57 protein-coding genes (2 of these 57 running past the window's edge) are annotated in these 56,064 nt (G+C 64.5%); 21 read left to right on the forward strand and 36 right to left on the reverse strand.

From position 1 onward, the window contains the following. A protein-coding gene (locus VGN46_RS13575) for an autotransporter outer membrane beta-barrel domain-containing protein (protein ID WP_331644246.1) crosses the window boundary here: on the reverse strand, positions 1–1,519 show its 5' portion. It extends 146 nt beyond the left edge of the window; only the first 1,519 of its 1,665 coding nucleotides appear in the window; the start codon lies at positions 1,517–1,519; its stop codon lies off the left edge, out of view. A gap of 1,041 nt (positions 1,520–2,560) precedes the next feature. Here VGN46_RS13575 and VGN46_RS13580 point away from each other — a divergent pair. The 3 genes from VGN46_RS13580 (at position 2,561) to VGN46_RS13590 (ending at position 8,361) form a co-directional block, all read left to right on the forward strand. Continuing rightward, on the forward strand, positions 2,561–4,567 hold the full coding sequence (locus VGN46_RS13580) for a hypothetical protein (protein WP_331644247.1): 2,007 nt from the start codon (positions 2,561–2,563) through the stop codon (positions 4,565–4,567). A gap of 34 nt (positions 4,568–4,601) precedes the next feature. After that, positions 4,602–6,662 (forward strand): hypothetical protein, encoded by a 2,061-nt coding sequence (locus VGN46_RS13585; protein ID WP_331644248.1) that lies wholly within the window; start codon positions 4,602–4,604, stop codon positions 6,660–6,662. Between the two features lie 85 nt (positions 6,663–6,747). Continuing rightward, positions 6,748–8,361, forward strand: a complete 1,614-nt coding sequence (locus VGN46_RS13590; protein ID WP_331644249.1) for a hypothetical protein — start codon at positions 6,748–6,750, stop codon at positions 8,359–8,361. A gap of 2 nt (positions 8,362–8,363) precedes the next feature. Here the strand turns inward: VGN46_RS13590 and VGN46_RS13595 are convergent, their stop codons facing one another. From VGN46_RS13595 to VGN46_RS13640, 10 genes are all read right to left on the reverse strand, one after another. Then, positions 8,364–9,497 carry a GNAT family N-acetyltransferase gene (locus VGN46_RS13595; RefSeq protein WP_331644250.1) on the reverse strand — a complete coding sequence of 378 codons (1,134 nt, stop codon included), beginning with the start codon at positions 9,495–9,497 and terminating at the stop codon, positions 8,364–8,366. Then, positions 9,494–11,041, reverse strand: a complete 1,548-nt coding sequence (locus VGN46_RS13600) for an oligosaccharide flippase family protein (protein ID WP_331644251.1) — start codon at positions 11,039–11,041, stop codon at positions 9,494–9,496. The genes VGN46_RS13595 and VGN46_RS13600 overlap by 4 nt, the downstream gene beginning before the upstream one ends. Continuing rightward, positions 11,038–12,759 carry a hypothetical protein gene (locus tag VGN46_RS13605; protein ID WP_331644252.1) on the reverse strand — a complete coding sequence of 574 codons (1,722 nt, stop codon included), beginning with the start codon at positions 12,757–12,759 and terminating at the stop codon, positions 11,038–11,040. The genes VGN46_RS13600 and VGN46_RS13605 overlap by 4 nt, the downstream gene beginning before the upstream one ends. A gap of 89 nt (positions 12,760–12,848) precedes the next feature. Further along, positions 12,849–13,850, reverse strand: a complete 1,002-nt coding sequence (galE, locus tag VGN46_RS13610; protein WP_331644253.1) for a UDP-glucose 4-epimerase GalE — start codon at positions 13,848–13,850, stop codon at positions 12,849–12,851. Then, positions 13,847–14,677 (reverse strand): alpha/beta fold hydrolase, encoded by an 831-nt coding sequence (locus VGN46_RS13615; RefSeq protein WP_331644254.1) that lies wholly within the window; start codon positions 14,675–14,677, stop codon positions 13,847–13,849. The genes galE and VGN46_RS13615 overlap by 4 nt, the downstream gene beginning before the upstream one ends. Further along, positions 14,677–15,453, reverse strand: coding sequence for a serine aminopeptidase domain-containing protein (locus tag VGN46_RS13620; RefSeq protein ID WP_331644255.1), 777 nt, complete (start codon positions 15,451–15,453; stop codon positions 14,677–14,679). Before VGN46_RS13620 ends, VGN46_RS13615 begins: the two co-directional genes overlap by 1 nt. Before the next feature lie 2 nt (positions 15,454–15,455). After that, a complete protein-coding gene (locus tag VGN46_RS13625) occupies positions 15,456–16,826 on the reverse strand; it encodes an outer membrane beta-barrel protein (RefSeq protein ID WP_331644256.1) in 1,371 nt (456 codons plus the stop codon). Between the two features lie 23 nt (positions 16,827–16,849). Continuing rightward, the gene (locus tag VGN46_RS13630) at positions 16,850–17,608 is read right to left on the reverse strand and encodes a polysaccharide biosynthesis protein (protein WP_331644257.1); all 759 of its coding nucleotides are present in this window, start codon (positions 17,606–17,608) and stop codon (positions 16,850–16,852) included. A 12-nt stretch (positions 17,609–17,620) separates the two neighbouring features. Further along, complete coding sequence (locus tag VGN46_RS13635) at positions 17,621–19,153, reverse strand: XrtA system polysaccharide chain length determinant (RefSeq protein WP_331644258.1); 1,533 nt, start codon at positions 19,151–19,153, stop codon at positions 17,621–17,623. A gap of 40 nt (positions 19,154–19,193) precedes the next feature. Further along, complete coding sequence (locus VGN46_RS13640; RefSeq protein WP_331644259.1) at positions 19,194–19,817, reverse strand: XrtA/PEP-CTERM system exopolysaccharide export protein; 624 nt, start codon at positions 19,815–19,817, stop codon at positions 19,194–19,196. A 163-nt stretch (positions 19,818–19,980) separates the two neighbouring features. Here VGN46_RS13640 and VGN46_RS13645 point away from each other — a divergent pair, with 163 nt between their 5' ends. Next, entirely contained in the window at positions 19,981–20,685 is a 705-nt protein-coding gene (locus VGN46_RS13645; RefSeq protein ID WP_331644260.1) for a YdcF family protein, read from the forward strand. Here the strand turns inward: VGN46_RS13645 and VGN46_RS13650 are convergent. After that, positions 20,682–20,981, reverse strand: coding sequence for an antitoxin Xre/MbcA/ParS toxin-binding domain-containing protein (locus VGN46_RS13650; protein ID WP_331644261.1), 300 nt, complete (start codon positions 20,979–20,981; stop codon positions 20,682–20,684). The genes VGN46_RS13645 and VGN46_RS13650 overlap by 4 nt on opposite strands. A gap of 99 nt (positions 20,982–21,080) precedes the next feature. Then, positions 21,081–21,395, reverse strand: coding sequence for a hypothetical protein (locus VGN46_RS13655; RefSeq protein ID WP_331644262.1), 315 nt, complete (start codon positions 21,393–21,395; stop codon positions 21,081–21,083). A gap of 105 nt (positions 21,396–21,500) precedes the next feature. Here VGN46_RS13655 and VGN46_RS13660 point away from each other — a divergent pair, with 105 nt between their 5' ends. Further along, entirely contained in the window at positions 21,501–23,033 is a 1,533-nt protein-coding gene (locus VGN46_RS13660; protein WP_331644263.1) for a sodium:proton antiporter, read from the forward strand. 84 nt (positions 23,034–23,117) lie between these two features. Here VGN46_RS13660 and VGN46_RS13665 read toward each other — a convergent pair whose 3' ends face one another. Next, a complete protein-coding gene (locus VGN46_RS13665) occupies positions 23,118–23,522 on the reverse strand; it encodes a hypothetical protein (protein WP_331644264.1) in 405 nt (134 codons plus the stop codon). A 110-nt stretch (positions 23,523–23,632) separates the two neighbouring features. Here VGN46_RS13665 and VGN46_RS13670 point away from each other — a divergent pair, with 110 nt between their 5' ends. After that, entirely contained in the window at positions 23,633–23,998 is a 366-nt protein-coding gene (locus VGN46_RS13670; RefSeq protein WP_331644265.1) for a peptidase C13, read from the forward strand. Positions 23,999–24,078: 80 nt separating this feature from the next. On the opposite strand, the gene VGN46_RS13675 is transcribed toward VGN46_RS13670, so the two are convergent. Together VGN46_RS13675 and ispG are read right to left on the reverse strand one after the other, a co-directional pair. Further along, positions 24,079–24,909, reverse strand: a complete 831-nt coding sequence (locus VGN46_RS13675; RefSeq protein WP_331644266.1) for an aldo/keto reductase — start codon at positions 24,907–24,909, stop codon at positions 24,079–24,081. 72 nt (positions 24,910–24,981) lie between these two features. Then, positions 24,982–26,238: a flavodoxin-dependent (E)-4-hydroxy-3-methylbut-2-enyl-diphosphate synthase gene (gene ispG / locus VGN46_RS13680; RefSeq protein WP_331644267.1), complete on the reverse strand. Its 1,257-nt coding sequence runs from the start codon at positions 26,236–26,238 to the stop codon at positions 24,982–24,984. A gap of 130 nt (positions 26,239–26,368) precedes the next feature. Here ispG and VGN46_RS13685 point away from each other — a divergent pair, with 130 nt between their 5' ends. Beyond that, positions 26,369–27,862 (forward strand): phospholipase D-like domain-containing protein, encoded by a 1,494-nt coding sequence (locus VGN46_RS13685; protein ID WP_414675257.1) that lies wholly within the window; start codon positions 26,369–26,371, stop codon positions 27,860–27,862. Positions 27,863–27,940: 78 nt separating this feature from the next. Here VGN46_RS13685 and VGN46_RS13690 read toward each other — a convergent pair whose 3' ends face one another. From VGN46_RS13690 to VGN46_RS13700, 3 genes are read right to left on the reverse strand one after another with little or no spacing between them, the layout of a single operon-like run. Beyond that, on the reverse strand, positions 27,941–28,234 hold the full coding sequence (locus VGN46_RS13690) for a DUF6587 family protein (protein ID WP_331644268.1): 294 nt from the start codon (positions 28,232–28,234) through the stop codon (positions 27,941–27,943). Further along, positions 28,231–30,075 carry a ferrous iron transporter B gene (gene feoB, locus VGN46_RS13695; protein WP_331644269.1) on the reverse strand — a complete coding sequence of 615 codons (1,845 nt, stop codon included), beginning with the start codon at positions 30,073–30,075 and terminating at the stop codon, positions 28,231–28,233. The genes VGN46_RS13690 and feoB overlap by 4 nt, the downstream gene beginning before the upstream one ends. After that, positions 30,072–30,317, reverse strand: a complete 246-nt coding sequence (locus VGN46_RS13700; protein WP_331644270.1) for a FeoA family protein — start codon at positions 30,315–30,317, stop codon at positions 30,072–30,074. The genes feoB and VGN46_RS13700 overlap by 4 nt, the downstream gene beginning before the upstream one ends. 149 nt (positions 30,318–30,466) lie before the next feature. Here VGN46_RS13700 and VGN46_RS13705 point away from each other — a divergent pair, with 149 nt between their 5' ends. Together VGN46_RS13705 and dacB are read left to right on the forward strand one after the other, a co-directional pair. Next, complete coding sequence (locus tag VGN46_RS13705) at positions 30,467–31,252, forward strand: enoyl-CoA hydratase-related protein (protein WP_331644271.1); 786 nt, start codon at positions 30,467–30,469, stop codon at positions 31,250–31,252. Continuing rightward, a complete protein-coding gene (gene dacB / locus VGN46_RS13710; protein ID WP_331644272.1) occupies positions 31,240–32,694 on the forward strand; it encodes a D-alanyl-D-alanine carboxypeptidase/D-alanyl-D-alanine endopeptidase in 1,455 nt (484 codons plus the stop codon). The genes VGN46_RS13705 and dacB overlap by 13 nt, the downstream gene beginning before the upstream one ends. Positions 32,695–32,781: 87 nt before the next feature. On the opposite strand, the gene VGN46_RS13715 is transcribed toward dacB, so the two are convergent. Further along, positions 32,782–33,264, reverse strand: a complete 483-nt coding sequence (locus tag VGN46_RS13715) for a glutathione peroxidase (protein ID WP_331644273.1) — start codon at positions 33,262–33,264, stop codon at positions 32,782–32,784. A gap of 98 nt (positions 33,265–33,362) precedes the next feature. On the opposite strand from VGN46_RS13715, the gene VGN46_RS13720 reads away from it, so the two are divergent. The 3 genes from VGN46_RS13720 to VGN46_RS13730 all read left to right on the forward strand — a co-directional run bounded on the left by VGN46_RS13720 (position 33,363) and on the right by VGN46_RS13730 (position 35,926). Continuing rightward, the gene (locus tag VGN46_RS13720; protein ID WP_331644308.1) at positions 33,363–34,367 is read left to right on the forward strand and encodes a methionine ABC transporter ATP-binding protein; all 1,005 of its coding nucleotides are present in this window, start codon (positions 33,363–33,365) and stop codon (positions 34,365–34,367) included. Further along, complete coding sequence (locus VGN46_RS13725; protein WP_331644274.1) at positions 34,364–35,038, forward strand: methionine ABC transporter permease; 675 nt, start codon at positions 34,364–34,366, stop codon at positions 35,036–35,038. The genes VGN46_RS13720 and VGN46_RS13725 overlap by 4 nt, the downstream gene beginning before the upstream one ends. Before the next feature lie 78 nt (positions 35,039–35,116). Further along, positions 35,117–35,926 carry a MetQ/NlpA family ABC transporter substrate-binding protein gene (locus VGN46_RS13730; RefSeq protein WP_331644275.1) on the forward strand — a complete coding sequence of 270 codons (810 nt, stop codon included), beginning with the start codon at positions 35,117–35,119 and terminating at the stop codon, positions 35,924–35,926. A gap of 83 nt (positions 35,927–36,009) precedes the next feature. Here the strand turns inward: VGN46_RS13730 and pncB are convergent, their stop codons facing one another. Further along, positions 36,010–37,182: a nicotinate phosphoribosyltransferase gene (gene pncB / locus VGN46_RS13735; RefSeq protein ID WP_331644276.1), complete on the reverse strand. Its 1,173-nt coding sequence runs from the start codon at positions 37,180–37,182 to the stop codon at positions 36,010–36,012. Beyond that, positions 37,179–37,562: a thioredoxin family protein gene (locus VGN46_RS13740; RefSeq protein ID WP_331644277.1), complete on the reverse strand. Its 384-nt coding sequence runs from the start codon at positions 37,560–37,562 to the stop codon at positions 37,179–37,181. The genes pncB and VGN46_RS13740 overlap by 4 nt, the downstream gene beginning before the upstream one ends. Before the next feature lie 93 nt (positions 37,563–37,655). Between VGN46_RS13740 and VGN46_RS13745 the strand changes: the two genes are divergently transcribed. Continuing rightward, complete coding sequence (locus VGN46_RS13745) at positions 37,656–38,456, forward strand: cytochrome c (RefSeq protein WP_331644278.1); 801 nt, start codon at positions 37,656–37,658, stop codon at positions 38,454–38,456. Positions 38,457–38,521: 65 nt separating this feature from the next. Here the strand turns inward: VGN46_RS13745 and VGN46_RS13750 are convergent, their stop codons facing one another. The 3 genes from VGN46_RS13750 to VGN46_RS13760 form a co-directional block, all read right to left on the reverse strand. Continuing rightward, positions 38,522–39,544, reverse strand: coding sequence for an aminopeptidase (locus VGN46_RS13750; protein WP_331644279.1), 1,023 nt, complete (start codon positions 39,542–39,544; stop codon positions 38,522–38,524). A gap of 94 nt (positions 39,545–39,638) precedes the next feature. After that, positions 39,639–40,172, reverse strand: a complete 534-nt coding sequence (locus VGN46_RS13755) for a cytochrome b (protein ID WP_331644280.1) — start codon at positions 40,170–40,172, stop codon at positions 39,639–39,641. Further along, on the reverse strand, positions 40,169–41,251 hold the full coding sequence (locus VGN46_RS13760) for a catalase family peroxidase (protein ID WP_331644281.1): 1,083 nt from the start codon (positions 41,249–41,251) through the stop codon (positions 40,169–40,171). The genes VGN46_RS13755 and VGN46_RS13760 overlap by 4 nt, the downstream gene beginning before the upstream one ends. Positions 41,252–41,385: 134 nt before the next feature. On the opposite strand from VGN46_RS13760, the gene VGN46_RS13765 reads away from it, so the two are divergent. Together VGN46_RS13765 and VGN46_RS13770 are read left to right on the forward strand one after the other, a co-directional pair. Next, complete coding sequence (locus VGN46_RS13765; RefSeq protein WP_331644282.1) at positions 41,386–41,901, forward strand: RNA polymerase sigma factor; 516 nt, start codon at positions 41,386–41,388, stop codon at positions 41,899–41,901. Beyond that, on the forward strand, positions 41,898–42,647 hold the full coding sequence (locus tag VGN46_RS13770; RefSeq protein ID WP_331644283.1) for an anti-sigma factor: 750 nt from the start codon (positions 41,898–41,900) through the stop codon (positions 42,645–42,647). Before VGN46_RS13765 ends, VGN46_RS13770 begins: the two co-directional genes overlap by 4 nt. 145 nt (positions 42,648–42,792) lie before the next feature. On the opposite strand, the gene lolD is transcribed toward VGN46_RS13770, so the two are convergent. From lolD to VGN46_RS13815, 9 genes are all read right to left on the reverse strand, one after another. Next, on the reverse strand, positions 42,793–43,482 hold the full coding sequence (gene lolD / locus VGN46_RS13775) for a lipoprotein-releasing ABC transporter ATP-binding protein LolD (protein ID WP_331644284.1): 690 nt from the start codon (positions 43,480–43,482) through the stop codon (positions 42,793–42,795). After that, positions 43,475–44,716 (reverse strand): lipoprotein-releasing ABC transporter permease subunit, encoded by a 1,242-nt coding sequence (locus VGN46_RS13780; RefSeq protein WP_331644285.1) that lies wholly within the window; start codon positions 44,714–44,716, stop codon positions 43,475–43,477. The genes lolD and VGN46_RS13780 overlap by 8 nt, the downstream gene beginning before the upstream one ends. A gap of 180 nt (positions 44,717–44,896) precedes the next feature. Then, positions 44,897–45,310: a hypothetical protein gene (locus VGN46_RS13785; protein ID WP_331644286.1), complete on the reverse strand. Its 414-nt coding sequence runs from the start codon at positions 45,308–45,310 to the stop codon at positions 44,897–44,899. Next, positions 45,282–45,530, reverse strand: coding sequence for a succinate dehydrogenase assembly factor 2 (locus tag VGN46_RS13790; RefSeq protein ID WP_331644287.1), 249 nt, complete (start codon positions 45,528–45,530; stop codon positions 45,282–45,284). The genes VGN46_RS13785 and VGN46_RS13790 overlap by 29 nt, the downstream gene beginning before the upstream one ends. 106 nt (positions 45,531–45,636) lie before the next feature. Continuing rightward, a complete protein-coding gene (locus VGN46_RS13795) occupies positions 45,637–46,425 on the reverse strand; it encodes a succinate dehydrogenase iron-sulfur subunit (protein WP_331644288.1) in 789 nt (262 codons plus the stop codon). Positions 46,426–46,446: 21 nt separating this feature from the next. Then, the gene (sdhA, locus tag VGN46_RS13800) at positions 46,447–48,234 is read right to left on the reverse strand and encodes a succinate dehydrogenase flavoprotein subunit (RefSeq protein WP_331644289.1); all 1,788 of its coding nucleotides are present in this window, start codon (positions 48,232–48,234) and stop codon (positions 46,447–46,449) included. Between the two features lie 3 nt (positions 48,235–48,237). Next, a complete protein-coding gene (gene sdhD / locus VGN46_RS13805; RefSeq protein ID WP_331644290.1) occupies positions 48,238–48,624 on the reverse strand; it encodes a succinate dehydrogenase, hydrophobic membrane anchor protein in 387 nt (128 codons plus the stop codon). After that, positions 48,621–49,013, reverse strand: coding sequence for a succinate dehydrogenase, cytochrome b556 subunit (gene sdhC, locus VGN46_RS13810; protein ID WP_331644291.1), 393 nt, complete (start codon positions 49,011–49,013; stop codon positions 48,621–48,623). Before sdhC ends, sdhD begins: the two co-directional genes overlap by 4 nt. A gap of 56 nt (positions 49,014–49,069) precedes the next feature. Then, the gene (locus tag VGN46_RS13815; protein WP_331644292.1) at positions 49,070–49,237 is read right to left on the reverse strand and encodes a DUF1674 domain-containing protein; all 168 of its coding nucleotides are present in this window, start codon (positions 49,235–49,237) and stop codon (positions 49,070–49,072) included. Between the two features lie 127 nt (positions 49,238–49,364). On the opposite strand from VGN46_RS13815, the gene VGN46_RS13820 reads away from it, so the two are divergent. Both VGN46_RS13820 and VGN46_RS13825 read left to right on the forward strand, forming a co-directional pair. Beyond that, positions 49,365–50,150 carry a folate-binding protein gene (locus tag VGN46_RS13820; protein WP_331644293.1) on the forward strand — a complete coding sequence of 262 codons (786 nt, stop codon included), beginning with the start codon at positions 49,365–49,367 and terminating at the stop codon, positions 50,148–50,150. 486 nt (positions 50,151–50,636) lie between these two features. Continuing rightward, the gene (locus VGN46_RS13825; RefSeq protein ID WP_331644294.1) at positions 50,637–51,071 is read left to right on the forward strand and encodes a cell wall hydrolase; all 435 of its coding nucleotides are present in this window, start codon (positions 50,637–50,639) and stop codon (positions 51,069–51,071) included. Positions 51,072–51,297: 226 nt separating this feature from the next. Here VGN46_RS13825 and VGN46_RS13830 read toward each other — a convergent pair whose 3' ends face one another. Both VGN46_RS13830 and VGN46_RS13835 read right to left on the reverse strand, forming a co-directional pair. After that, positions 51,298–51,768, reverse strand: a complete 471-nt coding sequence (locus VGN46_RS13830) for a glycine zipper 2TM domain-containing protein (RefSeq protein WP_331644295.1) — start codon at positions 51,766–51,768, stop codon at positions 51,298–51,300. A gap of 32 nt (positions 51,769–51,800) precedes the next feature. Continuing rightward, complete coding sequence (locus tag VGN46_RS13835) at positions 51,801–52,406, reverse strand: glycine zipper 2TM domain-containing protein (protein WP_331644296.1); 606 nt, start codon at positions 52,404–52,406, stop codon at positions 51,801–51,803. A gap of 146 nt (positions 52,407–52,552) precedes the next feature. Here VGN46_RS13835 and VGN46_RS13840 point away from each other — a divergent pair, with 146 nt between their 5' ends. The 4 genes from VGN46_RS13840 to VGN46_RS13855 form a co-directional block, all read left to right on the forward strand. After that, the gene (locus VGN46_RS13840) at positions 52,553–53,320 is read left to right on the forward strand and encodes a TatD family hydrolase (protein WP_331644297.1); all 768 of its coding nucleotides are present in this window, start codon (positions 52,553–52,555) and stop codon (positions 53,318–53,320) included. 103 nt (positions 53,321–53,423) lie between these two features. After that, the gene (locus tag VGN46_RS13845; protein ID WP_331644298.1) at positions 53,424–53,942 is read left to right on the forward strand and encodes a MarR family winged helix-turn-helix transcriptional regulator; all 519 of its coding nucleotides are present in this window, start codon (positions 53,424–53,426) and stop codon (positions 53,940–53,942) included. After that, positions 53,939–55,399, forward strand: a complete 1,461-nt coding sequence (locus VGN46_RS13850) for an efflux transporter outer membrane subunit (RefSeq protein WP_331644299.1) — start codon at positions 53,939–53,941, stop codon at positions 55,397–55,399. The genes VGN46_RS13845 and VGN46_RS13850 overlap by 4 nt, the downstream gene beginning before the upstream one ends. Next, positions 55,396–56,064 carry the 5' portion of an efflux RND transporter periplasmic adaptor subunit gene (locus VGN46_RS13855; protein WP_331644300.1) on the forward strand. It continues 567 nt past the right edge of the window, so only the first 669 of its 1,236 coding nucleotides appear in the window; it begins with the start codon at positions 55,396–55,398; its stop codon lies off the right edge, out of view. The genes VGN46_RS13850 and VGN46_RS13855 overlap by 4 nt, the downstream gene beginning before the upstream one ends.

The following is a 56,064-nucleotide window of genomic DNA, read 5'->3' on the forward strand; positions in this document are numbered from 1 at the left end:
CGGCGCGACCGGTCGCGAAGCGAGACGAGGTTCGGCCGGAATCTGTCCCCGCGTCGACCCTTCCATCCCCAGACGTCGACCGGAGGTCGAGGCGGACGAATGGCGCGAACGTGCCGACATCGCGAACCACTGAAACACCTGCCGTGGTTGTGACGTACTGCCGGCCAGCAAACTGGATGTTCAAGCCACTGGCCTCGGTGATCTTGTCGATGGCAACGTTCTGAGACGCTATAAGCACGTGTGGTTCGACACGCCAACCTTGCCCGACGTCCCATGGCATGCCGAGACCCAGCGACATTCCGGTGGAGGTCGCCCGAACTCGCCCTACGCCGCCGACGTGGGCGGTATCTGTCCGGCCACGCATACGCTGCCGGCCCACCACCCAATCCACCCAGAACCCGGTTCCGGACCTCCATGTGACCCACGCGGACGTACCATTCGCTTTGAGCCGGGTCACGCTATCGCCATCGACCGCACGAGGAACCACGGACGAGGTGCCATGATCAAGCGCCCAACCCGCGCGAAGAGACCCGTTGTCGCCATCTAGCCCAACAATGGAACCACCGAACTGCCACGCTTCGACACGCTCATCGAAGTCATACCCATATTCTTTGAACGAGCGATTGGAGCTGTAGCGTTGGTCATTACCCGAGTACCTCACAAACAGCTCACCACCCACTGATCCTTCGAACGCGTGGTCTCGGATCTCCCCCAGACGCTCGTGAAGCCCGGTTGAGATGCTATCCGCATAGGCGAATACCGCGCCGGGAGCCGATATGTACGAGGCGATCTGTGGGGCGACCGCTGGGCGCTCCGCGCCGTTACCCGCTTCTCCAGAGCACGGGTTCTCACAAACGATACGCTCGGCCAGACGATAGTCCCACTTGGCCGGGCCACTCTCGAGGCGCGACGCGGCTTGATCGATCTCGTCACCCGAAAAGGCCTTGAGCTGGTATTGGAAGGCTCCCAATGTCACGAAGTCACCTTTCAACCGGAAAGCGTCCGGACGCGAAGACCCCGCTACCTGGATCAGCGAGAAGCCTTCCGATGCGGATTGTTTGCCGTCACCATTCAGATCGGTGGCTTGGCCCGCACCCGATAGATTCAGCGCTACGTCAACAGGTCGCAGTACGTCAGCATCGCCTTCGATCAGGACGGAATCCGCCCATGACTTAGAGGCATTCTTGCCATCCATGTGCACGTTTAGCACGAGGTCGCCTGCTGAGCCATCCATATTTCCGGCGATGCGTAGCGAATGAGGTTCTGACTGGCCGTGTACGAAGCGCGCCGTGCCGCCCGTCAAGGTAAGGCTATCGATTCGACTGCTCGAAGGAACGGTCCATACGCCGCCTCGCTCGATATCGATTCGGGCTGGCCCGTGTATTTCACCCTCAAGGTGTCCTCCGTTCAGCAGCCTGACACGAGCCGAGGAGTCCTGAGATACCAGCAAACTGCCTGCGATAGCCGAGCGTTCGATGCTCAGATTCAAAGCAGCGCCGTCCCGCATGTCGACTGCCACTCCGTTACCACCGATGAGCCTTCCGCCGTCGCGAATCGCCAATGTCGCTCGAACCTCGCTATTGCGAGTGCCGGAGACCAGAACGGCTGGCCCACTCACGGACTTCACTGACGAACCGGTTGCGACAGTCAGACTCGCGGGCCCAGACGGCACGCCCCACTCTGAACCGAACACCACACCCGCTCGGATACCCTCTATCGTTGACCTGTCGCCGAGATCAACGCGGCCTGACGCTAGCAAAAGTCCTATGCCGTTATCACCGGTTGCCGACAGTGTCGAGGCACGCAACTCCATCGAGCTACTCCCACCAACAACCGCACCCGCTAATAATCCAGACGATCGGCTATCCGTCATGATCATGGATGAGCCATTGTTTCGTTTGGGGTCGAGTCCGCCGAAGAGGCCGACCCCCACCCCGGACTCGTCGTGTACGAAAGACTTATCGAGCGTTATGACACTTCGAAGCACCGCGCTTATCGCGGTTCCCTGGCTAGACGCGACTACGGAATCGGACACATGGAGCTGCGACTCATTCGTCCTTATGTAACCGGATTTGGCACCTTCTCGCAGAACAAGTACCGAATCCTTGCTCAGCTCCCAGATGTCGGAACGACTCCCCGACCCTGCCACAACGACAGATTCCCCGATCCCCACCGTTCTCGCTCCGAGTGACTCTGAGGTAGCGGACGTGCCAAGCAAAACGAGCGAGCTTCCAAGCGCAAGCCCTCCTCGGGATATTCTCATTCTCAACCTCGTAAATGACTCATGCAACCCGAGTCACACACTGATGACTCGGGCCGCACATTCGATCACGAGCGAAGAATCCTCGAGGTAGTCCTTATCTCAATTGCGCGTAAGAAATCCCTGACACTTTGTAGTCCTAGCTGTCTCGCAATCGACACGAACCGACCGGCATCCTTTTCCTACACGACATCAGGTAGAAAGGCTCCACCACCTGTCGGAAACGGCCTCTGTGTGCGTCGTCTAGCTCTCGATACCTTGCTCGCACCAACCACGCAAGCCGAGAACGGAGACACAACAGTGAAGCAACCCCGTATCAATCCGTATGAGGATTCGCTCTACGAAGACCAGAGCGAGCCCGAGATCGCAGCCAGTCGTCTCGACGACCTTATTATTGATGGCTACCACCCCACTATCCCTGCGGCACATCCCGACGGCACGGTACCGAACGATGCGATCGCCGAAGGCCTCCTTGTGCACGCCCCCATCATCAGTGTGGACGGCCATCACTCCTGGGTCGGAAACGAGTTTGACTTGGTTATTGACGGGAAAATCGTACCTGGCACCACCGCAATCTATAAGGAAACCGACCTCGATTTTGTGGTGCTTCGCATGCCGCGATCTTTCGGCGAAGCGCTGGCGGAAGGCTTCCATGATGTGGCGTACCGCGACAAGCCTGTTCCAACGGGACTCTCGGTGCAGTCGGAGTCAACCCAGATACTCATCGACCGAACCCCCGCCGGATCTCGCCGTCTACCTCGCATCGAGTTCCCGCTCGTCATCCAGCGCGAGGGTATATCCCTTGCGACGCTGCTTTCCATGCCCGATGAAACATTGAGGGGCACGATCCCAGGCTATGCGGGATTCGAAGTCACGGACACGCTGCACGTGTGCATGCGACCCAAAGGTGGAACCGAGATCCCGCTCGTTTCGGTTCCCGCGACGCCTGAAGGCGACGACGTCGTTGCTTTGAGTTTCACCGAAAGCATGCTGGCATCCGCCCGGTCAAATGGCGTAGTCGATTTCTACTACTACGTCGAAGACAAGGCTACCAATCGAAGCAAGGCTTCAACGTCGACTCCGATTTCCCTTTTCATCGTAGGTGCGCCCCGATTGGCGATCCCGCCCACCATTTCCGCCTCACGTCACGGACTGGTTACGGATGCAGAAATCAAACCCGTGCTTCGCGTAGGCATACCTGCGATCAACCCTCGTGCCAGAAAGGGTGATGTCATCGTGCTTGACGTGGGTGGTAATGCGTTCCGCGCCGTTCGTCTTACCGAATCGCAGGCCGACTCCGATCCGATGGCAAACATCGACATCCCTTATGACGACGTGTGGGACACCATCGCCGACGGCCTCGTCTTTTCCGAGACGTTTTCGTACACCCACTACCACAATGGGGTACCGACACGCTCCGCGTCCAAGGCGTACGCTTTTGACCTTTCAGTTCCGGGCGGCCGTGATCCACTCCCGAAAACACCGGAGAATGAAGCACTTCTATTGCCGGTCCTCCATAGTGCTTCCGGCAAAGAGGAGAACTATGTCGGTTTTGACGATGCGGAACATGATGCACGCGTTGCGATCGGCGTGTCGCCCTTTCGATCGACGCGCGAACCCCCGTTTCATGTCGGGGACACCGTCACCGTTTTCCTCAAAGAAAGTGCGGTAGGCGCACCACATGTGGTGACCGATCCTTCGGTCCCGATAGCTATCGTTGTGCCATCGGACGACCTCAAGGCGAACGCTGGGTCCGTATACCTTAGCTACTCGGTCGAGCGCGTCTTATCGCACGCACCGAGCACGTCGCTCGCCACCTCGCTGCCCCAACTCGTCCGGATCGAAAGTGCTGATGGGCTCCCAGGCGCAGGCCTTCCCTTACAAGGTGCGGTCTTCGTCGATGCGCGAAGGCTTGAGGATGCCACGGGAACCTATGCGGTCCACGAGCGAGACCTCGTAAAGAAGTTCACGCCGATACGCGTCTACGGCTACGCCAACATGGCGGAAGGTGACGTGCTCACCATCGAATATGAAGGCTACAACGCCTGGGATGGCGGCTCTCGCGTCCCTGAAGCATCGGGATCGATCACGCACGAGATTGTTGCTGTCGATCTCCTCCCGAAGGACGACGATTTGGATGGATCGACTGGAGAAGCCATCTTCGTCGATGTGCGAATGGATAGTTCCGTTGTTTATACGCTTGCGTTTGGCCGATTCCAGTCCTCGTACACCATAAAAAATCACGTCGGAAGTGCGAAGGCAACATCGCGAACCGTTCTCGTTTCGGCACGCGTCCCCAAACCCTAAATCGACAAACAAATAGACGCACAAGGAACAGAACATGAGCAATAGAACTCAAGAAAATCGAGCAATCAAGCTCAACCCGCCGTCAATCCACGACGCTGTTGATGGTGGGCTTGGATATGACGACATCGCCCGGAATCCGGGGCGCATCGTGGTAGTCAGCACCGGCCCATGGGGTGACATCCAGCCCGGCGATGTTATTGAGGTCCTTTGGGGTCGAAACCTGGAGGTAATCGCGACCCATCATTACGAGCAAGGCGAAAATCTCACACCCCAGATCCGCGTCGAAGCGTCGACTCTTTCTCGCTTCGGTGAGGGTTTCATTCCGCTGGCAGCAAAGATCCACTTGTTCGATAGCGACCTGGAATATCAGACTCCTTCGGTCGATGTTCTGGTCAAGCTCTCGGTACCCGGAGGTCTCGACCCAAATCCCGAGACAACGAGCAGAAACGAGAGCCTCGCGATGCCGTTGGTTGATCCCAAGACGCTACCTGACGACCTGACTGGTATCGTCGTCGAGGTCCCACCTTACCGAAATATGGCTGTTGGCGACCGCGTGACGCTCCAGTGGCATACCCAGCCGCTGCGTTATGGTCCATTGACCTCCAGCGAGATCGGCAAGCCCGTTCGGTTCGCCATCGACAAGACGACCGCAGGGGTTGGCGCTGGGGGTGACATTGAAGTCCGCTATCAAATCCACGACCTCGTCGCGAACTGGTCGCTTTGGTCGCCCTCTACCACGGTGACCGTGCCTCCGGGCGAGGATGCTCCGATCGCCCCTTGGGTGCTCGGAACCGTGCGGGATGAGGGCAAGGCTATCGACCTCAAGTCTTTGGGGATCAACCCGCTGACCGTGCGCGTCGAGGGCCACGCGGGTGCCCTGGATGATGAGATCTTCGTAACGTGGGAGGGTGTGACTGAGGCCGGCAAAGCAATCGTGTACGCCTGCCCATCGGTCCGCATCCAGCGGCCCGGCCAGACCGTGGACGTGCTCGTTCCCAACGATCTGGTCGTTCCTCTCGCAGGCGGACATGCGTCAGCTGGCTACTCAATCGTCTCCAACGGGGTGCCGGGCCCTCGCTCGCGACGCCGTCAATTGTCCATCGTGGGAAGCCCGCGAGGTCTCGTGACGCCATCGATCACCGAGGCCGCGGACGGGACAATGGATCCTCGCGCTACAAAGGCAGGTGCCCATGTCGTCGTGGCCGCTTGGGACGGCATCGACCGCGACGACCGTTGCTATCTTGAATGGACCGGAAAGCAGAGCGACGGTCAGACAACCTACTACCGCGCGGCGCTGAATGGTGCCGACATGATTCCGGACAGGACGCTGGTGTTCGTTGTTCCGCCGCACGAGGTGAGCCGGCTTGCCGGTGGATCTCTCCGCGTACGTTATGCCGTGTCGGTACAGGCAACTTTGCGCTACGCCGACGGAACACGAGTCGAGCCCCTGGTACACCTGGAGTCGCCGTGGCTGGAGCTCGAGATCATCGAGTCCGCCGCGCCTTTGAGTATCGACTCAACCCCAGCCATTCTGGCTGGCCCGATCGTCCGCCTCGAAAAGCGCGTAACTATCCCGCCTGCGGGCAGTTTTATTGCACGCGTAGCAACAGGCGGCGTTCCTCCGTATCGTTACAGCGCTTCCAGTGGCGCCGTCGAGGTGGACGAGGCTACTGGGCGCGTGGTGTCGTTGCGCGATGGCGAGGCCACGGTGACGGTAACCGATGCCAAGGGTGCGTCGGCGTCTTATCTGGTGACGGTGAGCAACGTGCTTCACCTCGTTGACCTTGAAAAAGAACTGTTATGGCACGCCGCGGCGACTGAGTCAGGGAAACTGGGCGGCCGTTTGCCTCACGTCGAGGAATGGGATGCCCTGCGTGCCGCGTATGGCGGCAATCCCGAGGTGCGTGAGTCTGCGGCCTGGACCGACACACCGGCCAGTTCGGTGGCCCGCTTCGCGGTGTTCCCGAACACGGGTGCCCGTGAGGCACGCCGTTCGGCATGGGGGCCGGGTCGTTCAGACCCCGACGAGCGCTGGATCCCGATCGGTCCGAAGCTTGCCGCGGCCTCGGTCTGGATCGTGACCACGGGCGAATAAGACCTACCACGCGCGCACCGCACGCGCCGCCCCTGGGGTGGCGCGTGCATTCCCTATCAATCAACCATCCCTGGAGATGCATGCCATGAAAGGCCTTGGCAAATTGAAACGACAACACGTGGTACGCGAACTGCAAGCACCGGATGATGCTTCGTCGCGTGGTGACAACCCCTTCGTCGCGCCAGATTTACCCCCCGCCATCCTCGGGACACCTCCCGCAGGCGCGAAGTCGCGGGCCGAGGTGATCATTCCTCCTTATGCGACCATGGCAGCTGGCGACCGGATTGTCATGGCGTGGGAGAACCGCCTGTTCGCCCTTCCCCCGGTCAGTGCGGAACAAGTGGGTTCACCACTCACCGTCACTATCCACGAACCCCTTCGTGGCCTCGCCGGTATGCGGGACGTGCGCATCGCCTGGCAGTGCCACGACGCGGAAGGTCGCTGGCTGCGCTGGGCACCCGCTACGTATGCGCCTTTGCGCTGCACGGGTCCGTTCGCACCCACGCCGTGGCTCGAGGACACAGTGGAAGACGCCGGCCGACTGTTCCGCGCGATGAACGTTACCTGGCCAGAGGTCATGATTCGCGTGGAGGGCCACTACGCGAAACTCGGCGATCGCGTGACCTTGCGCTGCGAAAGCATCACCGCAGCCGGCAAGATCGACATCTGGTCGTCGCCCCCGACGCGGCTTGCCCGCGATGGGCAGACCCTGGATTTCCACGTACCCAGCGCCGTATTCAAGCGAGCCACCGGCGGCAGCTGCGTGCTTGGCTACACCATTTACGGGTCACGCGCCGCACCTCGTGAATCGCTTCGCCGACGCATCGAGGTCCTGGGTACGCCTGCGAGCTTACCGGCGCCGACGATCCAGCAGGTCGAGGATGCCGTACTGGATCCGAGCCTTGCCACCGGCGGCGCATCCGTCGTGGTGCCGAAGTGGCCAGGCGCGAGCGATGACGACGAGTGCCACCTGGAGTGGGCCGGTACGACAGCCGAGGGTGAGCAAGGGAGCTACACGGATACCGCCTCGGGTCGGGATGTTTCCATCAGCGCGTCCCTGACGTTCCCGGTGCCCCCGGGAGAGATCACCTGGCTTGACGGCGGCGTGTTGCGTGTCCGCTACCGGGTAGAGAGCTTCGTCCAGGTCGAGACGTTCGACAAGCCACGTCGTGAGCACTTGCATACCCTCGTATCCGAATGGCTGGAACTGCGGGTGCAGAAGATGAGTGACCCACCCGTCTTCGTCACCGATGACCTGAACGGGATGAAGTATCGGCGTTTCGACCATCTGAAGCGCGCTTACATCACCTTCTCTCCCGCGCTAGGTGAGTGGTCGATCCGTGGCGGGCATGACGGCATCCTGCCTTTCCATGACGGCACCTTTCTCTGCTCGTCTGACGATCGGGCGGCGTTGCGCATCGAGTTCATCCAGCCCTGCAGCACGGTACGATTCGGCTATGGCGCGAATGGCCACGGTGGAAACGGCTCGCACCTGCATGTCGATATCTACGACGAACACGGCAACGCGATCGGTGAGGCCACTTATGTGGTTCCGCTGACCGGCCTGCCCGGCCTGTGGGTGCATTTGTACGCCAAGGACTACGGCGATCGCATCGGCGCGATCGTCGTACGGAAGGACACTGCCGGAAGCGGCGCGCGCATCACGGCGCAGATCGATAACTTCACGCTCTCCTGGTGACGTCAGACGCGTTTGCGGGCGCGCATGTCTTCGCGGACACGGTGCAGTCCCCGGTAAAGCCAGCGGACCGGGGCGTAGACGTGAAAGCCGGCGGTGGCGCGGGTCGAGCGGACGACATAAAGCGAACCGCAAGGTTCGTTGTGGGTCGCCAGCAAGCGCTTGTACTGGTTATCGCCGTAGCCGAAGCTCACGTTCTCCCCAGGGAAGCGATCAAGCAGGGCCGTGATGGCCTGGAAAACGGCGACGGACCCGATACCGACCTTGGCAACATCTTCGTCGTAGCCAAGGTCATCGACGAGGTACGTACCCGCGACACGGTAGCCGTGCACATAGGCCAGGGGTTTCCCGTCACGGATAACGACGTGGCCGATGATGTGCCCCGAGGTGGCGAGGCGCTCGAACAGCGCCACGCGTAGCGGATGGTCCCACTGGGTTGGCAGGTCGTCATGGTGCCATGTACGCGCGTAAACCTCTTGCATGAGTCGGCAGTACTCGCGCATCGAATCCGGCGTATCGAAGGTGTGCAAGGCGGCATCGCTGCCGAGCTTGCGGTAGGCACGGCCAATACGCTGGGTCAGGTCGGTGCGGCGCTTCTTGTCCATCTGGGCCAGCCACGCGGACGATGAGGCCTGGTCGCGGATCGTCCATTGGACCTGCTCGAGCAGGTTTGCGGGCACGAGTCGCATGGCCTCGCCCTTCCCCAGCGACTGCGCGAAGGGGTTGGGTAACGCACTTTCCTGGATGCGAATGACCCGGATGGCCTCGTCGCCATGCAACTGGCGGACGATCGCCAGCATAACTGTCGCCCGATCGGCGGCAGCGGCGACGATGCCCGCACCGAGCAGGCGCAGTGCCTCGCCGTGATAGACGCGGACGCGGCGCCCGGCCAGGTCGAGCCGCGCGGTGTGCCGGATCGCCAGTAGCGGCGCATAGCCCAGCATGCGCCCGGCGCCATCGCGGACCACCACCACGTAAGGCGACGTGCCGTCATCGCGGCTTTCGACTTCGTAGGCGATCCAGTCGGGATGCTGGACGATGCCGTCGCAACCGCCCGGCGTCTCAGCCAGTACAGCCATCTCGTCGCGCGCGGCGCGTAATGCGTCGAGATTTCGCAGGATCGAGCAAAGGTAGTTCATGGGATAGCCTTCGCCGCCGCAGGCGGCACGCTGACGAGCATGCGCGATAGTGCGCGCCCGGGTGGGCCCAGCCTGCGGCTGATGCCCGCCATCAACTGCAGGTCGTCGGCGGACCAGTAGCGCACCCAGGCGCTACCTGGGACGTAGATCGCCATGAAGGCGGCGGCACCGACCAGGAAGCCCAGCCGCGAGGGTGTCGCCTCGGTGGCGGCCCATGCCGCAGCGGTCGCGATCAGTCCGACAACGAACAGGCGTGACATCGCCGCCAGCGGCAAAGCCCCCTGCGTCGCCTTGCGCAGGTAATGTACGGCGAGCACCATCTCCACGATGCGCGTGCCGGCGTAGGTGCAGACCGCGCCAGCCAGGCCGAACGGGGGAATCAGGGCACCGCCGAGGACCGCGTTTGCCACCAGGGCGACGACGGCGATACGGACGCGATCATCCTGTCGATCGACGACGGTCTGGAACGCGGCGATACCGTTACCGATGAGCAACAAGCCACCGAGGACCAGGGTGGCCTCGATCGCGGGAATGGCATCCACGTATCGCGTGCCATACATCAGCCGGACGATCTCCGGCGTGGTGACCACGCCGAGGCCGGCGATGCAGATGCCCACCGCCCAGTAGAACCGGGTGGCTTCGGCGAGGAAACGCGTGGCCTTGGCCGTGCCGCTCTCACCGAAGGTCTTGGCCATGTAGGGCAGCAAGGTTGAAGTGAGCCCGACGGAAAACAGCTGGACGGCGCCACGGGTCAGCGTGCCGGCAATAGCGAAATAGCCCACCGCCACCGAGCCGGTGAACGTGTTCAGCAGGAACACTTCGATGGTGCCAGTGCGGAACGAGCCCATCAGCACCAGCGTGGCGGTGAGCTTGAGATGCCGGTTCACGCGCGTGGTCATCGCCGCCGGTACATCGCCCGGCGCGTAGGGCCGGCACAGCCGCCGGTACATGAGCCGGTTGATCAGGTTCAGTAGCAGGCAGGCGACCGCGAACAAGGCGACGAAGGCGAGCAGCCCGGCGTGGGTAAACATCGCGCCGAGCACGAGCAGCATGCCGACCACACCGCCAACCACGGTCGCAACCGCCTCCGGTTCGAAGCGTTCCTGCCCCTTGCCGATCGCCACCAGCATGGCGTAGTTCGCCTTGGCGACCACGGCAATAACAACCAGCAGCATGATCGGCAGCAGCGACTGATCCCATTCCGATGGGCGGAAGACCACCGCGACCAGCGCGAACAAGCCGATCACCGCAAATGAGCTCCAGCCCTGGATCCGCGAGAACCGCGCGGCCAGGCTCGATGCAAGGCGCGGGTCGCCCATACCATCGGCTTCGGCGATAAACTTGGTCGACGAGGTGGTCAGTGCATGATTGGAGCAGACGATGAGCCAGCCGCACAGCCAGATCGTGAACGCATAGCGGCCGAAGTCTGCCGGGCCGAGTGAGCGTGCGATCCAGACGCTCATCAGCAGGCCGAGCGCATATTCGATATATGTCGAGACCGTGACGATGCCGACGCTGCGTAGTACGTCCAGGCGGCGGGTCATGGGGTTTCTCCGGAGGACGCGGCGTGCTTCGTCGGCGCGCTCTTGCCTATCGCGCGCAAGCGCGCTCCTACCGAATCGCCGTCTCCCTGTAGGAGCGCGCTTGCGCGCGATGGCGCCCCCTCACCCTTGCTCCCAGCGCCGGCTGGCTGCTCCATCATCCACTGCGCTACACCAGCGCCGCGGTTGTTCCAGTTGAATCGGCGCAGGGTGTCGGAGATGGCTGCACACGCGGGACTGTAGGAATCGCCAATCGCCTCAAAGCGCTTCTTCAGTGCGACGGCCTGTGCCGCGTCGGTCGTGAAGTAATGCGCCGCGGCCACCGCAAGACCCAGCTCCACCGTGTGCCCATCGCTGTACCAGCCCTCACTCTCCTGGATCTTCGTGATCGCAGCGGCCGGTGCATGTGATGACGACCAGTACCAGGCGATCTGGCCGTTCGGGCCCGAGCAGTCGTTGCGCCAGTTGTGCGGCGACACCAGCAGCTTCTGATCGATCCAGCCGTAGCGCTCGAGGTAACGGCCGAAGTCCACGATCATCGGCGGAATGCGCGCATCATCGGTCACCAGCCAGGCGTGCCACAGGCCGTCGATGATGTTCTCACTCATCCACGGCGAGGCGCCGCGCACGTCATCGGCACCATGTGGGTCGTTCTCGTGGACGTTCCAGCTATTGCGCCAGGAACCGTCGTCGCCGAGGCCGTCGGGGTTGTGGCGTTGCTGGGCGTCGAGCCAGCCGATCCGGTCCTCGATACGCTGGCGGTCACGCTTGTCGCCACTCAGCTCGAAGGCGGCTACGGTTTCAATCAGGCCGAGGCCCGCCAGGCGCTCGGTGAAATAGTCCTTCGGCCCCAGGTACGGCCCCGGCGGCCCGTTCCATCCGCCGCTAGCCCACAGGTCGGCCATCTTCGTGACCAGTGCTGCGTCATGCATGCTGTCGTCGCCGGTCAGGCCCACGGCCAGCAGGATGGGTTCGATGTAAACGTACTTGACGTCGCACGGTTTCTCGTCCGGCATCCAGCCACCCGCGCAGGAGGGGCTCACCGGTACGCCATCGCGCTTGATCCCCGCCATGTACCAGCGGTAGCTCTCTTCGGCCGCTTGCAGGTAATCGGCGCGACCGGTGCGCACATACGCCTTGAACAGCGTCGAGGGCCGGTCGAACAGCCAGGCGGTAGTGTCTTTCACCGGCAGCGTGCGCGCCCATGAGAACTGGGCATCCACAAAACGCGCATACGCCTCGCTTTTCGTCGCCACGCTTTGCGGGCCGGCGATCAACGAGGCGGTGAGCCATTGCGGTGTCAGGGTCGCCAGTGCCGCGGGGGATCCTTTCACCAGCCCCTCGGCGTACGGCCAGCCCGGCGCGGAGGCCTGGCGCGGTTCGCCCACCACGAAGTAATACGTGCCCTGGGCCGCCCGGAACTGTGCGCGCACCGCGCGGATGCTGTTATCGCGGAAATGCCAGGTCAGCATGACCTTGACGTCAGCGGGTACCTCCTTGCCCTGGGCATCGACGATGCGGACCGTGCGCGGATCCCGCAAAGCGCCGGGTGCGAAAGGGATGCCGACGGATACGGGCAGCGCATCGCCCAGCCCGGCGACGCGGCGCACCTCGATCTTCTGCGCGGCGGGCGGCAGCGTGGCGGCAGCGACGACGTCGGGGCCAAGCACGGATCCGAGCGCAAGCAGGCAGGCCAGGAGAAACAGGAAGCGACGGGTCATGGGACTCGCGATAGGTGGCGCGAAAGACGATCGCGCATCAACGCGCTCCCGCCGGAGCGCGCGACGAGCGAGCTGGCGGGCGTGCGGTTTCATGCGACGGAGGCAATGGGCGCCGCACCGGCGAGTTGGTATTCCCAGCTGAGCGCCGTGCGCACGATGAAATCGAGGTCGTCGTAGCGGGGTTCCCAGCCGAGGACCGCACGGAGCTTGTCGCTACGCGCGATAAGCATGGGGATATCGCCCGGCCGGCGCGGCAACTCCACCACGTTGAGGGCCGCCCCACCTGCACGTGCCACCGCATCCACGACTTCACGCACGCTGTAGCCATGGCCGTAACCACAGTTCAAGGTCAGCGACTCACCGCCGCCGCGCAGATGATCCAGCGCGCGCAGATGCGCGGCGGCCAGGTCATCCACGTGGATGTAATCGCGCACCCCCGTGCCATCGGGCGTGTCGTAATCCGTACCGTAGATCGAGATGCACTGGCGCTTGCCCACGGCGTGCTCGCAAGCGACCTTGATCAGTAATGTCGCCTGCGGCGTGGAATGGCCGATGCGGCCTTCCGGATCACAGCCGGCCACGTTGAAGTAGCGCAGGATCACGTGGCGCATGGCGCCCGTCGCCGACCAGTCGCGCAGCATGGTCTCCGACATCAGCTTGGACATGCCGTACGGGTTGAATGGCCGCGTCGGCGTATCCTCGTCGGCCACGCCATCCTCGGTCGTACCGTAGACGGCCGCCGTCGAAGAGAAGATGAACTTGTCGACGCCGGCCTCGGCGCAGCAGGCCAGCAGGTTGCGCGTATTGCAGGTGTTGTTGCCGTAATACTTCAGCGGATCGCTGACCGATTCCGGCACGACGGTATGCGCGGCGAAGTGCAGCACGGCATCGACCCGGTAGGTTTCCAGGGTGCGCGCGACCAGCTCGCAATCGCCCACGTTACCTTCAACCAGGGCCGCGCCACGGACCGCTTCGCGAAAACCGGTGGAGAGGTTATCGATCACCACCACGCGCTCACCGCGCGCGACCAGCTGTTGCACCGTGTGGCTGCCGATATAGCCGGCGCCGCCAGTTACCAGGACCGTGCTCATGCGTGCCTCCCCGCCGCCGGTGGGAAGTTACGCGCCACCCAGCCGCCGATGCCGTCGACGAGCCGTGCACGGTCGCCGGTAAGAATGTAGGTATGGTCGGTTTCCGCGCGGTAGCTGGTGGTCACGGCCGGGTGGTCCATGACCTTGCCAAAGCACTCACGGAATTGCCGTGCGTGGTTGAAACAGAAACTGATGCCGCCGGAATACACGAGGTATAGCTTCATCCCGCGGCCGACCATCCCGGTGAAATCCGCGATCACTTCCTCGCGCGGCGCGGGCGCCACGGCGAACACCGGCTCCGATGCGGGCTTGTCGCTACCACCGCCGCCTGCCCGATGCCGAAGGAAGCGCGCCCACCGGGCCGGGTCGAACATGCGCGGAAGGTAATGACGCAGCTTGTAGCCCACGGTCTGGTAGGCGTAGCCATCGAGGAATACGGCCCCGCTGACGCGCGGATCACTGGCGGCCACGGTGTGTGCGTTCTGCGCGCCAGAGCAGAGGCCGACCAGGACGAAATGCTCGCAACCGGCCCGCTCGGCGAGCAGCTTCATGGCGTCATCGACATCCGCGCTGACCTGCTGCGTACGGGTGAGGCCGCCGCCACTGGCGCCGCTATCGCCCAGGGTGGAAAGATCGAAGCGTAAGGTCGGATAGCCCGCGGCGTTGAGTTGCCGGGTAAGCTCCACGTGCAGGCGGAAAGGCCCGATCCGGTGCACCATGCCTGCGTTAAGGACGATCACCCCGGTCTCGCCGCGCGCCCCTTCTGGCAGGCCAGCAATACCGACAAGATGCCGGGCCCGGCCAAAACGGAATGCTTCCTCGCGCATTACGCGCCCTCCGTCAGGCGGCCGGTCACGGCCTGGATGAGTGGATGGGAAAGAATGGCGGTTTCTAGCCGGCGCAGATCGCTCCACGGCGTGGGTGGCGCGATGGTCGCGACCTTGCCCCGCTGCGACACGAGGTGATCCCAGCGTGGCGCCGCGCTTGCCGGTAACGAATCCAGCACCAGGGTGGGCACGTTTGGCGCCGGCACACGCAGTGCCTTGATTTGCTTACGCAGGCTGTCGCCGATATCGAAGCCGAGCCATTGCTCGGCGACATCCGCTTGCGAACGTGGCTGGTTGAAACGATCGGCATCTTCACGCAGCGCGGCCTGCATGGTATCCAGCGCGGCCACGTAGTCATCGCCATCGACCACCGGGTCCCAGGCGATCACCTCGGTAAAGCGGGCGCGATCAGCGGCGGCCAGCGCGATGCTGCCCCCCAGGCGCGCACCAAAGGCCACCACGCGATCGACACCGGCGCGGGAACGCAGCTCACCGGCCGCACTGACCGCATCGCCCACGCAGCGCTGCCAGTCCACGTCGGTGCTCTCGCCCGCCGAGTCCCCGGTACCGTGGTAGTCGAAGCGCAGCACAGCGAGACCCTGCGCGGCGAGCGCCTGGGCAAGCTGGCGGTAGAGCCTGTGCGTGCGGATCAGCTCCTGGCCCAGCGGCGGACACATCAGCACCGCGCGGCGCGGCGATGTGGCCGGCGCGTGGTACATGCCGAACAGCCCGCTGTCAGCACCGAAGAAGAACGGCAGTTCGGGGTCGGTACGCATGCTTATCTCCGGTACACCACGCCGATGAAGAACTCGGTTTCGCGATAATCCTGGCCGACCGCATCGCTGGTGCGACGCTCGCGCGCCACCGCGGCGTGCCAGCTCCAGTGGCGGTTCCACTGCTGGCCCAGGTCCAGGCCGAGGCGCACCGTTTTGTCGGTGCGCGACAACGAGGAGTACTTGGTCTGGTCGTAAGTCCCGAAGCCGGTCAGTGTCAAGGTGGGATTGATCCGGTAGCCCACGCCCGCGCTAAGGCCCTTGCCGGTCTGGTTGAATGTGTCGTTATCGATGTAGCGCAATTTGTTCCACGCGGGCGAAACGGTGATCGAAAGGCGCTCACTCTTCCAGCTCCACGTCGCCTCGAAACGCTTTTCCTTGTACACGTCCGAACTGATCACCGCGCTGCCGATACCGATGCCGGAAAGGCTCCCGCGGCCCAGTCCGCCGGTATTGGCAAACGGATCCAGCGCTTCGGTACGACTCGCGTTTTCCGACGCGCCCAGCCCATAGACGGAGGGCGGCGTCATGATGTCGGTGGCTGCATCCGCATACTGATAGGTACCGGCCAGGGCCAGCGAGTTGCGCAGGGTTGGCTGCCAGCCAATCTGCAAGCGCAACAACGGCGATGACCGGTCTTTGCTGTCGTTGAAGTTCAGCCGCGTGCCACCGAGCATGACATCGGCATCGAAATGCGCCAGCTGGCTCGTATAGCGCAGGAAGGCCTCTTCGCGCTTGTAGTTAGCGCTGCTCGGCTGGTTGTCGAAATTGACATCCTGGTATTCGAGGTTACCTGAGATCGTGTCGGTAGGTGTGAGGTCGCGGAACAGGCGGAACGCCGCCAGGCCACGATTGGAATCGAACTCATCCACCTTCGATGCGTAGCTGGAGATGTACCGCAGTTCCACCTGTGCGCGGGTCGAGTCGCCGAAGCGCATGTGCAGCGTGGGGCCCAGCGCCAGCACGTTGGTCTGTTGCTGGTTATCCGGCGAATCCGACGAGAGCTGGTCCACCGGCTGCACGCCGGCGTAGTCTTCGATCGAGAAATCCAGGCGATCCGGCATGACCGTCCAGTTGCCCTGGCCGACGATCTGGGTCTGGGTCTGTGAGTCGAAATGGTTCTGCAGGTACTTGCGGTACTCGACCGTGCCCGCCACGTTAGCCTGGAAGGTCGAGCCCATCTGGTTGAACTGGAACGTCGCGCCGGGCGTGAACACGTTCTCGCTGATCGGGTTATCCGATGAGAGCGCGATGTTGTTACTGTGCTCCAGGCCGGCGTAGAGCGTGTAGTTGAACGTGGCTGCCTGGCCTACTGCCGGCACTGCGCATACAAGCCCCAGCAGCACCGCATGGGTGAGCCTCTTCACTGCCGGCATGTTCCCTCCCCTGGAGCCGAGGCTCACGGTGACTCGTTGAACACCACGCCTGCGAGCTTGGCGGGGTCGAAATTGGCGACGGCCTGGTTGATCGCCGCCGGTGTATCGCGGCCGTACCCGGCCACCAGCACGACGAAGTCCGCCAGGTCCGAAAGGATGCGAGCGTCTGGCGCGCCCTTCACGGGCGGCCCGTCGAGGAACAGGTAGCGATCCGGGTAGCGGCAGCGCAGCGAATCCAGCACCGCACGCATCCGGAACGACGAGAAGTATTCGCTGCTGTTCTCGCGCGCCTTGCCGGCCGGGATCATGCGCATCCGCGGCACGCCGGTCGGGTACATGATCGAGGCGATGCCGCGCGATGGGTGCTCGAGGAAATCGACCAGTCCACCGGTCGCCGGTTCCACGCTCAGCGCCTTGTGCTGATTCGGGTAACGCAGGTTGCAATCGATCAGCAGGCTGGTCTTTGACTCGTCAAAGGCGAACGCCGTAGCCAGGTTGCGCGAGACGAAGCTGCCGCCTGACCGCGGGCTCACCGAGCAGACCAGGGTAATGAAGTTGCTGTCCCCGCCCATCTCGAGCAGGCGGGTACGGATGCCGCGAAAGGCATCCGACTGCTGGCGCACGGATTCCTCGCGATGGATCAGGCGCTTCCGCTCACAGTCCAGCGTCGTCAGCTCGCCGCTTTCCTCGCGCATGCGCGCAATGGAATGGCTGGGCGTGGTATGCGCTTCGTCGTGGGCAGTGGCGATCACGTCGCCGAGTTCGATGTTGTTCACGGCCATCTCGAATGTCCTTTAGCCCTTCAGGCGGAGCCAGATCACGAGGAGGTACACCATGCCCACGCCCAGCACGATCAAGCCCAGCATCGTGTTGTGCAGCTGGCTGCGGCGACGGTCGCGCGGCGTCGGGTAGAACGGCACGGTGGCGAGCACCGGGAAGCCGGTCGCGCGTTCCAGCTGCGCCACGGAGCGGACACGGGGATCAAAGCGCGCCACCATGAAGAGCAGGCCCAGCGGCACGGCGAAGGCAAGCGCGAGGCCGGCCAGGCCGAAGTGCATGAAACGCAGGCCGGACGGCACCAGCGGCAGGGTCGCCGGGTTCTGCACAAGGAAGGTGAGGCCGCGCTGTTCGGCGTCGAGGTTCATCGACACGCGGGCGTTCTCGCGGCGCTTCAGCAGGTCCTGGTACACATCACGGTTGACGGTGTAGTCGCGGGTCAGTTCCGCCACCACGTTCTCGGAGTTGGCGATGCGCTTGCTACGCTCGAGTTCGGCCTGCAGCATGGTTTCGCTCGCCCCCACCCGGGCGCTGCTCGCCGCGGCGTCGGCACGCGACTGGGCCAGCTGGATACGCATCTGCTGGTAGACCGGATTCATCGCCACGGTGTGATCGACCGGCGTACCGCTGCCGATCGCCCGCGAGGCATCGGCCGAGGCCATCTGCTTGCGCACGTCTTCGATCTGGTGACGCACGCGGATCACATCCGGGTAGTCGTCGGTGTAGTTCAGCAGCAGCTTGTCGAGCTGGCCCTGCAGGTCCGCCAGCTGGGTCTGGTAGACCCCGCCGATGGTCTGCACGGCGTTGACTTCGGATTCACCGTTGAGCTGCGACGAGAGTGCGGATGCCTGTGAGACCTTCTGCATGTAATCCATGCGATTGGTTTCGATCTGCGTGCGCAGCTGGCTGATCCGCGAATTGGTGTCGGTTTCGCTACCCGGACGGGCATCGGCGTTCGCATCGCGGTACGCCTTCAGCTTGTCCTCGGCATCGGTCAGCTTGGTCCGGTAGGCCTCGACCTGGCTGTTGATGAATTCATACGCTTCGCGGCTTTCCTGCTGCTTCGAGGCCAGGCTCTCGCTGATGAAACGCTGGCCGAACGCACGGGTCACCTCGAAGGCACGCCGCGGATCGGAATCGAAGTAGCTGATGGTGATCAGGTTGTCGCGGCTGTTGACGATCTTCGTCCGTGCCTTGATCCCTTCGATCAGCTTGTCGCGCTCGATCGGTGTCGGGTTGGACGTGGCCCAGCCACCCGTCTTCAGCACGGCATCCAGCACACTCTGGCTGAAGATCACGTCACGGGCGATGCCGGCGCGATTCTTGGTCCCCGTCGCGGAGGCGGCGCCTTCCATCAACGGCGTGATGATGCTCGAATCCTGCGCGAGGATGGTCACGGAGGCTTCGTACTTCTTCGGCCACAACGTGCCTACCACCAGCGCCACCAGCGCGATCGCTGCGAACACGAGGCCCATGGTGAGGCGGCGTCGGCGTGCTTCACCCAGCAAGGCGGGCAGCATGCCCGCGAAAGGAACGAGTTCCCCACTCATCGAATTACCCTCTTGCCGCCCGGCATAGCCAGGCGAACGATCAAAAAGTGCGCTGCGGGACAGTGATCACATCGCCCGGCTGCACCGGGTAGTTGTTCGCGAGATCACCCTGCTGCAGGATTTTTTCCAGGCGCACGGAATAGGCCTGCGTGCTGCCCTCACCGGTGTGGCGGTAAAGTTCGGTGCGATCAGGTGCGGCGAACTCGGTGGTGCCACCTGCGGCCAACACCGCATCGAGCACCGTCATGCCCTGGCGATAGGGAATGGAGATCGGGCTGCGCACGGCACCCGTGACGCGAACGCGCGAGAGGTATTCGTGGCTACGCAGCGCGGTGAGGATCACCGCCACCTGCGGATCGCGGATGTACTGGCCCAGCTTCTGCTGGATCTCCGCACCGACCTGGTCGGTCGTGCGTCCACCGGCGGGAACGTCACCGACCAGCGGCACGGTGATCTTTCCATCCGGGCGTACCGGCACGCTGACGCTGAGGTCAGGGTTGTGCCAGACGGTGATCTGCAACTGATCGTCCACGCCGATGAGATAAGCCTCAACCACGGGGCTTGCCGCATCCGCTTTCGGTGGCGGAAGCGTGCTGCCGCCGGTGGCGCAAGCCGCCAGCTGCATGGCTGCGATGATGATGGCGACGCGATTCCAACGCTTCATGATGACGACCCGCCCCTGTGTGTTCACTCGGCCGGTATCGTCATTTCTATGGGGCTCCGCGTCCATTCCGACAGCCCGCCTATGCCGTTTGACCGACGGTGAAACCATGCGGTTTGCGCGATGATGTACCTCCCGCGATGCGTAAGAATCCGACCGGGTCACCGTGCTCGAATACCTCCTCTCGCGCCTGCTGCACCCCGCGGTGCAGGCGCTTTTGCTCGGCCTGCTGGCAGCCGCCTGCGTGCTGGCACGCAAGCCGCGCATCGCCTTGTCGGCGGGCCTGCTAGCGGTCGCCTGGATCTGGGTCGCGTCGTCACCCGCGGTCGCTTTGCTTCTGCGCCAGGGTCTGGTGGCGACAACGACGGGTACGCCCCGCGCCGATGCCATCGTCGTCCTCGGCGGCGGTGCCTTGCCTATAGGGCCGTGGAACGAGACCGCCACCCGCGCCGGGATCGGGCTCAGCCTGTGGCAGGAAGGCTATGCGCCCGTGATGCTGGTCTCCGGCGTCGACCAGGCACGCACGCTCGCCTCGGGGTATGCCCGCTCAGGCGTACCGGCCAACGACCTGCGCGTGGAGGCGACCAGCGCCAACACCCATGAGAACGCGCGCAATGCCGCCGCGCTGTTGCATGCCGATGGGCTCGGCAACATCCTGCTGGTGACCTCCCCCATCCATATGCGCCGCGCGGCGGCGTCGTTCCGCCATGAGGGCATCCATGTGTCGCCCGCCCCGGCTGACGATGACGACCACGCCCTGTTGGCGACCTCCGCCCGCTGGCTGCCCCGGCGCGAGGCGCTCACGATGACCGCGCGCTGCCTGCGTGAATACGCGGCGCTGTGGCTCTATGCCCGGCGTGGCTGGATCTAGACCGCGGCCACCGTCCCGAACTGCTTGTAGACGACCTGGTCCCAGACCGCATCGACGTCGCCATCGGCCAGCATGTCGCACGCACTGCGGCCGGAGAAGGCGCGCTGCGGCATGACCAGCCAGCGGGCGGCGCGCTGGCGGTCGCCGATGCAGCACAGCACCAGTTGGGCCAACGGCGGGTGGCTGCTTTCCAGCGCATCGAGGGCGCGGACGATCGCGGCTTCACGCGCATCATGCAGGCGGGTCAGTTCGCCGGCCAGGGCAGCGAACGCGGGGGAAGGCTGGGGCGGTCGCATCGCGGGTTACTCCCGTCAGGCACGTTAGGGAAAACCTATCCCCATGCGCCACCGCCGCGCTTGTAGCGGCTTGATGCGCCTTCCCGGCAGTTGCTACGACTAGGGGTCGCCGGTCTCGATCTGCAGGGAGGTCTTGCCATCCCTGCGGACCAGGCCGGGGCCGAACTGGACCACTTTCGTGTCCTTCAGCACAACGGTGTAGTCCTTATGGGAGAAGGAGAACCGGCTCGGCCGGCGATCCAGCCAGCTCATGACCTCGTAGCCGATGATGCTGCGATCCGAATCCGGGGGCCCCAGGCGCTCCAGCACGTCATCGCGCGAGGTGCCGACCTCGAGCCGGGAGACCTTTGCGGCCATGCCCTGGCAACCAGCAAGCATCACTGCCATGGCGGCCACGGCGATCAGGCGTTTCATCGGCACCCCGGTGTCGAAAAGGCATGCCCCGGATGGTACCCCAAGCGGTAGCATCGCGGCCGCCGCTGCGCTATTCATGGACGCAGGCCTGACCGGGGAAGAGCCATGGCGCTGTTTGAAAGCATGATCCTGCTGTCCCTGCTGGCGGTCGTGCTGCTGCGGGTCTCCCGGCGGCTGGCCTTGCCCTACCCCACGATCCTGGCCGCCGCTGGCACCGCCGTCGCCGCCCTGCCCTGGGCGCCGCAGATCGCGATGGACCCGAAACTGGCCCTGGTCCTGTTCATCGCCCCGGTGCTGCTCGATGCCGGCTTCGACATGCCACCGCGCACCCTGCGGCGGTTCTGGCTGCCGACGGTGTCGCTGGCGGTCGTAGCCGTAGCGCTAACCACGGCCGCGGTGGCGTGGCTTGGCGTGGCCTGGGCGGGCATGCCGATCGCTGCCGCCGTGGCGCTGGGTGCCATCGTCGCGCCGCCGGATGCCGGTGCAGCGACGGCGATGCTCTCCCGGCTGGATCTGCCGCGCCGCACCGTGCAGGTGCTTACCGCGGAAAGCCTGCTCAATGATGCCTCAGCGCTGCTGATCTTCGGCGTTGCGGTACGTACCGCCATGGCTCCCGAAGGCCTCGCGCACACGATCCCGATGCTGTTGCTCGCCGTGCCCGGTGGGCTGCTGCTGGGCTGGATCCTCGGCCGGCTGTTTATCTACCTGGCGCGCGAGCTGCGCGGCACGCTCAGCGCCACGCTTTCCCAATTCGCTTCGGTGTTCGGTGCCTGGATCGTCGCCGAGTACCTGCATGTCTCGGCGATCCTGTGCGTGGTGTCCTTCGCCATGACCATCGCCCATGTGATGCCGGGCGAAACCCCACCACGCGATCGCGTACACGCGTATTCCGTATGGGCCGCGGTGGTGTTTATTTCGAACGTGATCGCTTTCCTGCTGGTGGGACTGCAATCGCGGACGATCATCGCGCGAATGCACGGGCCGGCGCTGGAAACCGCGCTGTGGTTCGCGGGCACGGCGCTGGTGGTGTGCATCGCGGTGCGTTTCGGCTGGGTCATGCTGTACAACGTTTTGCTGCGCCGGTTCCGCAAGAACGAGCCCAACCCCACCCCACAGCAAGGGCTCGTAGTCGCCTGGTGCGGGATGCGTGGGCTGGTTACCCTGGCGACGGCACTGGGCTTGCCAGATAACTTTCCCCAGCGCGACCTTATTGTGCTGACCGCGTTTGCGGTCACGGTCGGCACGCTCGTGTTCCAGGGCACCACGCTGGCGTGGCTCATACGCTTCCTGCATTTCGATCGCGATACGAGCCTGCGCGCCGACGCTTCCCGGGTGCGCCTGGAACTGCTGGATGCCGCCGAGGCCACGCTCACCGGCGAGACCGACGAGGCGGCACGCCGCGTCCACGACGATTACGTCGACGCCCGGCGCGAAGCCGAAGCCGGGCGCAGTCCCGTCGCCGGTACCCGCACGGCGGAACTGAAGCGCAAGGGCCTACAGGCAAAACGCCAACGCCTGCTTGAAATGCGCCACCAGGGCGACATTGATGATGACGTTTTCCATCTGCTGGAAAACGAACTCGACTGGAGCGAGCTGGCGGTGACCGCGCCAGACGAACGCGAAATCGTCGAAGGCTAGAAACGCCCCTGTAGGAGCGCGCTTGCGCGCGATGGGTACTTGCGGCCAGCACCCATCGCGCGCAAGCGCGCCCCTACAGGGGTTTCAGTGGACTGTTGACGGTGTCGCGGGCGCCTGCCCCACCGGCTTTCCATGCGGGTCGAGCGTGTGCCCGGCGGCATCGGTATCGTGGTTCGTCGCGTTGCGCACCTTGGGCGTAACACCCATCGCGGGCTGAACCGGGGTCAGACCGCGCTCGGTGGCACCCGCGTTAGAAGCGGGCCGCTCCGGTGCGGCGGCTGGGTTCGCTGATGACGTTGTGGATACCGGGTTTCGCGGCAGTTGCGCTGGACTGGCCTGGGGAACCGACGCCGGGTGCGCGTTGGGCTGGACGGCCGTGGAAGGCCGGGCCGGGGATTTCGGCGAGGCTCCTTGGGCAGGTGGCTCGGAGACCTGGGCAAACACGGCGGGCGTGGCCACCAGTAGCGCGACGATCAGCAGGGGACGCATGGCGTTTCCAGCAGGCGCGCCTGGGGGCGCGATTCCTTGACCCTAGAGCGAACGATGTGAACGTCCCGCCTGCCTGCTAGGCTGCGTTCTTCCCTTTCCGGAGACATCCGATGTTCCTTGCCCTTATCTTCGCTTTCGCAGGCGCCGATGGTTTTGATGCGCGCGTGCAGGCGGCCAAGGCGCTGGAAACGAATGCCGAAGGCAAGGCGTTCCAGGCCAAGCTCTGGGACAAGATCGGCAACCCCTCCACCGATGCGCTGAAAGGTTGCATCAAGAGCAACGCGCCGGCGGATACGCAGGCGTTCACCCTGGCGGCGGCGGTCGATGCGGAGGGGCAAACCAGCCATGTCGTGGTCCAGCCCGCCACGCCGGTGGCCACCTGCTTCGCCGGCCAGTTCTCGACGTGGTCGTTGCCGGCACCGCCGAAAACGCCTCGCCCTTATCCCATCGAAATCGACATCACGATGACCGAGTGAGCGACACCCCTGTAGGAGCGCGCTTGCGCGCGATCCGGGGTTGCGGCAAGCACCCATCGCGCGCAAGCGCGCTCCTACAGCTAATTGAGTTCATCGGGGTCGGGGCCCATGCGGTTGCCCTTGTCGAGCTTTGCGATCGCAGCCATGTCGTCGGCCGAGAGTTCGACATCGAACACGTCGATGTTGCCGCGGATGCGTTCTGGCGTGACCGATTTCGGGATCACCATGTGGCCGAGCTGCACATGCCAGCGCAAGATCACTTGCGCCGGTGACTTCCCGTATGTCTTTCCAAGCGTTACGAGCGTCTCGTTCTTCAACAAGTCACCACCCTGCCCCAGCGGGCTCCAGGCTTCGGTGATCACGTTGTGTTTGCGGTTGGCGGCAGCGACATCGTTCTGCGCGAAATCGGGATGCACTTCAATCTGGTTGACCACCGGCGCCACGCCGGTTTCCTTGATGATCCGCTCGAGGTGGTCTGGCTGGAAATTGCTGACGCCGATCGAGCGAATTCGCCCTTCCTCGCGCAGGCGGATGAACGCCTTCCACGTATCCACGTAACGATCGCGCTTCGGCGTCGGCCAGTGGATCAGGTACATGTCGAGGTAATCGGTGCCGAGCTTCTTCAGGCTCGCATCGAACGCCCGCAAGGTCGAATCGAAACCCTGCTCGGAATTCCACAGCTTGCTGGTCAGGAAAATGTCGCTACGTGCGATGCCGCTCTTCGCGAGCCCATCGCCCACGCCCTCTTCGTTCTTGTAGATAGCGGCGGTGTCGATCGAGCGATAGCCCGCCTTCAGCGCTTCCTGCACGGCGCGCGAGGTTTCATCGTTGGGGATCTGGAAGACGCCGAAGCCGATCTGTGGCGCCTTGCGGCTATCGTTGAGTGCGAGCAGCGGGACGGAATGTGCCATGCCGTGTCTCCTGGGGAGTGAGGATGCCACCCACCATGCTGGTGGATGGCCCCGCATGCACGGCGTGATGGATCAGTCGTGCCGCGCCGAGTAATGGGTATCGACGTAGTTATCGAGGATGGCGACGAACTCATCGGCGATGTTGTCACCGCGCAGGGTCATCGCCTTTTCACCATCGATGAACACTGGCGCCGACGGCGCCTCGCCGTTACCCGGCAAGGAAATGCCGATGTTCGCGTGCTTCGACTCACCCGGGCCGTTCACGATGCAACCCATGACGGCCAGCGTGAGGTTCTCCACGCCATCGTATTTCACGCGCCACTCGGGCATCCGCTCGCGGACGTGGCCCTGGACCGTCTTCGCCAGTTCCTGGAAGAACTCGCTGGTGGTGCGGCCGCAGCCCGGGCACGCGGTCACGAGGGGCGTGAACGCGCGCAGGCCCATGGTCTGCAGCAGTTCCTGCGCCACGATGACTTCCGCGGTACGCGACTGGCCCGGCTCGGGGGTCAGGGAGATGCGAATGGTGTCGCCGATGCCTTCCTGCAGCAGCACGGAAAGCGCCGCGGCCGACGCCGTGATGCCCTTGGAGCCCATGCCGGCTTCGGTCAGGCCCAGGTGCAGCGCGTAATCACCGCGGCGGGCCAGGTCGCGATAGACCGCGATCAATTCCTGTACGCCAGAGACCTTGCAGGACAGGATGATCCGGTCGCGCGCGAGGCCCAGGTCTTCGGCCCGGGCGGCGGAATCCAGCGCGGAGCGGATCAGTGCCTCGCGGGCGACGTGGCCGGCATCCCAGGGATCGGCGCGGCGGCCGTTCTCGTCCATCAGGGCCGCGACCATCGACTGATCGAGCGAGCCCCAGTTGGCGCCGATGCGTACCGGCTTGTCGTAGCGGATCGCCATCTCGATGATCGAGGCGAACTGGCTGTCCTTCTTCTTGCCGAAGCCGACGTTACCGGGGTTGATCCGGTACTTGGCCAGCGCCTCGGCGCACGCGGGCTCGCCTTCAAGCAGCTGGTGGCCGTTGTAGTGGAAATCGCCGATCAGCGGCACCGAGACGCCCATCATCTCCAGGCGCTCGCGGATACGCGGAACCGCAGCGGCGGCGGCCGGGGTATTCACCGTGATCCGCACCATCTCGGAGCCGGCGCGGGCCAGCTCAGCAATCTGCTTGGCCGTGGATACCGGATCCTCGGTATCCGTGTTGGTCATGGACTGCACCACGATGGGCGCGCCGCCACCGACCTGCACCTTGTCGATATGAACCCCGGTGCTGGGGCGGCGGGAAGCGGCTTCCGCGGGGCGCGGGCGGGTCAGGTCATCGGTCATAGCGGGCCATTTTAGCGCAAGCCCGTGACAGCCGGCATAACCGCCCCTGTAGGAGCGCGCTTGCGCGCGATCCGGGGTCGCGGCAAGCCCCCTCGCGCGCAAGCGCGCTCCTACAGGTCACGCGGATTCCATGGGGCTAGCCGATACACTCGCCCGCATGAACCTCAACCGCTCCCACGCCTTTTCCACCCGCCAGTTCGCCGAACAGGCCCTGAGCCGTAGCGCCGGGGCGCCGCTGATCGGCGGTAATGCCGTCGACCTGCTGATCGATGCTCAGGCCCATTACGACGCCTGGCTCAAGGCCATCGCTGGCGCGAAGCGCCACGTCTTCCTCGAGAACTACATCATCCGCAACGACCGCATCGGCCAGGCCTTCCGTGACGCCCTGGTCGAACGGGCCCGGGCCGGGGTGTTCGTGGCGGTGATCGCCGACTGGGCGGGTTGCCTGGGCCAGTCGCGCTCCAGCTTCTGGAACCCCTTGCGCGAGGCCGGTGGCGAAGTCCGCATCTACAACCCGCCGCGGTTGGGCAGTTCGTTCGGCTGGATCAGTCGCGACCACCGCAAGGTGCTGGTGGTGGATAGCGAGATCGGCTTTCTCTCCGGCGTCTGCATCAGCGAGAAGTGGCTCGGCGACCCGGCGCACGATGTGCCGCCCTGGCGCGATACCGGGGTCATGCTGCGCGGTCCCGCCGTGGCCGAGATCGAGCAGGCCTTTACGGATAGCTGGCGTGACGCGGGGCCGGCGGGCTTACCCGACGATCCGCGCCTTGCCCGCAGCGAGGCGGTGGCCGACGCCGGCGATGTAGCTTTGCGGCTCATCGCCACTCAGCCGAGTACGGCGGGCATGTACCGCCTGGACCAGATGGTGGCGGCCATGGCGACGAAGACGCTATGGCTTACCGATGCTTATTTCGTGGGCGTGGCACCGTATGTCCAGGCCCTGTCGGCGGCGTCGCGCGATGGCGTTGACGTGCGCCTGCTGGTGCCCGGTACCAGCGATATCCCGATGGTGGCCGGCATGTCGCGCTCGGGGTATCGGCCGCTGCTGAAGGCGGGGATCCGTGTGTTCGAGTGGAACGGTTCCATGTTGCACGCGAAAACCGCGGTTGCGGATGGGCGCTGGGCGCGGGTCGGCTCATCGAACCTCAATATCGCAAGCTGGCTGAGCAACCGTGAGATCGACGTGGCGATCGAGGATGCGGGTTTTGCCGGGAAGCTCGCCGCCCAGTACGAGGCCGACCTGGAGAACGCGACGGAGATCCTCCTGCGCGGCGGGCGCCGCGGCGGTACGGGTAATGAACGCATGCGCAGCCGGGCACCGCGCCCACCCCGGCCGAGGCATGCCGGGGGTAGCTCCAGCCGCGCGGCAGCCGGCGCGCTGCGTATCGCGAATACGGTGGGTGCGGCGATCACCCACCACCGCGTGCTGGGCGATACCGAATCGGGCCCGGTGCTGGCCGGTGCGGTGGCGGCGATCGTATTGACGATTGTCGCGGTACTGTGGCCGGCGGTGATCGCGTGGCCGCTTGCGCTGATCGGCGCGTGGTTCGCGGTGAATCTGACGATCAACGGGTTCGCGCTACGCAAGCGCCGGCGGCGGTTGAAGGACGAAGCCGCGCCCTGATAGGGCGCATCGCGCGCAAGCGCGCTCCTACACAAGGCCTACGCAGATCTCTTGTAGGAGCGCGCTTGCGCGCGATGCCTAGTGCCGCGACTTGAAAGTCAACGGCTGCGCATCATTCTGCGCAACCGGCGCCGGCCCGCAACTATGGCAGGAACCGCACCCATCCCCACAACTACCGGACGCACTCGCCGGCTGTACTTTCCTGCCAATCGCCCGCAACACGCCCGCCCGGCCTTCATGATTGAGACTCGCGGAAACCCCGGCCATCACCCGTGTCGACATCTTCGGCAGCAGTTTGCGGAATGCCACATACAGGCTGATCAGCACGACCACGCCGATGATCAGACCCTGGATCAACTGGAAAGCGCTCATGAAAGCGCCTTCGCGATCTGATACGTCGCCAGCGAAGCGAGGTAAGCCAGGCCGAACAAGTAGCCGGCAGCGATCGCCACATTACGCCAGGAATTGGTCTCACGACGTATCACTGCCAGCGTCGACATGCACTGCGGTGCGAACACATACCACGCCAGCAGCGAGAGTGCGGTGGCCAGCGACCACGAATGCGCGATCACCGGCCCCAGCTGCGAGGCCACGGCGTCATCGGTACCCGACATGGCGTACACCGTACCGAGCGCCGCCACGGCAACCTCACGCGCGGCGAGGCCCGGCACCAGCGCAATGCAGATCTGCCAGTTAAAGCCGATCGGCGCAAAGATGTACTGCAGGCCGCGGCCGAGCATGCCGGCGAGGCTGTAGTCGATCGCCGGCCCCGTCGCGCCTTCCGGCGGCCCCGGGAAGCTGGAGAGGAACCACAGCAGTACCGTGAGCGCGGTGATGATGCCACCGACGCGCTTCAGGAAGATCAACGCGCGCTCCCACAGGCCGAGCGCCACATCGCGCACGTTCGGCAGGCGGTACGAGGGCAACTCCATGATCAGCGCATGTTCGCTGCGGTCCTTGCGGAAGCGCTTCATCACAAAGGCGACGCCCAGCGCGCTGAAAATGCCGGCGAAATACAGCACGAACAGCACGATGCCCTGCAGGTTGAACAGGCCCACCGCGCGATTCGGGATGAACGCGGCAATGAGCAGCGTGTACACCGGCAAGCGCGCCGAACACGTCATCAGCGGCGCCACCAGGATCGTGGTGAGGCGATCGCGTGGATCGTTGATGCTGCGCGTGGCCATGATGCCCGGAATAGCGCAGGCGAAGCTGGACAGCAGCGGGATAAACGCACGCCCGGTCAGGCCCACCTTGAACATCATGCGATCGAGCAGGAACGCGGCACGCGGCAGGTAACCGGATTCCTCGAGGATCAGGATGAACAGGAACAGGATCAGGATCTGCGGCAGGAACACCAGCACGGCACCGAGGCCGGCGAACACGCCATCGTTCAGCAGGCTGTGCAGTGCGCTGTCGGCGGGCAGAAAGCTCGTGGTCCACACGCCCAGGGCGGTGATGCCGTCGGTAATCGCATCCATCACCGGCTGCGCCCAGGAGAACACCGCCTGGAAAATCAGGAACATCAGCACGGCGAGGATTGCCAGGCCGAACACCGGATGCAGGGCCCAGCGATCGATGGCGTCGTCGATGGCCGCCGTGTTGCGCGTGCTGGAGACCGCCTCGGCCAGGATCGAGCGCACCTCGGCATGCAGGCCGTCGACACCCGCTTCGTCGATCGGCGACGGCTGCACATCCGGCACGGCCGCGTCGAGACGCTCGACCAACTTCTTCGCGCCACCGCGCTGCACGGCGATGGTTTCCACCACCGGGACGCCAAGGCGCCGGGAAAGCGCATCGACATCGATGACCAGGCCACGCTTGCGAGCCGCGTCCATCATGTTCAGCGCGAGCACCATGGGCCGGCCCAGCCGGCGTACTTCGAGCACGAAGCGCAGATGCAGGCGCAGGTTGGTGGCATCGGCCACACAGACGATCAGGTCAGGCGCGGCCTCGCCCGGGTAACGACCCTGGCAGACATCGCGGGTGATCGCCTCATCCGGGCTGGTGGCATCGAAGCTGTACGCGCCCGGCAGATCCAGGATCTGCAGCGAGCGGCCGGAAGGCGCGATGAAACGGCCCTCCTTGCGCTCGACCGTCACACCCGCGTAGTTGGCGACCTTCTGGCGACCGCCGGTTAGCTGATTGAACAGCGCGGTCTTGCCGCAGTTCGGGTTGCCGACCAGGGCGATACGCAGGGTCGAGGCGCTCATGCCGCACTGCTCACGCTGACATCCACCCGCGCCGCTTCCGTCTTGCGCAATGCGAAACGCGTCGAGCCGATCTGGATCAGCAAGGGATCGCCGCCGAGCGGGCCCCGGGCCACCAGGCGTACCGGCTCGCCTGCGACAAAGCCCAGGTCGCGCAAGCGCTGCGCGATGGCGTCGGCGGGATGGGCATCGGTAACGGACTGGACCACGGCTTGGGCACCTTTCGGCGCGTCGGACAGGCGCACTGGGGAATTTCTCAAATAAGAACGGTTCGCATTGTAAGCCTTTTCGCCGATCCCCTGCATCTCACGTAGGGAATTGACGGATCAGGGTCGGGGCCCACGCCTACAGACCGGACGTTTATGATTCGCCTTACACCTTTCGGAGATCCTTCATGCCGGCTGTCGAACTCACCCGCCGTGGCACCGTTGCCCATCTGCTGATGAACCGCCCGGAGGTCCACAACGCCTTCGATGACGCGCTGATCGCCGATCTCACGGTGGCGATTGATGAGATCGATGCCGATCCCACCGTTCGCGCCGTGGTCCTCACCGGCGCGGGCGCAAGTTTTTCCGCGGGTGCCGACCTCCACTGGATGCGCGGCATGGCCTCAGCCTCGGAGGCAGACAACCGCGCCGATTCCGAGCGTCTGGCCCGGCTCATGCGCCGGCTGCAGTTCCTCTCCAAGCCCACCGTGGCGCGGGTCAATGGCGCGGCGTTCGGCGGCGGCGTCGGTCTCGTCGCCTGCTGCGATATCGCGGTGGCCGCCGAGGGCGCGAAGTTCGCCCTTTCCGAGGTGAAGCTGGGCCTGGTGCCCGCGGTGATCTCCCCCTACGTCATCGCTGCTATCGGCCTGCGCCAGGCGCGCCGCCTGTTCATCACCGGCGAGATCTTCGGGGCCGCTGCCGCACACACCATAGGCCTCGTGCATGACACGGTGCCCATGGAAGAACTCGACAGCGCCGTCGAGCGCATCCTCGGCCTGCTCGGCAAAGGCGGTCCGGTCGCCCAGCGCGAGGCTAAACAACTGGCCCTGGGCATGGGCGGCATGACCGAAACGGCGATGGAAAAGGTCGATACGGCAAACGCCGCATTGATCGCCCGTCTCCGCGTATCACCCGAAGGCCAGGACGGCCTCTCGGCATTCCTCAACAAGGGACTACCCACATGGCTGACATAACACCCGATTCCCACACCTGTAGGAGCGCGCTTGCGCGCGATAGCCAGGCCGCCGCAAGCTCCATCGCGCGCAAGCGCGCTCCTACCGTGGCGCTGTGGCTCCTGCTGTTCACCGGCACGGCCGTGGCGGATACGCTCGCCCAGCGTGTCGATGCCCACATCGATGCCCCACGCTTCGCCGCTGCCTCGTGGGGCATCAGTGTCGTCTCGCTTGATGATGGCCGTGCGGTCTATGGGCACGACACCAACAAGCTCCTGCTTCCTGCTTCCACCGCGAAGCTCTACACGGCCGCCTTCGCACTGGATCGCCTCGGCCCCGATTACCGGACCCACACCGATGTGCTGGCCGCGGGCGACATCCGCCGTGGCCGCCTGCGTGGTGCATTGGTGCTGCGCGGGCACGGCGACCCGACGTTGTCCGGCGATATCTGGGCGGACCAGTTGGCGCAGCAGGTCGCAGCTGCAGGCATCACCCGCATCGACGATGGCGTGATCGGCGATGACACGGCCTTCACCGGACCACCCATCGGCAGCGGCTGGGAGGCCTCGGATCTGCAGGCGTACTACGGCGCCACCGCGAGTGGCCTCACCGTGGATGAAAACACGATGCTAGCGGAGGTGCGCGACAACGCTGTCACGCTGACGCCTTCCGACGCCGCCACGACGCTTGCCGAACAGCCAGCCGATAACCCGGAGCTTTACCGCGCCCCAGGCACATCCACCCTGCACGTGCTGGGCGCGCAGCCGCGTAAAAGCCGCCTTTCGTTGCCTGATCCGGCGTTGACGGCGGCTCGTCGCTTTCAGGCCGCGCTTGAGAAGCGCGGCGTCACGGTGAAGAAAGGCGCCCGCAGCATCCATTGGCCGATCCCCGCGCCGACCGGTCCGCAGGTCGCCACCCTGCAATCGCCACCCCTCAGCGACATCCTCGCGTCCGGCCTGAAGCGTTCGCAGAACATGTACCTGCAAAGCGTCTTCCTGCTCACCGGCGCGGAAGCCACCGAGCAGACCGCAGCGCATACGGAAGACCGCGCCGCGGCGGCTCTCGCCGCATGGCTCGGTGGACGTGGCATCGGCCCGTCCGCCACCTCGATCGAGGAAGGCACGGGCCTCTCTCGCCACGACCTGACGACGGCGGGCTCGCTTGCCCACCTGCTCACGATGTCCGACTCGCCGGCGTTCCGGACGCTGCTGCCTACGGCTGGGGTAGATGGGACGCTGGTTCGTCGGATGAAAGGCACGCCTGCCGAAGGCAACGTGCAGGCGAAAACCGGCAGCATGAGCTACGTCAACGCCCTTGCCGGCTACGTCACGACGAAGGCCGGCCAACGCCTGGCGTTCGCCATCATCCTCAACAACTACAAGCCGACCCAGGGCGCGGCATCGGTCTCCTCCGAGGTGGATGCGATCGCAACGATGCTCGCCGACACCCCCGAGCACCTGTAACCCCGCTTCTTGCAGGAGCGCGCTTGCGCGCGATGGGTCTTGCGGCAAGCACCCATCGCGCGCAAGCGCACTCCTACAGGGGATGGTTCAGCCGAGGAATGCGGGGAGGTCTTTGCCGATCTTTTCGGGCGTGTCGGTGGGGGCGTAGCGCTCCACGACTTCGCCGTCGCGGTTGACCAGGAACTTGGTGAAGTTCCACTTGATGCCCTCGGTGCCGAGGAAACCCTTCTTCGTCGACTTAAGCCACTTGTACAGCGGGTGGGCCTTGTCACCGTTCACGTCGATCTTGGAGAACATCGGGAACGAGACGTCGTAGGTGAGCGAACAGAAGTCGCGGATCTCGGCCTCGTCGCCCGGCTCCTGGTGACCGAACTGGTCGCAGGGGAAACCCAGTACATCGAAACCTTGCGCGCCGTACTGCTTCTGCAACGCTTCCAGGCCTTTGTACTGCGGCGTGAAGCCGCACTTCGAGGCGACATTAACCACCAGCACGACCTTACCCTTCCACTCGGCAAGCGAGCGCTCGTTGCCATCGATATCGCGGGCGGAGAAATCGTAGATGCCGGTCATGGTGCTCCTTCAGGGGCGGGTGGAAAGCGCACAGTCTACGCCGCCCGGGGCCTTCGGCTACCATGGACGCCTCCCCCATCCAGGCCACCCCCACGCCCGTGATCCGATTCGAAGCCGCGTCCAAGTCTTACCAGGTCAACGGCGCGCTGGTCCCCGCCCTGCAACCCGTGGACCTCGCCATTCAGAAAGGCGAGGTATTCGGGATCATCGGCCACTCCGGCGCGGGCAAATCCACCCTGCTGCGCATGATCAACCTGCTTGAGCGGCCCACCGGCGGCAAGGTGCTGGTCGATGGCCAGGACGTGACCCACGCAGACGGTGCCGCGCTGCGCCGCCTGCGTGCCGGCATCGGCATGATCTTCCAGCACTTCAATCTGCTGAGCTCGCGCACGGTGGCGGATAACGTCGCCTTTCCGCTACGCCTGCAGGGCGGCATGGCCGAGACGGACATCGCGGCGCGCGTGGCTGAGCTGCTGGCGCTCGTCGGCCTTGACGCGCACGCCAACAAGTACCCCGCCCAGCTCTCCGGTGGCCAGAAGCAGCGCGTCGGTATCGCCCGCGCGCTGGCGAGCAAGCCGTCGATCCTGCTCTGCGATGAAGCCACCAGCGCGCTCGACCCGCAGACCACCGCCTCGGTGCTCGAATTGCTCGCTGACATCAACCGCCGGCTCGGTCTCACCATCGTGCTGATCACCCACGAGATGGACGTGATTCGCCGCGTCTGCGATCGCGTCGCCGTGCTTGATGCGGGCCAAGTCGTCGAACTGGGCAGCGTGGCCGATGTGTTCCTGCATCCGCGACACCCGACGACGCGTCGTTTCGTGGCCGAGGCTGATCACCGCGAAGGCCGCGGCCCCGAATATGCTGGCGTACCGGGCAAGCTCTACCGGCTGTCGTTCCGTGGTGAAACCACCTACTCACCGATGCTCTCTCGTGTCGTGCGCGACACCGGCGTGGAATACAACCTGCTTTCCGGCCGTGTCGATCGCATCAAGGATGAACCGTATGGCCAGCTCACCCTGGCCATGCATGGCGAACGTCTCGACGAGGCGCTCGCCCAGCTCCGCGCCGCTGGCGTCGATATCGAAGAGGTGGCCCCGTGAGCCCGCTGCAGACGCTGTTTCCCAATATCGATTGGGCCGAGATCCTCCAGGCTTGCTTCGACACCTTGCTGATGCTGGGCGGCTCGCTGCTCTTCACCCTGGTGATCGGACTTCCGCTCGGTGTTTGGTTGTTCCTCACCGCACGCGGCCAGTTGCATGCGAAGCCGAAGCTTTACGGTGTGCTCTCGCTCGTCGTGAACGTGCTGCGCTCCATTCCCTTCATCATCCTGATGATTCTTCTGATCCCGCTGACCAAGGCGATCACCGGCGTGAGCATCGGCATCCGCGGTGCCATCGTGCCGCTGGTGATTGGCGCGGCGCCGTTCTTCGCGCGCCTGGTGGAAACCGCACTACGTGAAGTCGATCGCGGCGTGATCGAAGCCAGTCAGGCCATGGGTGCGACCACGAAGCAGATCGTGACTCGCGTACTCCTGCCCGAGGCGCGCCCGGGTCTCGTCGCCGCCACCACGGTCACCGCCGTGGCCCTGGTCGGCTACACCGCCATGGGCGGCATCGTGGGTGCCGGCGGCCTGGGCGCGCTGGCTTACCAGTACGGCTATAACGGCTATAAGCCCGATTACATGCTGGTCACCGTCGCACTGCTCGTGGTGCTGGTCCAGCTGCTGCAGATGCTCGGCGACTGGCTCGTGGCGCGGTATAGCCGTAAATAAGGCCAGGCCGGGTGTTTTTGCATCCAGCGGTATGGACGTCTATGCTGTCGCACCGCAACATGCCGCCTGGACGCCTCCATGAAGAAGTACCTGTTTCCCCTGGCCACCGCCGTTGCCGTGCTTCTGGCAGGCTGTTCCCATGGTGAACCGGGCGGCGCCGCTGACGCTGGCAAGCCCTTGACCGTCGCGGCCACCCCGGTCCCGCATGCGGAAATCCTTAAGGAAATCAAGCCGCTGCTCGCCAAGCAGGGCGTGGATATCGAGATCAAGGTGTTCACCGACTACGTGCAGCCGAACATGCAGGTGGCCCAGAAGCAGCTTGATGTGAATTTCTTCCAGACCGAGCCCTACCTCGACGCCTTTAACCGCGAGCGTGGTACGAACCTGGTCAAGGTGGTCGGCGTGCATATCGAGCCGTTCGGCGCCTATTCGCGCAAGTTCAAGTCGATCGACCAGCTGCCCGATGGCGCCGACGTCGTGATCCCGAACGACCCGAGCAACAACAGCCGCGCCCTGCTCCTGCTCGCCAGCCACCACCTCATCACCCTGAAGAACCCGGGTGACAAGCTGGCGACGCTAAAGGATGTGGATCAGAACCCGAAGCACCTGAAGTTCCGCGAGCTCGAGGCGGCCATGCTGCCGCGCGTGCTTGATGAAGTGGACCTAGCGCTGATCAACACCAACTACGCCCTTGCCGCCGGCCTCAACCCGGTGAAAGACGCTTTGTTGATCGAAGACAAGGATTCGCCCTACGTGAATTTCCTGGTCTCACGCCCGGACAACAAGGATGACCCGCGCGTGCAGAAGCTCGCCACCGCCCTGACCTCGCCTGAGGTCAAGGCGTTCATCGAGAAGACCTACCACGGCGCGGTGCTCCCGGCGTTCTGATCACGGCTTCCTTGTAGGAGCGCGCTTGCGCGCGATGAGCCTTGCCGCGAGCACCCATCGCGCGCAAGCGCGCTCCTACAGAGTCATTGCAGGTCGAAGACCTTGCGCAGGTACGCCAGGTAATCCACGTCATCGCACATGCTCTTGCCGGGCGAATCGGAGAGCTTGGCCACCGGCTGACCGTTGCAGCGGGTCATCTTGATGACAATGTTGATCGGATCGGGCCCGGTATCGTTGGTGAGGTTCGTGCCGACGCCGAACGAAAGCAGGCAACGCCCTTCGAAGTGGCGGTAAAGCTCCATCACCTTCGGGATATCCAGGCTGTCGCTGAACACCAGCGTCTTCGTGCGTGGATCAACGCGGTTCTTCTCGTAGTGCGCGAGGATGCGATCGCCCCAGGTGAAGGGGTCTCCGGAATCGTGGCGCGCGCCATCGAACAGCTTGCAGAAGTACATATCGAAATCACGCAGGAACGCGTCCAGGCCGTAGACATCGGATAGTGCGATGCCCAGGTCGCCGCGGTACTCGCGTGCCCACGCCTCTAGCGCCGCCACCTGCGAATCGCGCAGGCGCGGGCCCAGCGACTGGAAGGCCTGCAGGTATTCATGCGCCATACTGCCGATCGGCGTCATACCCTGCTGCATGGCGAAAAGCACATTGCTGGTCCCGGCCAGCTGTTTGCCCCAACCCTCGCGCATGATGCCCAGCGCTTCCTCGTGCCATGCACCCGAGAAACGGCGGCGTGTGCCGTAATCGGCAAGGCGCACCTTCTCGAAACCCGGTGTATCGCGTAACAAGGCTATCTTGGCGCGCAGGCGATCGCGGCCTTCGCCCAGGTCATGCTCCGGATAGGCGTGGCGGAAATACAACTCATTGATGATGGCGAGCAGCGGTACCTCGAACAGGATCGTGTGCAACCATGGACCCCGGATGACCAGGTCGATTTCGCCGTTGCCCTTATCCGAGGGCGTGATCTCCACGTACTTCGCATTCAGCTGGAACAAGCCAAGGAAATCGACGAAGTCGCTGTCGATGAAGCGCATGCCACGCAGGTACGCCAGTTCGTCCTCGCTGAACCGCAACGAACACAGGTGCGCGAGTTCTTGCCGGATCGCCGGAATAATCGGCACAAGATCCACGCCGGGCGTACGGCAGCGGAAGCGGTACTCCACATCAGCGGCGGGGTACTGATGCAGGACCACCTGCATCATGGTGAACTTGTAGAGATCGGTGTCGAGCAGCGAACTGACGATCATGCGCTCGCTCCGGTAAGGGCGATCTGCTTTTCGACTGCATCCATGAAGGCCTGCGTGCCGGGCCAGGGGCTGATGCGCCCCAGTTTCTTGCCGCGGTGGAACAGGAAGAAGGCGGGGATGCCATGCAAGCCAAAACGCGTCGCCATCCTGGGGTCGTCGTACACGTTGTCGTTCAACCAGCGCAGCTCGGCGCGCTGGAAGCGTTCCGGGGTAAGCAGGATCTGGCGCTTGGCGATATCGCAGTTGGGGCAATCACGGCCCCACAGGAACAGGATAACGATACGGTTATCGTCGGCCGCGAGGTCGGTATCGAGTTCGCCATGGGTGATCTTCGGCATGGGGAAGCGCGCGAAGAACTCGGGAACGGTGGTATCGGACATGGTGGATCCGTGATCGTGTGAACTCCCCGCATGGGGGCGCTGGGGCCATAATTCGAGGGTACTGCGATCATGCGCCCCACCCAAGGAATCCCCGTGCGCCTTCTGCTAGCCCTACTCCTCGCCTGTTGCGCCGGCCTGGCCCAGGCCGCCAGCCTTACCGTCGATACCGGTCATGGTGCGTCCAGCCTGACCACGCAGCAGTTGCTGGCACGCCCTGATGTCCGCCCGATCGACGTGCCCGACGATGTCGCTTACCGCCGGGCCATGCGCTACCGAGCCGTACCTCTGAAGGCCTTGCTGCCGGGCGTGCCCACGGATGCGCACCTGCAGTTCACCGCGTTGGACGGCTTTGCCGCGGAAATTCCGGCGGCGCTGGTGCTGGATGGTCACGGCGCGGAAGCCTGGCTGGCCGTCGAAGACACCGCTTGGCCCGCGCTGGGTGAAGGCAAGCCCTCGGCCGGGCCGTTCTACCTTGTCTGGCTGCACCCCGAGGCGGGCAAGGTCGGGCCAGAGCAGTGGCCGTACCAGATCGCCTCGATCCACGTGCTGGCCGATCCTGCCACGCGTTTCCCGCTGATGCGCCCTGCTCCCGGCCTCGCGAAAGACAGCCCGGTGATGCGTGGCTTCGACGTCTTCCAGCGCAACTGCATCACCTGCCACACGCTCAACGGCCAGGGCGATGCGAAACTCGGCCCCGACCTCAACATCCCGCATAGCCCCACCGAATACCTCCGCGAAGGCATGCTCCGCGTGCTGGTCCGCAACCCGCAGGCGCTGCGCCACTGGCCGCAGGCGAAGATGCCCGCCTTCAGCGCCCAGGTCATCAGCGACGCCGACCTGGCCAACCTGGAGGCCTACCTGAAACACATGGCTACCCACAGAACAAAGCCGTGACTTGTAGGAGCGCGCTTGCGCGCGATGGGTGCTCGCCGCAAGACCTATCGCGCGCAAGCGCGCTCCTACAGGGACTGGAGGGTTTGGGTGCGTTCTGCGGGTGGTCGTTTTGCGAGCTTTTCAACGGTGGTGAAGAATGCGGGCCAGTAGCGGCCAGATTGTTCAAAGAGGCTTGCGAACGCCCCGGTCCACTGGTCGTACAACCCGAAGGGCAGCAGCTTCGCGTTGTTCATCGGCTGGGCCATCCAGCGGTCGTAGCGGCGGTCACCGCCGGCGTCGTTCGCGCGCCACGCAAGGTATTGGCCGCGGAACACTTCGAACGCCTCGGCCTTGGCCACGCGCTTCGCCTCGTCGCTCATCGGCAGGGCGTACATCGCCTTCAGGCCATCGCGCAGGCCCAGCACCTGCTGGGTAAACGAACGCGAAAGCATGTCGCCTTTCGGATCGGGTGAGGTCAGGCCCTTTGCCGCATGCCATTCGCGCACGCCTTCCTGCTCAACGAAGTTGGCGTACGACTCGTTGAACGAGGAGTCGTTCTTCACATAGATCTTCTGGTGCGCGAGCTCATGGAAGACCGTGCCGACCAGGTCGTCGTCGTCCCAGCCGAGCATGCTGCTGAGCAAGGGATCGGCGAACCAGCCCAGCGTCGAATACGCGGGCACATCGCCGATGCTCACGTCATAGCCCAGCGCCTGCTGGCGGGCCGCCTCGCGGTCGGCCAGGTCACGACGGAAATAGCCGCGGTACGAGACGCATCCGGCAAACGGAAAGCAATGCACGACCGGATCGACGGATAGCTCGGGCGTGGCAAACACGTTCCACGCGACCCACGGCCGGTCGAGCTGCACGTAGTAGGTGTAGCTTCGGTTCGCGGGAAGATCGAGGTGTTCGCTGGCGAACTGGCGCGCATCGCGTGCGGTCACCAGGCGCTTGCGCACCTTGTCCGGCGTCACCGGATCGCTGATCACCTTGTCGATGGGCTTGCGCGCGGCAAGCAAAGCCATCTGCCCGTGCGTGACATGGGCGTAATAGCCTGCGGTGCGGCAACCGGTGAGTAGCGCGAGCATGGCGATCAGGAGAAGGCGCATCGGCCCATTGTGCCCGAACGGACCTGTAGGAGCGCGCTTGCGCGCGATGGGGGTTGCGGCGAGGCCCCATCGCGCGCAAGCGCGCTCCTACGGTTTAGTTGCCGGTGGTCATGGATTTGAGGACGCCGTCGCGGCGGATCAGGCCGTGCATCAGTGCGGCGCCCATATGCGCGAGGAAGGTGAGGAAGAACAACCACGCGAGATAACGGTGAGCCTCACGCAGCCAGGCGAACAGCGCCGGATCTTGCGGCAGGATCGGTGGCAGGACGAAGCCGCCGCCCATCGTCACCGGATACTTACCTGCCGAAAGCATGGCCCAGCCGATCAGCGGCATCAGGATCATCAGCGCATACAGGACCCAGTGCGACCCCTTCGCAGCGAGCTTCTGCCACTCCGGCATGCCGACCGGCAACGGCGGTGGCCGGTGCACGAGGCGAAAGCCGAGCCGGATCAGCGCAAGCACGAAAATCGCCATGCCCAGCGGCTTGTGGATCGCGAGCAACGTGGCGTGTTTCTCCGCCAGGGTGCTGACCATGCCGGCGCCGATAAACAGCATCGAGAGGATCATGATCGCCATGAGCCAATGCAGCACGCGGGCGAACGGATGGAACGTATCGTAGCGGCTCATGGCTGCGCCTCCTTCGGCCGTTCGGTGCCTGGCAGGTGGCCTTCCTCGCTGGTGCGGCGCAGGTAGGATTCGGCATAGGCCGCGGAGCGCGCGACGATGAGCGGGTCACCGGAAATCGCCATGCCGTGCGGGAGAATCGCCGGGTCGTAGTTCACGTCGCGACACGGGCCATCGGCTTGCGGCTGCCAGCTGTCGATCACGATCGTGCCTGCATCGACAACCTTGCGATCATCGGGCCAGATCTTCGAGGCATCGTCGATCGGATCGCCGTCGTTGGCGAACACGAACTGCAGATGCCAGCGTGCGGGGCCTGCGGCGAGGCGCTTTTGCAGGTCTGCCGCCAGGTAATCCGTATCGCCAGCCGCCGGGCCACCATCGCCGGTAGAAGGCGTTTCCGCAGCGACCTGCCAGCGCACGGCGTGGCGCTGACCCGCCTTGTCGACCAGGTAGAACGCGTTGAGGCTGAGATAGGTCTCGTCGACGTAGCTCGCCGGCGGCTTGGCCTTCGAGATCCACGCCAGGAACGGGCCAGTCTCGGGGTGTGAGCCGAAGAACGCCTTCGCCTTGTCGGGGTTGGGCTTGCCGGTAGCCGGATCCGGTGCCGTAGCGACGTTGAGGTCGTAGAAATCCTTCGGTGTGGAGACCGGGAAGACCGGCATCGCGTTCATGCCCGTGCGCCATTGTTCGCCATCGGCCATGTCGAAGCGCAGCGCGAAGCTGCGGATCGGCGCGGAGCTATCCGGTGCCTGCGGATTACCGCCGGGGATGGCGAAACGCCCCACCACCGGCGTGCTGATGCCCTGGGCGAACAACTTAGCTTCCGAGAACGGGGCAAGCTGCCCGCTCGATTCGAAGCGGCCGCCGACGCAGATGCCCTTGGCGTGGTTACGCCGATAGCCCGGGTGCAACCCCGAGTTGGCCTGCAGGACGTTGATGATCTTCTTCGGGCTGAGCCGGTCGGGCGCCAGCCAGCCACCGGCATAGCCGAAGGCGACGGCCGTACCGACGACGGCCAGGCCGATCACGGCCCAGCGCCAGGCAAGGCCTGACGGGGGTCGCGGGTTCCTGGGGTCCTGCATGGTGGTTCTCCTCTCCCCGCGACGCGGGGCTTCAAAAGGTGGGACGCACGTCAGCGACTTTTATTCCCGTTGCACGGAATATTCCGTCACGACGGTCGTCTAACCCATGTACCGCTCCCGGCAAGAGGCCCGGCATGCACGATCCGCAATTCGACGACGCCCTGCGCACCCTGCTGCCGCGCCTGCGGCGGTTTGCGCTGTGGCTCGCCCGCGATGCACATGCGGCGGATGACCTGGTCCAGTCGACGGTGGAACGGGCGCTGGCAAAACGGACCACCCGGCGTGATGACGAGAGTCTGCGGGCATGGCTGTTCGCGATCTTGTACCGGTTGTTTCTTGATGGGCAACGCCGGGCCAGCCGCTACGCCTTGCTTCTGAGCGCCTTGAGGCGGGATGAGGAGCCGACCTGGCCCTCTGCGGAGCGGGTGGCCGAGGCCCACTCCACCCTGGCGGCGTTCGCATCGTTGCCTATTGAGCAACGCAGCCTGTTGCTCTGGATCACGGTCGAAGGCCTCAGCTACCAGGAGGTGGCGGGGATCCTGGAGGTGCCGATCGGCACCGTGATGTCGCGTCTCTCACGGGCCCGCCGCGCCTTGCGCGCGCTGGGCGATGGTTCCACCGAAACCCCTGCCCTGCGGCTGCTGAAATGACCACGTCCCCGCCCAGCGAACACGATATCCATGCCTACGTGGACGGCCATCTGAATGAGCCGCGGCGCAGCCACGTGGAACGCTACCTGGCCCGCGATGCCGAGCGCGCGGAAGAGGTCCAGGCATGGCGCCAGGGCGCCCAGCAATTGCGCGCCTTGCTGGCCGGCGATCTGTCGCCCGTACCGGCGTTGGACCCCGAACTCGTCCGCACCCGCGTCCGCGAGCGGCGTGTACGGCGGTTCGCGATAGCCGCGGGCTTCGTGGTGTGCGTCAGTGTCGGCGCGATCGGTGGCTGGGCAGCCCGTGGCATGGGCAACGGCGCGGTCGCCCCCATGGCCGACGCCATGCAGGCCTACCGTCTGCTGGCCGTGGACCACGGCCTGGGCCTCGATATCACCACCCCGAATGAAAACGACCTGCGCGCCTGGCTAAGCGGGCGCGTGGGCGCCGATGTGCGCCTGCCCGACCTCGCCGATGCCGGGTTCCGGCCGATGGGTGGCCGCGTGTTTGCCACCGACCAGGGCCCGGCCGCCATGGTCCTGTACGACGACGGCAATGGGCACACGGTGAGCTTCTACGTCCGGCCACCAGGCGCAGCCCGGCACATGCTGCCGCGCGGTGAACGCGAAGATGGCGGCCTGTTGGCCAACTACTGGTCCGAGGGCCGCCACAACTTCGCGGTCGTCGCCCTGGCCGACCCCGCCGGCCGCGCGGCGTCCGAAAAAATCATCGGCAAATCCATCTAGCAGATACTTGTAGGAGCGCGCTTGCGCGCGATCCGCCGGCAGGCGGCCCGGCCCGAAGGTGTCGAGGATCTGGCCGCCTGCCGGCGGATCGCGCGCGAGCGCGCTCCTACAAGGTGAGGCAACCGATCAAGATATAGGCACTGGCTTAGCGCTCGTGGAGCTCGCCGTTGTGCAGTTCGAGCGTGCGGTCCATGCGCTTGGCCAGGCGCTGGTCGTGGGTGACCAGGACGAAACTCGTGCCGATTTCGCGGTTGAGCTCCACCATCAGGTCGTAAACGGCCGCCGCGTTGGCTTCATCGAGGTTGCCGGTGGGTTCGTCGCCCAGCACGCAGGCCGGGCGTGTCACCAGCGCACGCGCCACGGCGCAACGCTGGCGCTCACCACCGGACATCTCCGCCGGGCGGTGGCGCAGGCGAGCCGCCAGGCCGACACGATCGAGCAGTGCCGTCGCTTCTTTCTGCGCCTGGGCGATCGACACGCCGCGGATCAATAGCGGCATGCACACGTTCTCGAGCGCGGTGAATTCCGGCAACAGGTGATGGAACTGGTAGATGAAGCCGAGCGAGCGATTGCGCTCGCGCCCACGTTCCGCATCCGAAAGCTCGGACAGCACCCGGCCGTTTACCTCGACCTTGCCCGCCGTCAGCGTATCCAGGCCACCGATGATGTGCAGCAGCGTGGACTTGCCCGAACCCGAAGCACCCACGATGGACAGCGTCTGCGCGCGGCGCAGCTCGAAATTCACATTGGAAAGCACACCGGTACGCAGATCGCCTTCTTCGTAGACCTTGGCGACGCCAGTGGCGCGCAGGACGATATCGTTCGGGTTATTCATAGCGAAGCGCCTGGGCGGGCTGCACGCGAGAGGCGCGCCACGCGGGGTACAAGGTGGCCAGCAACGAGAAGGCAAAGGTGACGACCACGACCGAGCCCACATCGGACCACAGCAACTGGCTGGGCACTTCGCTGATGTAATACACATCCGGCGCGAGGAAGGTATGGCCGGAAACGTGCTCGATGAATTTCACGATGGCCGGCAGGTTGTACGAAAGCAGCGAGCCCAGCGTGACGCCGACGCCAATGCCGACGATACCCACGAGCAAGCCCTGAACCATGAACATCGCCATGATGCTGCGCGGCGTGGAACCCAGCGTGCGCAGGATCGCGATGTCGGCCTGCTTGTCGGTCACCAGCATCATCAGCATCGAGATGAGGTTGATCACGGCGACCAGGATGATCAGTGAAAGGATCACGAACATCACGGTCTTCTCCATGTCGATCGCATGGAAGAAGTTGGCGTGGGTATCCATCCAGGTCTGCACGCGGTACGTCTGGCCGAGCTTGTTGACCAGGTCCTGCGCCACCGGGAAAGCCTGGCGCATGTCGTCGAGCTTCAGGCGGATGCCCGTCGGGCCGACCTGTCCATTAAGGCGCTCGGCATCCGGCATGCTGATCAGGGCCAGATTGGAGTCGTACTCCTGCATGCCCAGTTCGAAGATGCCGCTGACGGTGAAGGTGCGCAGTTTCGGCACCGCGCCCATCGGCGTCGCCGTGAACTGCGGGACCACCACGGTCACCTTGTCGCCGGTACTGACGCCCAGGTCGAGCGCGAGCTCGCGGCCGAGGATGATGTTCCAGCCACGGTCGGTCAGGTCGGTCATCTTGCCTTCGACCATGTGCCGGTCGAGGTCGGAGACTTTCGGCTCGAGGCTTGGCACGACGCCGCGGATAATCGCGCCGCTGGAGTGGCGGGCCTGCAGGAAGGCCTGGATCTCGACGTACGGGGCCGCGCCGTCGACGTGCTTCGTGGTCTTGGCCACGTCCACCGCACGCTGCCAGTCGCGAACCGTCTCGTCGATACCGGAGACCGTGACGTGGGCCACCGCGCCGAGGATGCGCGTGCGCAGCTCGCTGTCGAACCCGTTCATCACCGACATCACCGTGATCAGCGCGGTGACGCTGATGGCGATGCATACGATGGAGACCGTGGAAATGAACGAGATGAACTGGTTGCGCCGCTTGGCCCGCGTGTAGCGCAGGCCAATGAAGAGCTCGAGGGGTCTGAACATACCTGTCGAAAAGCACCTTAAAGGGGGGAGCAGCGACGAAAAGCGCGCATCGCGCGGCAGATTGCCCGATGCAAGCCCGCTCGGCAAGCATACCGCCCCTGTAGGAGCGCGCTTGCGCGCAATGGGTGCTCGCGTCAAGGCCCATCGCGCGCAAGCGCGCTCCTACAGGAAGCGGGCCGGTCAGGGGACGGTGGAACCCAGGCGGATACGCAGAACCCGGAGCACATCCGCCTCCATGTTATCCGGCCCGAGCACCAGGCTGGCACGGCCGCCGGGCCAGAAAAGCCTCAAACACACCCACTCACCGACCACGCGGGCGCCCCGAGGTTCCGCGGCATGGAGCGCGCCGTGGGTGTCGACGACAAGCCACGCGCCCTCGGGCGACCATTGGGCGGCCGTGATCGGTGGATGCCGGTGACCATGGATCCGCCACAGGCCGAAGGCGAGCGCTGCGCCGGAAAGGCACACGCGGGCAGCCAAGGGAAAATGCGTGGGCCACGGTGCGGTCGCACCGGCGAGGACGATAACGAGGAGCAGCAGGGTCAGCGCGGCTGAAGGGCGCGTGTCAAAGGTGATGCCTTGTACGGATGTCATCGATGATCGCCTGCCAGTCGTCGCGAGGGGCGCGGGCATGGCCCATCACCCAATCCCAGAGATCAGGATCCTGCACGTCGAGCAGTTCATCGAATGCCAGCCTGACGACCTCATCCGCGTCAGCGAAACGCTCGTCGAGCCACCAGCCGAACAGCTGGTCCAGCTCACGGGTACCGCGGCGGGTGCGCCAGCGCAGGCGCTTGAGGCGTGCTTCTTCCATCGCAGGTCACCTGGCGCGGGATAAAAACGACTGTAGGAGCGAGCTTGCTCGCGATGGACCTTGTGGCGGACCCATCGCGCGCAAGCGCGCTCCTACAAGGGCTGCGTTACGCCGAGCGGCGCTGGACGATCAGCTTCTTGATTTCCGCGATCGCCTTGGCCGGGTTGAGGCCCTTCGGGCAGGTGCGGGCGCAGTTCATGATGGTGTGGCAGCGGTACAGCTTGAACGGATCTTCGAGATCGTCCAGGCGCTCACCCGTGTCTTCATCACGGCTGTCCACGATCCAGCGGTAAGCCTGCAGCAGGATGGCCGGACCGAGATAACGATCACCGTTCCACCAGTAGCTGGGGCACGACGTGGAGCAGCACGCGCACAGGATGCACTCGTACAGGCCATCGAGCTTCTTGCGGTCTTCCGGCGACTGCAGGCGCTCCTTGTCGGCCGGCGCCGGGCTCTGCGTACGCAGCCACGGCTTGATCGACGCGAACTGTGCGTAGAAGTGCGTGAGATCCGGCACGAGATCCTTCACCACCGGCATGTGCGGCAGCGGGTAGATGTTGATCGTGCCGTTGCTGCCGCACTCCTCGATGGAGCGCGTGCAGGCCAGGGTGTTGGTGCCCTGGATGTTCATCGCGCACGAACCGCAGATACCTTCGCGGCACGAGCGGCGCAGCGAGAGCGTCGAGTCGATCTCGTTCTTGATCTTCAGCAGGGCGTCCAGGACCATCGGGCCGCACGTATCGAGATCGACCTCGTACGTATCGGTGCGCGGGTTCTGGCCGTCATCCGGCGTCCAGCGATAGATCTTGAAGGTGCGCGTATTCTTCGCGCCCTTCGCCGGGAAATGCTTGCCGGCCGTGATAGTGGAATTTTTGGGTAGCGTGAACTCTGCCACGATTGCCTCTCCGGTCCGGAATTAGTAAACGCGCTTTTTCGGCGGCACGACTTCGACTTCGTCCGTCAGGGTGTACATATGCACCGGGCGGAAATCGAACTTCGAACGGCCTTCCTCGTCGATCCACACCAGCGTGTGCTTCTGCCAGTCGTGGTCGTCGCGGTCCGGGAAATCTTCGCGGGCATGCGCGCCGCGGCTCTCGGGGCGCTGGTTGGCCGAATGCATGGTGGCAACGGCCTGGGCCAGCAGGTTGGAAAGCTCCAGGGTCTCGATAAGGTCGGAGTTCCAGACCAGCGAACGGTCGGTGACCTTCACGTCCTTGAACTTCGAGAACACCTCGGAAATCTTGTGGGTGCCTTCCTGCAGGGTCTCGCCGGTGCGGAACACCGCGGCGTCGTTCTGCATGGTCTTCTGCATCTCGGCGCGGATCGACGCGGTCGGCGTGTTGCCGTTGGCGTAGCGCAGCGCGTCGAAGCGGCCCAGGGCCTGGTCCAGCGCATTCGCCGGCAGGTCCGGGTGGGCCGTACCCGGGGTGACGACCTCGGCGCAGCGATTCGCCACCGCACGGCCGAACACCACCAGGTCGAGCAGCGAGTTCGAACCCAGGCGGTTAGCGCCGTGCACCGACACGCAAGCCGCTTCGCCAATGGCGAACAGGCCCGGCACCACGGCATCCGGATCGTCGCCGAGCTTGGTGACCACTTCGCCGTGGTAGTTGGTCGGGATGCCACCCATGTTGTAGTGGACGGTCGGCAGCACCGGGATCGGCTCCTTGGTCACGTCGACGCCGGCGAAGATACGCGCGGATTCGGCGATACCCGGGAGACGCTCACCGATGACCTCGGGACCGAGGTGCATCAGGTTCAGGTGGATGTGGTCCTTGTTCGGGCCCACACCGCGGCCTTCGCGGATCTCGATGGTCATGGCGCGGCTGACGACGTCGCGGGAGGCCAGATCCTTCGCGTTCGGCGCGTAGCGCTCCATGAAGCGCTCACCCTCGGAATTGGTGAGGTAGCCACCTTCGCCGCGGACGCCTTCGGTGATCAGGCAGCCGGCACCGTAGATACCGGTCGGATGGAACTGCACGAATTCCATGTCCTGCAGCGGCAGGCCGGCGCGCAGCACCATGCCGCCGCCATCGCCGGTGCAGGTGTGGGCCGAGGTGGCGCTGAAGTACGCACGACCGTAACCACCTGTCGCCATGACCACGGCGTGGCCACGGAACAGGTGCAGCGTACCTTCGTTCATGTCGAGCGCGAGCACGCCGCGGCAGACGCCATCCTTGTCGAAGATGAGGTCGATCGCGAAGTATTCGATGAAGAACGTGGCGTCGTGAGCCAGCGCCTGCTGGTATAGCGTGTGCAGGATCGCGTGGCCGGTGCGGTCAGCCGCGGCGCAGGTGCGCTGCGCGGTGCCCTTGCCGTAATGCGTAGTCATGCCGCCGAACGGGCGCTGGTAGATCTTGCCCTCTTCCGTGCGGGAGAACGGCACGCCGTAGTGCTCGAGCTCGACAATGGCCGGGATCGCTTCGCGGCACATGTACTCGATGGCGTCCTGGTCACCGAGCCAGTCGGAGCCCTTGATCGTGTCGTAGAAGTGGAAGCGCCAGTCGTCTTCACCCATGTTGCCCAGCGCGGCGGAGATACCGCCCTGCGCGGCCACGGTGTGCGAACGGGTCGGGAACACTTTCGTGATGCACGCGGCCTTGAGGCCCTTTTCGGCCAGGCCGAAGGTAGCGCGCAGGCCAGCGCCACCGGCGCCGACCACGATCACGTCGTACTTATGTTGTTGAACCTTGTAGGCTTCCATCGATCAGCTTCCGAGCGCGACGCGCAGCACGGCCAACACGCCCATGAGCGTGGCGAGTACGGCGATGAACTTGATAAGGACCAGCGAGGCTACTTCGAGCCAGCGGGTATGGACGTAGTCTTCGATGACCACCTGCAGGCCAAGCACGGCGTGGCGGAACATCGTGATGATGAAGGCGGCCGCCAGCACGGCGTTCCAGGGCTTCGCCAGCGTGGCGCGGGCCGTGGCGTAATCGGCGTGCAGCAGGCCGAGCAGCGTGCAGAGGAACCACAGGGTCAGGAACACCAGGGCGAGCGCGGTGACGCGCTGGGCCATCCAGTGACCGACGCCTTCCTTCGCGGAGCCCAGGCCGCGGGCGCGGGCGAGCGGGTTGCGCAGGTCCTTGCTCATGCGTGGCTCCCGGCGAGCACGTAGGCCCAGGTAACGACGGTCAGCACGATGGCAACGATGATCGCGGTCCAGCTGGAGCGGACGAACGAGGCGATGGCGTAACCCTTGCCCGTGTCCTGGACCAGGTGGCGGATGCCGTTGGCCAGGTGATAGAAGAACGCCAGGGTCCAGCCCATCAGCACGAGCATGCCGAAGCCGCTGCCGGCACAGGCGGTGAACGTCGCGTAGGCCTCGGGGCCAGCGGCGAGGGACGCGAGGCCCCAGACGATAAGGAGGCTACCGACGGCAAGGATGATGCCGGTGGCGCGATGCAGGATGGAGGAAGCCATCTGCACTTGCCATTTGTAGACCTGGAGATGGGGTGAGAGCGGTCGTCCCGTTTGTGCCATGGCGGCTATCCTGGATTGGAATCGCTGATGCCCAACGTGCCTCACTCGCCTTCCGGTCAGAAGTCGATACAGCGTCCGTTCTTTTCCCAATCGCCGTAGCGGGTGGGATCCAATGGCGCTTTCTCGACCCCTGGCACACCGTTCGTGGGGACGACCGGTGGTACGAGCGGTTTCGCCGGAGCGGAATCGTTCGTCTTTTCGGGCGCTGAGGGATGGTCGGACATGGTTATAAAACTCTAAAAGCGTAATACCTGTGCCTGTTCAGCACAACCTTGACGAACCCGGCAAGGCTTGGTTTGGCCTTGGCCTGACCGTATATCTTACTCCTCCCCACCCTGCCCTGCGCCCCCCATGCCGAGCCGTACCACTCGCCCTATCACCCTCAGCGGCCCCGATGCCGCCGCCTTCATCAATGCCCAGTTGAGCAGCGATGTCCTGTCCCTTGGACCGGGCCGCTGGCAATGGAGTGGCTGGCTGGATCCCAAGGGCCGGGTCCGCGCCCTGCTCCAGGTCGCTCGTGTCGCCGATGATCGCTTCGTCATCGTGCCGCGTGGCGGCGACGGTGCCGTGCTCGCGAATGACCTGAAGCGTTTCGTGTTTCGTTCGAAAGTCACGATCACGCTCGGCGATACACGTTTTGTTTCTGATGGCGATGCACGTGATGACATGCAGGCGCATGAAGACGAACACGGAACGCTGATACTCGGCGAAGGCAATGCATCGATATATATCGGCGCACGTGACGACAACGATGCGTGGCTCGCGCGTCATGTTGAAAAAGGTTTCGCGTGGTTACCTGATGAGGCACTCGACACGCTGCTTCCACCCGCACTGTCGATGGAGCAGTTGAATGCCGTGTCGTTCAACAAAGGGTGCTTCCCGGGCCAGGAAATCGCCGCGCGACTGCATTTCCTTGGTGGTCACAAGCGCCACCTGCGCACGGTGCGGTCAGATGTCGCACTTGCGTCCGGACAGGCGCTACGCATCAATGGCCGCGATGCAGGCATCGTGCTGATGCACAACGAAATGGTGAAAACACCTATGTCGCTTGTTGTATTGGATGACAGCGTCGTTCAGGCAGACACTCTTGAAACAGAGGGCGCACGCCTACACATCTTGTCGACATTTGCTGCGTGACGTTACGCACGGATTCGTAAAAACTATTTCTGAACACTGTGAGCCTAAGCTGAATCGTGCCGCTTCCGCACTTGCGTAAAACGTGACGCGCCACTAGGCTCCGCCGATCCCATTACGTGGCCATGGTGTATCGACATGGTTACACCCGCGACGATCCGTCGATGATGACGGTTCTGGCGCGACCCAGCGAAAGCTGGTGATTTTTTGAACTGCGCGCATGACTTAGAGCGCGCTGTAGCCAACGGAGCCGCCGCATCGCGATGCCGCTCCCTTTTGGCGAATCCCCTACCGGGAGGCTCCGGACAGCCGCCCAGTAAAGTCACAGTGTGTGACGCCCGAAGCATTCGCGCCCAACCGCTTACCCAGCGGATGCACTCGGTTGATCCAGGTAGTAACGGCCTGCCCGCCCGTCTACCGCCCGTACGTCCCCCATGGCTCTTCCAAGATGCCGCAAGTGACGGAAAAGCTCGTTGGAGGCAGAAACACATGAAACTTTCCGCATTGCTCTGGATGGCGTCCGTCCTTCCAAGCCACCTTGCCGACCAGACGTGCCTGGCGACAACGGTGTACCTCGAAGCACGTAGCGAACCGACCATCGGCCAGTATGCCGTGGCGGAAGTCGCCCTTCGCCGACGTGATCGCGGCATGGGTGGCAAGAATGTGTGCGATGTCGTCTCGGCGCCGCGCCAGTTCGCTATCACCACCACCCCGAAGGATTTTGAAGTCACTGACCTCGTGTCGTGGACGAAAGCCTGGAAGATCGCTGGCGACTCCCTCAACAACTGGAGCCTGCCGAAGAGCGAACGCCTGGTGTACGTGCCACAAGCCGATCACTTCGCAACGGTGGCTGTCTCGCCTACCTGGTCGGCCAGCCGCATCGTTCGCAAGATCGGCGACCATGCGTTCTACGCCGTGAACTGACGACGCGCTAAAACTTGTGGGGAAAAGGAATCGGAGCGGGCAGCTTGCGATTCCCGGGAAAAACGGGCCCTCGGATGAGGGTCTTTTTTTGCCTAAAAAAACCCGCCATACGGCGGGCTCTTTATTGCCCCTGTAGGAGCGCGCTTGCGCGCGATGGGTGCTAACGACAACCCCATCGCGCGCAAGCGCGCTCCTACAAGAGATCTTCTTTTGGCCGTTTATATGGCTACATGCGATAAACGTGATCCCCACGAATCTCGACATAATCACCACGGCGCAACTGCGGATCCTCCTGCTGCGTCACGACAGCCGAGCGTCCATCATCCAACCGGATACGCACCTGCCACGCTACATCCTGGCCATTGCGCTTACCGACCTGGTTGCCCACCACGCCGCCCACGACGGCACCGCCTACGGTGGCAGCCGAGCGACCATCGCCCTTGCCGATCGTATTACCCAACAGGCCACCGGCCACGGCACCGATAACGGCACCCAGCGGCGACGACTGCCGATCCGTGTAGATCTGCTGCACGTCATCGACGACACCGCACTGCGCACATCGCCGCGGACCACCGCGGTCGTCGTACACCACGCGATCTTCGCGAACCACCCGGCGTGGCTGCTCGTAGCATGCTGTCAGCGACAGCGGCACGAGAGCGGCAGCGACGAGGCCAAACTTGCGGACGATGCTATGCATGGGGAAACGCCCTCAGGGTTGATCAGTGGTAATTACTGGCGGGCGTCGGAGACGACCGAGACACCTTCCTGCACTTCGACGCGGTCGCCCGGGTCATGGTCCATGCGGATCGAACGGGTGACGCCGTTGTACTCATAGCGCACGTCGTAGGCGACGATCTTGTCACCGCTGGCGCCTGGCACGGTGCTGCATTTGCGAACGGTGCTGGTGACCGTATTGGTCTCCTGGCGACGCTCCTGGATCTCATGGCCGGCGTAACCGCCGCCCACGGCACCGGCCACAGTTGCCAGCGTACGGCCCTTGCCGCCGCCGATCTGGTTGCCCAGCAGGCCGCCTGCGACCGCACCGATGGCCGTACCAGCGATCTGGTGCTGGTCCTTGACCGGGGCGCGGTGGGTCACCACTTCGTCGTGGCATTCCTTCTGCGCGGCCGTGCCGGCCTGGCGCACAGGATCCACGCTAACCACGCGGGCATACTTCGGGCCGGCCGGCTCGGGCGGCGCGACCGGTGCCGCAGCGGGCGCGGGGGCCGGGGCATTCGCCACATCGGCGCTCGCATCGCGGTTGCAGGCAGAAAGGCTCAGCACCATGGCCGCGCCCAAACCGGCGTTCAGGACGGAAATCATCAACCTGCTCATAACCCTTGCTCTCCACTGGATAGTGCGGCGTTCCCCTGGGGCGACTCACCCCGAAAGTTCGTAAGAACACCGTGTAGACATTTGACAATCGTTAAACTGAACGACGCCTTAGACTGGGCCCACCAAGCCAAACGGCAGCAAACCGCATGCATGAACTGGTAGACACCCACGCCCACCTTGACGACAGCTCGTTTGATGCCGATCGCGGCGCCATGTTCGAGCGGTCCGCCCAAGCGGGCGTGCGGCGCTGGATCGTACCGGCCATCGATCGCGGAAACTGGGAAGCCATCGAGCATTTGTCGGCATCGCGTGAAGGCGTTTACCCCGCCTATGGGCTGCACCCGCTGTTTCTGGCCCATCACCGTGATGAGCACCTCGAAGAGCTGCCAAAGTGGCTGGAAGCCAGGAAGCCCGTCGCCGTGGGCGAGATAGGGCTCGATTTCTATGTCGATGGCCTCGACCCCGAACGGCAACGCGAGCTGTTCATCAAGCAATTGCACATCGCGAAAGAACACGACTTGCCGGTCATCGTTCACGCCCGCCGCGCCTTCGAAGAGGTCATCCACACCTTGCGCCGTATCGGCGGCCTGCGTGGCGTGGTGCATAGCTTCTCAGGCAGCGAGGAGCAGGCACGCCAGCTATTCGACATGGGCATCCACATCGGCATCGGTGGCCCGGTGACCTACGACCGCGCGAACCGGATCCATCGGGTCGTGACCGACATGCCCCTCGAATGGCTCCTGCTCGAAACCGATGCCCCCGACCAGCCCTGCGCCCACCACCGCGGCGAACGCAACGAACCGGCCTACATGGTCGATGTGCTGGAAACCATCGCGAAGCTCCGCGACGCAGACCCTGCCAAGATAGCCTCAGCCACCACCGCCAACGCCAAAAGCCTCTTCACCCTCCTGTAGGAGCGCGCTTGCGCGCGATGGGGCCACGACACCACCCGACACTTGCCCTGCCCGCACCCCCTTGCTAGCCTAATAGTTCACCAGCGAATTATTACCCAGCGAAATGTCCAGCCTTAAACCCTGTGTCGATGCGCTCTATGAGGGTGTCGACCGCGTTGCGGAGATCATCCCGGGCCTGCCGAAATGCGAGGTCTTGCTCATTCGCCTGCTGCTGCTCACCGGCGGCGCCCTGCAGCGCGACGTGGAGGCGAAGCTGAAGCCATTCGACCTGAACGACAGCGATTTCCGGACGCTGATGATGCTGTACTCCTCGGCGGAAGGCAGTTCGACGCCGAGCGAGCTCTGCGCGCTGGCCGAACAGAAGCCCACGAACATGACCCGCATCACGAACCTGCTGGCAAAACGCGGCCTCATTACACGCGCCCATGCCACGCACGATCGTCGCCAGGTCGTGCTGAAGATCACCGCGGAAGGCAAACGCATGGTGCGGCAGATGCTTCCACCGATGTTCCCGGAGGTCATCTCGAAGTTTTCCTGTTTCAACACCACCGAGCGCAAGTCCTTCGAGCATCTGCTGAAGAAGCTCGCCCTGCACCTCGATTCCACGGATGTCGCTGCATGACCCGTATGCCTTTCCGCCCCGCCTTGCTGGCCGCGACGCTCGCCGTCGTGTTGGCTGGCTGCCACGTTCCGGCGAAGATCGACCACCCTGCGCTGCGCGATGACGTACCGCTGGCCGGCCTCGACGCCGGCACGCGTGCCGGCTGGCCGGCCGCGCAGTGGTGGCGCGCCTACAACGACCCACAACTCGACCAGCTCATGGAGATGGCGCTGCGCGGCTCGCCTGATCTCGCCCAAGCGAAGTCACGCGTGGATAGCGCGCAGCAGAACATCCGCGTCGCCGCCGCGCAGGCCGGCCTGCGTGTGGATGGCAGCGCGCAGGTCGCCCGCCAGCGCATCAGCGAACACGGCCTGATCCCTGCCCAGTTCCTTGGCTTCACCTGGTACAACCAGGCCGACATCGGGGTGCAGGCGAGCTATGACTTCGACTGGTGGGGCAAGAAGCGCTTCTCGCTCGAATCGGCGATCGACAGCGCGCGTGCCGCGGAAGCCGAGCGCTCAGCCGCATCGCTCACGATCCAGTCGACCGTCGCCGATACGTACTTCGGCTGGCTCACCGACGAAGCGCGCGTGGGCCTGGCCGACCAGCTGATCGCCTCGCGTGAGCGTGCGCTGCGCATCGCCGACCTCCGCGTGAAGCACGGCGTGGATGTGCCGGACACTGTGCAGCAGGCGCGCGGCGATCTTTCCGCCGCACGTCAGCAGAAGACCGCGCTGGAAGGTTCCGCGGCGATTCGCCAGGCCGCGCTCGCCGCGCTGGTGGGTGTCTCGTCGAAGGACCTGCCGGCATTGACGCCGCGCGCCCTCCCCGATGTCGCTCCCGGCCTGCCTACCAACATCGGCACGGACCTGATGGCTCGCCGCCCCGATATCGCCGCAAGCCGCTGGCAGGTGGAAGCGGCGCTGCGCCAGACCGATGCCGCCCGCGCACAATTCTTTCCCGACGTCAGCCTTAGCGGCATGGCCGGCCTGTCCAGCATCGATCTCGACAAGGTCTTCAATGCCAGCAGCCGCGTATTTTCGCTGACCCCTGCCTTGCACCTGCCCATCTTCGAAGGCGGCACGCTGGAAGCGAACCACGGCGTGAGCCGTGCCCAGCTCGACGCCGCGGTGACCCAGTACAACGCCACCGTCGTCTCGGCCGCGCGTGATGTATCTACCCAGGCGCTTGGTGCGCAGCAATTGGCCGCGCGCCGGACCCAACAGAACGATGCGGTCAATGCCGCGACCACCCTGCTGGCCAGTGCGAAGGCGCGCGCCGCGCGCGGGGTACGCGACGACCGCGAATCGCTCGCGACCCAGGCCGTGCTGCTCCAGCAGCAGGACATGGCCACCGACCTGCACGGCCAGGCGCTTTCCACCGATGTGAGCCTGATCAAGGCCCTGGGTGGCGGCTACCACGCCGAATCCCCTGAATCCCCTTCCACGCCTAGCACCGACGGAACCCAGAGCCCATGAGCGCGAACCCCAACGATACGACGCCGCCCACGGAAAGCGGCAACGCGCCGAAGGACAAGCGCAAGCGCGGCCGCGCGCTGCTCATTGCGCTGGTGGTCTTCGTCCTCGCCGCGGCGATCTGGCTGCTGTTGTGGCTGTTCGTCTTTTCCACTCGCGAAACCACCGACGACGCCTATGTCGGCGGCAACCAGGTCGGCATCTCGGCGCAGGTTCCGGGCATCGTGGTGGGCGTATTCGCCGACGATACCCAGCGCGTCAACGCGGGCCAGGTGCTGGTGAAGCTGGATCCGACCGATGCGGATATCGCCCTGCGCAAGGCCAGCACCGCGCTGGCCCAAGCCGTGCGCCAGGTCCGCCAGCAGACCCAGTCCGCAGCCAGCGCCGATGCCTCGCTCGGTGCACGCCGCCAGGACCTGAAGCGTGCGCAGGATGACCTCAAGCGCCGCATTCCGTTGCTCGCCGAGAAAGCGGTGGCGCCGGAAGAAGTGCAACACGCCCGTGATGCGGTGGAGACCGCGCAGTCCGCGCTCGATGCCGCGCAGCGCCAGGCCGACGCCGCTCGCGCGCTGGTCGACGGCGTCGATGTAGAGGCCAACCCCTCCGTGCAGCAGGCACGCGCCAGCTTCCGCCAGGCCTGGGTCGCCGCGCAGCGCAATGCGATCGTC

The sequence above is a fragment of the Luteibacter sp. genome (genome assembly GCF_036500425.1).
Classification (GTDB): domain Bacteria; phylum Pseudomonadota; class Gammaproteobacteria; order Xanthomonadales; family Rhodanobacteraceae; genus Luteibacter.

Coding starts and splice junctions, on each gene's coding strand:
- VGN46_RS13585 (WP_331644248.1), top strand. CDS start 4,602: ATGAGCAATAGAACTCAAGAAAATCGAGCAATCAAGCTCAACCCGCCG.
- VGN46_RS13590 (WP_331644249.1), top strand. CDS start 6,748: ATGAAAGGCCTTGGCAAATTGAAACGACAACACGTGGTACGCGAACTG.
- VGN46_RS13595 (WP_331644250.1), bottom strand. CDS start 9,497: ATGAACTACCTTTGCTCGATCCTGCGAAATCTCGACGCATTACGCGCC.
- VGN46_RS13600 (WP_331644251.1), bottom strand. CDS start 11,041: ATGACCCGCCGCCTGGACGTACTACGCAGCGTCGGCATCGTCACGGTC.
- VGN46_RS13605 (WP_331644252.1), bottom strand. CDS start 12,759: ATGACCCGTCGCTTCCTGTTTCTCCTGGCCTGCCTGCTTGCGCTCGGA.
- galE (WP_331644253.1), bottom strand. CDS start 13,850: ATGAGCACGGTCCTGGTAACTGGCGGCGCCGGCTATATCGGCAGCCAC.
- VGN46_RS13615 (WP_331644254.1), bottom strand. CDS start 14,677: ATGCGCGAGGAAGCATTCCGTTTTGGCCGGGCCCGGCATCTTGTCGGT.
- VGN46_RS13620 (WP_331644255.1), bottom strand. CDS start 15,453: ATGCGTACCGACCCCGAACTGCCGTTCTTCTTCGGTGCTGACAGCGGG.
- VGN46_RS13625 (WP_331644256.1), bottom strand. CDS start 16,826: ATGCCGGCAGTGAAGAGGCTCACCCATGCGGTGCTGCTGGGGCTTGTA.
- VGN46_RS13630 (WP_331644257.1), bottom strand. CDS start 17,608: ATGGCCGTGAACAACATCGAACTCGGCGACGTGATCGCCACTGCCCAC.
- VGN46_RS13635 (WP_331644258.1), bottom strand. CDS start 19,153: ATGAGTGGGGAACTCGTTCCTTTCGCGGGCATGCTGCCCGCCTTGCTG.
- VGN46_RS13640 (WP_331644259.1), bottom strand. CDS start 19,817: ATGAAGCGTTGGAATCGCGTCGCCATCATCATCGCAGCCATGCAGCTG.
- VGN46_RS13650 (WP_331644261.1), bottom strand. CDS start 20,981: ATGCGACCGCCCCAGCCTTCCCCCGCGTTCGCTGCCCTGGCCGGCGAA.
- VGN46_RS13655 (WP_331644262.1), bottom strand. CDS start 21,395: ATGAAACGCCTGATCGCCGTGGCCGCCATGGCAGTGATGCTTGCTGGT.
- VGN46_RS13660 (WP_331644263.1), top strand. CDS start 21,501: ATGGCGCTGTTTGAAAGCATGATCCTGCTGTCCCTGCTGGCGGTCGTG.
- VGN46_RS13665 (WP_331644264.1), bottom strand. CDS start 23,522: ATGCGTCCCCTGCTGATCGTCGCGCTACTGGTGGCCACGCCCGCCGTG.
- VGN46_RS13670 (WP_331644265.1), top strand. CDS start 23,633: ATGTTCCTTGCCCTTATCTTCGCTTTCGCAGGCGCCGATGGTTTTGAT.
- VGN46_RS13675 (WP_331644266.1), bottom strand. CDS start 24,909: ATGGCACATTCCGTCCCGCTGCTCGCACTCAACGATAGCCGCAAGGCG.
- ispG (WP_331644267.1), bottom strand. CDS start 26,238: ATGACCGATGACCTGACCCGCCCGCGCCCCGCGGAAGCCGCTTCCCGC.
- VGN46_RS13685 (WP_414675257.1), top strand. CDS start 26,369: ATGGGGCTAGCCGATACACTCGCCCGCATGAACCTCAACCGCTCCCAC.
- VGN46_RS13690 (WP_331644268.1), bottom strand. CDS start 28,234: ATGAGCGCTTTCCAGTTGATCCAGGGTCTGATCATCGGCGTGGTCGTG.
- feoB (WP_331644269.1), bottom strand. CDS start 30,075: ATGAGCGCCTCGACCCTGCGTATCGCCCTGGTCGGCAACCCGAACTGC.
- VGN46_RS13705 (WP_331644271.1), top strand. CDS start 30,467: ATGCCGGCTGTCGAACTCACCCGCCGTGGCACCGTTGCCCATCTGCTG.
- dacB (WP_331644272.1), top strand. CDS start 31,240: ATGGCTGACATAACACCCGATTCCCACACCTGTAGGAGCGCGCTTGCG.
- VGN46_RS13715 (WP_331644273.1), bottom strand. CDS start 33,264: ATGACCGGCATCTACGATTTCTCCGCCCGCGATATCGATGGCAACGAG.
- VGN46_RS13730 (WP_331644275.1), top strand. CDS start 35,117: ATGAAGAAGTACCTGTTTCCCCTGGCCACCGCCGTTGCCGTGCTTCTG.
- pncB (WP_331644276.1), bottom strand. CDS start 37,182: ATGATCGTCAGTTCGCTGCTCGACACCGATCTCTACAAGTTCACCATG.
- VGN46_RS13740 (WP_331644277.1), bottom strand. CDS start 37,562: ATGTCCGATACCACCGTTCCCGAGTTCTTCGCGCGCTTCCCCATGCCG.
- VGN46_RS13750 (WP_331644279.1), bottom strand. CDS start 39,544: ATGCGCCTTCTCCTGATCGCCATGCTCGCGCTACTCACCGGTTGCCGC.
- VGN46_RS13755 (WP_331644280.1), bottom strand. CDS start 40,172: ATGAGCCGCTACGATACGTTCCATCCGTTCGCCCGCGTGCTGCATTGG.
- VGN46_RS13760 (WP_331644281.1), bottom strand. CDS start 41,251: ATGCAGGACCCCAGGAACCCGCGACCCCCGTCAGGCCTTGCCTGGCGC.
- VGN46_RS13765 (WP_331644282.1), top strand. CDS start 41,386: ATGCACGATCCGCAATTCGACGACGCCCTGCGCACCCTGCTGCCGCGC.
- VGN46_RS13770 (WP_331644283.1), top strand. CDS start 41,898: ATGACCACGTCCCCGCCCAGCGAACACGATATCCATGCCTACGTGGAC.
- lolD (WP_331644284.1), bottom strand. CDS start 43,482: ATGAATAACCCGAACGATATCGTCCTGCGCGCCACTGGCGTCGCCAAG.
- VGN46_RS13780 (WP_331644285.1), bottom strand. CDS start 44,716: ATGTTCAGACCCCTCGAGCTCTTCATTGGCCTGCGCTACACGCGGGCC.
- VGN46_RS13785 (WP_331644286.1), bottom strand. CDS start 45,310: ATGACATCCGTACAAGGCATCACCTTTGACACGCGCCCTTCAGCCGCG.
- VGN46_RS13790 (WP_331644287.1), bottom strand. CDS start 45,530: ATGGAAGAAGCACGCCTCAAGCGCCTGCGCTGGCGCACCCGCCGCGGT.
- sdhA (WP_331644289.1), bottom strand. CDS start 48,234: ATGGAAGCCTACAAGGTTCAACAACATAAGTACGACGTGATCGTGGTC.
- sdhD (WP_331644290.1), bottom strand. CDS start 48,624: ATGAGCAAGGACCTGCGCAACCCGCTCGCCCGCGCCCGCGGCCTGGGC.
- sdhC (WP_331644291.1), bottom strand. CDS start 49,013: ATGGCACAAACGGGACGACCGCTCTCACCCCATCTCCAGGTCTACAAA.
- VGN46_RS13815 (WP_331644292.1), bottom strand. CDS start 49,237: ATGTCCGACCATCCCTCAGCGCCCGAAAAGACGAACGATTCCGCTCCG.
- VGN46_RS13820 (WP_331644293.1), top strand. CDS start 49,365: ATGCCGAGCCGTACCACTCGCCCTATCACCCTCAGCGGCCCCGATGCC.
- VGN46_RS13825 (WP_331644294.1), top strand. CDS start 50,637: ATGAAACTTTCCGCATTGCTCTGGATGGCGTCCGTCCTTCCAAGCCAC.
- VGN46_RS13830 (WP_331644295.1), bottom strand. CDS start 51,768: ATGCATAGCATCGTCCGCAAGTTTGGCCTCGTCGCTGCCGCTCTCGTG.
- VGN46_RS13835 (WP_331644296.1), bottom strand. CDS start 52,406: ATGAGCAGGTTGATGATTTCCGTCCTGAACGCCGGTTTGGGCGCGGCC.
- VGN46_RS13840 (WP_331644297.1), top strand. CDS start 52,553: ATGCATGAACTGGTAGACACCCACGCCCACCTTGACGACAGCTCGTTT.
- VGN46_RS13845 (WP_331644298.1), top strand. CDS start 53,424: ATGTCCAGCCTTAAACCCTGTGTCGATGCGCTCTATGAGGGTGTCGAC.
- VGN46_RS13850 (WP_331644299.1), top strand. CDS start 53,939: ATGACCCGTATGCCTTTCCGCCCCGCCTTGCTGGCCGCGACGCTCGCC.